The 57,671-nt window shown below is 58.1% G+C and carries 49 protein-coding genes; 15 read left to right on the forward strand and 34 right to left on the reverse strand.

The window, feature by feature from the left end; genetic code table 11:
• Positions 1-175 precede the first annotated feature (175 nt).
• From yihA to pflB, 11 genes are all read right to left on the reverse strand, one after another.
• Entirely contained in the window at positions 176-766 is a 591-nt protein-coding gene (yihA, locus tag DW899_RS01335; protein WP_055252447.1) for a ribosome biogenesis GTP-binding protein YihA/YsxC, read from the reverse strand.
• 38 nt (positions 767-804) lie between these two features.
• A complete protein-coding gene (mtnN, locus tag DW899_RS01340; protein ID WP_117799749.1) occupies positions 805-1,545 on the reverse strand; it encodes a 5'-methylthioadenosine/S-adenosylhomocysteine nucleosidase in 741 nt (246 codons plus the stop codon).
• 78 nt (positions 1,546-1,623) lie between these two features.
• Positions 1,624-1,845 (reverse strand): hypothetical protein, encoded by a 222-nt coding sequence (locus tag DW899_RS01345; protein ID WP_117799750.1) that lies wholly within the window; start codon positions 1,843-1,845, stop codon positions 1,624-1,626.
• A gap of 49 nt (positions 1,846-1,894) precedes the next feature.
• Entirely contained in the window at positions 1,895-2,713 is an 819-nt protein-coding gene (pflA, locus tag DW899_RS01350) for a pyruvate formate-lyase-activating protein (protein WP_117799751.1), read from the reverse strand.
• A gap of 186 nt (positions 2,714-2,899) precedes the next feature.
• Positions 2,900-3,754: a DegV family protein gene (locus DW899_RS01355; protein ID WP_233503811.1), complete on the reverse strand. Its 855-nt coding sequence runs from the start codon at positions 3,752-3,754 to the stop codon at positions 2,900-2,902.
• A gap of 276 nt (positions 3,755-4,030) precedes the next feature.
• Entirely contained in the window at positions 4,031-5,473 is a 1,443-nt protein-coding gene (locus tag DW899_RS01360; protein ID WP_158566543.1) for a glycoside hydrolase family 32 protein, read from the reverse strand.
• A 101-nt stretch (positions 5,474-5,574) separates the two neighbouring features.
• Complete coding sequence (locus tag DW899_RS01365; protein WP_117583518.1) at positions 5,575-7,026, reverse strand: PTS transporter subunit EIIC; 1,452 nt, start codon at positions 7,024-7,026, stop codon at positions 5,575-5,577.
• Between the two features lie 45 nt (positions 7,027-7,071).
• Positions 7,072-8,454, reverse strand: coding sequence for a family 43 glycosylhydrolase (locus DW899_RS01370; protein ID WP_117583519.1), 1,383 nt, complete (start codon positions 8,452-8,454; stop codon positions 7,072-7,074).
• Between the two features lie 183 nt (positions 8,455-8,637).
• Positions 8,638-9,648 carry a LacI family DNA-binding transcriptional regulator gene (locus tag DW899_RS01375; protein WP_022094949.1) on the reverse strand — a complete coding sequence of 337 codons (1,011 nt, stop codon included), beginning with the start codon at positions 9,646-9,648 and terminating at the stop codon, positions 8,638-8,640.
• A gap of 301 nt (positions 9,649-9,949) precedes the next feature.
• On the reverse strand, positions 9,950-10,201 hold the full coding sequence (gene grcA3 / locus DW899_RS01380) for an autonomous glycyl radical cofactor GrcA3 (protein ID WP_055252439.1): 252 nt from the start codon (positions 10,199-10,201) through the stop codon (positions 9,950-9,952).
• An 85-nt stretch (positions 10,202-10,286) separates the two neighbouring features.
• Complete coding sequence (pflB, locus tag DW899_RS01385; RefSeq protein ID WP_117799752.1) at positions 10,287-12,338, reverse strand: formate C-acetyltransferase; 2,052 nt, start codon at positions 12,336-12,338, stop codon at positions 10,287-10,289.
• Positions 12,339-12,875: 537 nt separating this feature from the next.
• On the opposite strand from pflB, the gene DW899_RS01390 reads away from it, so the two are divergent.
• The 3 genes from DW899_RS01390 to DW899_RS01400 are packed head-to-tail and all read left to right on the forward strand — an operon-like array spanning position 12,876 to position 17,544.
• On the forward strand, positions 12,876-13,325 hold the full coding sequence (locus DW899_RS01390) for a MarR family winged helix-turn-helix transcriptional regulator (protein ID WP_117775934.1): 450 nt from the start codon (positions 12,876-12,878) through the stop codon (positions 13,323-13,325).
• Complete coding sequence (locus DW899_RS01395; RefSeq protein ID WP_117799753.1) at positions 13,322-15,688, forward strand: ABC transporter ATP-binding protein; 2,367 nt, start codon at positions 13,322-13,324, stop codon at positions 15,686-15,688. Before DW899_RS01390 ends, DW899_RS01395 begins: the two co-directional genes overlap by 4 nt.
• The gene (locus tag DW899_RS01400; RefSeq protein WP_233539865.1) at positions 15,688-17,544 is read left to right on the forward strand and encodes an ABC transporter ATP-binding protein; all 1,857 of its coding nucleotides are present in this window, start codon (positions 15,688-15,690) and stop codon (positions 17,542-17,544) included. Before DW899_RS01395 ends, DW899_RS01400 begins: the two co-directional genes overlap by 1 nt.
• 742 nt (positions 17,545-18,286) lie before the next feature.
• Here the strand turns inward: DW899_RS01400 and DW899_RS01410 are convergent.
• The 3 genes from DW899_RS01410 to DW899_RS01420 form a co-directional block, all read right to left on the reverse strand.
• Positions 18,287-19,318 carry a 3-deoxy-7-phosphoheptulonate synthase gene (locus DW899_RS01410; RefSeq protein WP_117799755.1) on the reverse strand — a complete coding sequence of 344 codons (1,032 nt, stop codon included), beginning with the start codon at positions 19,316-19,318 and terminating at the stop codon, positions 18,287-18,289.
• A gap of 548 nt (positions 19,319-19,866) precedes the next feature.
• Positions 19,867-22,104, reverse strand: a complete 2,238-nt coding sequence (locus DW899_RS01415) for an ABC transporter permease (RefSeq protein WP_117799756.1) — start codon at positions 22,102-22,104, stop codon at positions 19,867-19,869.
• Complete coding sequence (locus tag DW899_RS01420; protein ID WP_117583535.1) at positions 22,094-22,879, reverse strand: ABC transporter ATP-binding protein; 786 nt, start codon at positions 22,877-22,879, stop codon at positions 22,094-22,096. The genes DW899_RS01415 and DW899_RS01420 overlap by 11 nt, the downstream gene beginning before the upstream one ends.
• A 144-nt stretch (positions 22,880-23,023) precedes the next feature.
• Between DW899_RS01420 and vsr the strand changes: the two genes are divergently transcribed.
• The 3 genes from vsr to DW899_RS01440 all read left to right on the forward strand — a co-directional run bounded on the left by vsr (position 23,024) and on the right by DW899_RS01440 (position 26,117).
• Positions 23,024-24,010 (forward strand): DNA mismatch endonuclease Vsr, encoded by a 987-nt coding sequence (vsr, locus tag DW899_RS10740; protein ID WP_233539866.1) that lies wholly within the window; start codon positions 23,024-23,026, stop codon positions 24,008-24,010.
• Positions 24,011-24,507: 497 nt separating this feature from the next.
• On the forward strand, positions 24,508-25,437 hold the full coding sequence (locus DW899_RS01435) for an AraC family transcriptional regulator (protein ID WP_158566544.1): 930 nt from the start codon (positions 24,508-24,510) through the stop codon (positions 25,435-25,437).
• Positions 25,438-25,493: 56 nt separating this feature from the next.
• Positions 25,494-26,117, forward strand: coding sequence for an HAD family hydrolase (locus DW899_RS01440; protein ID WP_117799758.1), 624 nt, complete (start codon positions 25,494-25,496; stop codon positions 26,115-26,117).
• Between the two features lie 221 nt (positions 26,118-26,338).
• Here the strand turns inward: DW899_RS01440 and DW899_RS01445 are convergent, their stop codons facing one another.
• Positions 26,339-27,196 (reverse strand): class II fructose-bisphosphate aldolase, encoded by an 858-nt coding sequence (locus tag DW899_RS01445; RefSeq protein ID WP_022095149.1) that lies wholly within the window; start codon positions 27,194-27,196, stop codon positions 26,339-26,341.
• Between the two features lie 335 nt (positions 27,197-27,531).
• On the opposite strand from DW899_RS01445, the gene DW899_RS01450 reads away from it, so the two are divergent.
• Entirely contained in the window at positions 27,532-28,335 is an 804-nt protein-coding gene (locus DW899_RS01450; RefSeq protein WP_117799759.1) for a DeoR/GlpR family DNA-binding transcription regulator, read from the forward strand.
• 66 nt (positions 28,336-28,401) lie between these two features.
• On the opposite strand, the gene DW899_RS01455 is transcribed toward DW899_RS01450, so the two are convergent.
• Together DW899_RS01455 and DW899_RS01460 are read right to left on the reverse strand one after the other, a co-directional pair.
• Positions 28,402-29,562, reverse strand: coding sequence for an FprA family A-type flavoprotein (locus DW899_RS01455; protein ID WP_117799760.1), 1,161 nt, complete (start codon positions 29,560-29,562; stop codon positions 28,402-28,404).
• A gap of 129 nt (positions 29,563-29,691) precedes the next feature.
• Positions 29,692-30,678, reverse strand: a complete 987-nt coding sequence (locus DW899_RS01460; RefSeq protein WP_117799761.1) for a LacI family DNA-binding transcriptional regulator — start codon at positions 30,676-30,678, stop codon at positions 29,692-29,694.
• Positions 30,679-31,061: 383 nt separating this feature from the next.
• Between DW899_RS01460 and DW899_RS01470 the strand changes: the two genes are divergently transcribed.
• On the forward strand, positions 31,062-32,267 hold the full coding sequence (locus tag DW899_RS01470) for a galactokinase family protein (protein WP_117799763.1): 1,206 nt from the start codon (positions 31,062-31,064) through the stop codon (positions 32,265-32,267).
• The gene (locus DW899_RS01475; protein WP_199570241.1) at positions 32,258-33,886 is read left to right on the forward strand and encodes a UDP-glucose--hexose-1-phosphate uridylyltransferase; all 1,629 of its coding nucleotides are present in this window, start codon (positions 32,258-32,260) and stop codon (positions 33,884-33,886) included. Before DW899_RS01470 ends, DW899_RS01475 begins: the two co-directional genes overlap by 10 nt.
• Before the next feature lie 241 nt (positions 33,887-34,127).
• On the opposite strand, the gene DW899_RS01480 is transcribed toward DW899_RS01475, so the two are convergent.
• The 7 genes from DW899_RS01480 to DW899_RS01510 all read right to left on the reverse strand — a co-directional run bounded on the left by DW899_RS01480 (position 34,128) and on the right by DW899_RS01510 (position 40,527).
• Positions 34,128-35,063, reverse strand: coding sequence for a hexose kinase (locus DW899_RS01480; protein ID WP_117799858.1), 936 nt, complete (start codon positions 35,061-35,063; stop codon positions 34,128-34,130).
• A gap of 53 nt (positions 35,064-35,116) precedes the next feature.
• Positions 35,117-35,998 carry an aldose 1-epimerase family protein gene (locus DW899_RS01485; protein ID WP_117799765.1) on the reverse strand — a complete coding sequence of 294 codons (882 nt, stop codon included), beginning with the start codon at positions 35,996-35,998 and terminating at the stop codon, positions 35,117-35,119.
• A gap of 377 nt (positions 35,999-36,375) precedes the next feature.
• Positions 36,376-36,900, reverse strand: coding sequence for a galactose-6-phosphate isomerase subunit LacB (gene lacB, locus DW899_RS01490; RefSeq protein WP_117799766.1), 525 nt, complete (start codon positions 36,898-36,900; stop codon positions 36,376-36,378).
• 63 nt (positions 36,901-36,963) lie between these two features.
• Complete coding sequence (gene lacA / locus DW899_RS01495; RefSeq protein ID WP_006234830.1) at positions 36,964-37,392, reverse strand: galactose-6-phosphate isomerase subunit LacA; 429 nt, start codon at positions 37,390-37,392, stop codon at positions 36,964-36,966.
• A 307-nt stretch (positions 37,393-37,699) separates the two neighbouring features.
• A complete protein-coding gene (locus tag DW899_RS01500; protein ID WP_117799767.1) occupies positions 37,700-38,671 on the reverse strand; it encodes a hypothetical protein in 972 nt (323 codons plus the stop codon).
• A 298-nt stretch (positions 38,672-38,969) separates the two neighbouring features.
• Positions 38,970-39,308 (reverse strand): PTS lactose/cellobiose transporter subunit IIA, encoded by a 339-nt coding sequence (locus DW899_RS01505; RefSeq protein ID WP_089572387.1) that lies wholly within the window; start codon positions 39,306-39,308, stop codon positions 38,970-38,972.
• Positions 39,309-39,522: 214 nt separating this feature from the next.
• Complete coding sequence (locus tag DW899_RS01510) at positions 39,523-40,527, reverse strand: LacI family DNA-binding transcriptional regulator (protein ID WP_117799768.1); 1,005 nt, start codon at positions 40,525-40,527, stop codon at positions 39,523-39,525.
• Between the two features lie 357 nt (positions 40,528-40,884).
• Here DW899_RS01510 and DW899_RS01515 point away from each other — a divergent pair, with 357 nt between their 5' ends.
• From DW899_RS01515 to DW899_RS01530, 4 genes are all read left to right on the forward strand, one after another.
• The gene (locus DW899_RS01515; RefSeq protein ID WP_117799769.1) at positions 40,885-42,654 is read left to right on the forward strand and encodes a PTS transporter subunit EIIC; all 1,770 of its coding nucleotides are present in this window, start codon (positions 40,885-40,887) and stop codon (positions 42,652-42,654) included.
• 66 nt (positions 42,655-42,720) lie between these two features.
• Entirely contained in the window at positions 42,721-44,160 is a 1,440-nt protein-coding gene (gene lacG, locus DW899_RS01520; protein WP_117799770.1) for a 6-phospho-beta-galactosidase, read from the forward strand.
• Between the two features lie 410 nt (positions 44,161-44,570).
• A complete protein-coding gene (locus DW899_RS01525; protein WP_117799771.1) occupies positions 44,571-44,837 on the forward strand; it encodes a type II toxin-antitoxin system Phd/YefM family antitoxin in 267 nt (88 codons plus the stop codon).
• Positions 44,827-45,132 carry a type II toxin-antitoxin system RelE/ParE family toxin gene (locus tag DW899_RS01530; RefSeq protein ID WP_117799772.1) on the forward strand — a complete coding sequence of 102 codons (306 nt, stop codon included), beginning with the start codon at positions 44,827-44,829 and terminating at the stop codon, positions 45,130-45,132. The genes DW899_RS01525 and DW899_RS01530 overlap by 11 nt, the downstream gene beginning before the upstream one ends.
• Before the next feature lie 68 nt (positions 45,133-45,200).
• Here the strand turns inward: DW899_RS01530 and DW899_RS01535 are convergent, their stop codons facing one another.
• From DW899_RS01535 to DW899_RS01575, 9 genes are all read right to left on the reverse strand, one after another.
• Positions 45,201-46,571: an ATP-binding protein gene (locus DW899_RS01535; RefSeq protein WP_117799773.1), complete on the reverse strand. Its 1,371-nt coding sequence runs from the start codon at positions 46,569-46,571 to the stop codon at positions 45,201-45,203.
• 273 nt (positions 46,572-46,844) lie between these two features.
• Positions 46,845-47,036: a hypothetical protein gene (locus tag DW899_RS01540; protein ID WP_199411133.1), complete on the reverse strand. Its 192-nt coding sequence runs from the start codon at positions 47,034-47,036 to the stop codon at positions 46,845-46,847.
• 105 nt (positions 47,037-47,141) lie between these two features.
• Positions 47,142-47,414 (reverse strand): HPr family phosphocarrier protein, encoded by a 273-nt coding sequence (locus tag DW899_RS01545; RefSeq protein WP_117785941.1) that lies wholly within the window; start codon positions 47,412-47,414, stop codon positions 47,142-47,144.
• Positions 47,415-47,552: 138 nt separating this feature from the next.
• Complete coding sequence (locus DW899_RS01550; RefSeq protein ID WP_117716312.1) at positions 47,553-48,239, reverse strand: RDD family protein; 687 nt, start codon at positions 48,237-48,239, stop codon at positions 47,553-47,555.
• Between the two features lie 3 nt (positions 48,240-48,242).
• A complete protein-coding gene (locus DW899_RS01555; protein ID WP_117799774.1) occupies positions 48,243-49,316 on the reverse strand; it encodes a M24 family metallopeptidase in 1,074 nt (357 codons plus the stop codon).
• Between the two features lie 104 nt (positions 49,317-49,420).
• Entirely contained in the window at positions 49,421-50,779 is a 1,359-nt protein-coding gene (locus DW899_RS01560) for a PTS sugar transporter subunit IIC (RefSeq protein WP_117716310.1), read from the reverse strand.
• A 39-nt stretch (positions 50,780-50,818) separates the two neighbouring features.
• Positions 50,819-51,181 carry a PTS sugar transporter subunit IIB gene (locus tag DW899_RS01565; RefSeq protein WP_199412180.1) on the reverse strand — a complete coding sequence of 121 codons (363 nt, stop codon included), beginning with the start codon at positions 51,179-51,181 and terminating at the stop codon, positions 50,819-50,821.
• 93 nt (positions 51,182-51,274) lie between these two features.
• A complete protein-coding gene (locus tag DW899_RS01570; protein WP_233508986.1) occupies positions 51,275-51,607 on the reverse strand; it encodes a PTS lactose/cellobiose transporter subunit IIA in 333 nt (110 codons plus the stop codon).
• Positions 51,608-51,686: 79 nt separating this feature from the next.
• Complete coding sequence (locus DW899_RS01575) at positions 51,687-52,733, reverse strand: aminopeptidase (RefSeq protein WP_117716308.1); 1,047 nt, start codon at positions 52,731-52,733, stop codon at positions 51,687-51,689.
• A 281-nt stretch (positions 52,734-53,014) separates the two neighbouring features.
• On the opposite strand from DW899_RS01575, the gene DW899_RS01580 reads away from it, so the two are divergent.
• The gene (locus DW899_RS01580; protein WP_117799775.1) at positions 53,015-54,202 is read left to right on the forward strand and encodes a MalY/PatB family protein; all 1,188 of its coding nucleotides are present in this window, start codon (positions 53,015-53,017) and stop codon (positions 54,200-54,202) included.
• Positions 54,203-54,369: 167 nt separating this feature from the next.
• On the opposite strand, the gene DW899_RS01585 is transcribed toward DW899_RS01580, so the two are convergent.
• Entirely contained in the window at positions 54,370-56,280 is a 1,911-nt protein-coding gene (locus DW899_RS01585) for a transcription antiterminator (protein ID WP_117799776.1), read from the reverse strand.
• A 259-nt stretch (positions 56,281-56,539) separates the two neighbouring features.
• Here DW899_RS01585 and DW899_RS01590 point away from each other — a divergent pair, with 259 nt between their 5' ends.
• The gene (locus DW899_RS01590; protein WP_117716305.1) at positions 56,540-57,529 is read left to right on the forward strand and encodes a D-isomer specific 2-hydroxyacid dehydrogenase family protein; all 990 of its coding nucleotides are present in this window, start codon (positions 56,540-56,542) and stop codon (positions 57,527-57,529) included.
• Positions 57,530-57,671: the final 142 nt, after the last annotated feature.

Consider the following 57,671-nt stretch of genomic DNA (forward strand, 5'->3'; position numbering starts at 1 on the left):
CATCGACGTCTTCAATACAGAAAATATCAGTGCGGAATGTTTTTAAGGGGATACCCTTGGGCGGCCCTACAGCAACGTGGTCGACGATGTCTATAGGAACCCACGCTTTGAAGGGGCGCCGGGCTGATGGTTTGGCTTTTTATTGGTGGGGGCCCTTACTGGGATGGGACGCTTACTAGAGGCAGGCCTCGGCGATGCGGCGCTTGAGTTCATCGATACCGGTGCCAGTCTGGGAGCTTGTGATGATTACGTTTTCGGCCGGGACGTTGAGCTGCTTTTTGATGGCTGCTGCCTGGCGGGCCTGCTGGGTGCGGCTGAGCTTGTCGGCTTTGGTGAGGCAGACGATAAAGTTGAACTCGTTGCCCTGCAGGTAGTCGATCATGTCGTGGTCGAGCTTGCTGGGGTCGTGACGAATGTCCACCAGCGAGACGACTAAGTTAAAGCTGCGCTCGGAGTCGAAAAAGTCGCCGATAAGCTCGGCCCAGCGGTCGCGCTCGGCCTTGGAGCGACGGGCGAAACCGTAACCCGGCAGGTCCACGAAATGCACGTCGTCGGCCTCAAAGAAGTTGATGTTGCTCGTCTTGCCCGGCGTGCTGGAAACCTTGACCAGGTTCTTGCGGCCAAAAAGCTTGTTCATGATCGACGACTTGCCCACGTTGGAGCGGCCGACGAAGCTCACCTCGGGGCAGGTGGACTCGGGAATCTGCGAAACCTTGCCATAGCTGGCAACGAACTTGGCAAGCTGGTAGTTAATGGAATCGGCCATGGACACTCCTTGGTCGTAGGTTCTTACAAATAGACGCGCTATTGCGCAGCGGCAATGCGGCGGACGATATCGAGCGTGATGTCACTTGCGACACGTGCGTACTCGAACAGATCGAACTCGCGCTCGCAAATTGCATCGTACGCCTCGTCACAATTATCACTGATAGCGCGCAACACCAGGCAATCGACACCATTTTTGGTTGCGACATGGGCAATTGCCGCGCCCTCCATGCCGACGCAATCGGCATGCGTCGCCTCGATAGCGTCGTTGCGCATGGCGACGCCCGTCACAAAGCGGTTACCCGTGGCAATCGTGCCGACCAGGAACTGCTTGGTGCCCTCGTTCGAAGCGACTGCATTTGTCGAAGCGTCAACAAACCCACGCTCAGCAAGCACGTCGACGGCAATATCGACCAGCGCGGGCGTCGAGCCAAACTCCTCGAGCCCCGGTGCGGACTCGGCGATAAGCGCGGTATCGGTATCCAGATAGCGCAGGCGTTTGCCAATGACCACGTCGTCGATATGGAGCTTGGGGTTCAAACCACCCGCAATGCCCGAAAACACAACAGCCTGCGGAGCATACTTGCTAATGAGGTGCTGTGTTGCAGCGGCGGCGTTCACCGTGCCCATGCCCGCCGTTGTGGCGACAACTGTCAGGCCGTCGAGCTCGCCGCTTACAACGGTCAAGCCTGCCTCCCGTGCCTCGCAAACGTCGCTCAGCTCTTCCTTAATCTGCATGATCTCTTTTTCGAGCGCACCGATAATCGCGATGGTAGCCATACCATTCCCCAAACCTATACGAAATTCTCAACCACGGTATGGTACCAGCATTTTGTTTGACCTCGCCAAACGAACACGCTAAGCCAGCGCAACTCGCGTATCAAACAGAACCTTTGCAATCGCAGCCGTAACCTCGCTCGAGCGGTCGCTCCACGGCATCGATGTCATGACGCTCATGACATAGGTACGGCCATCGATGTCGATAAGGCCCGCATCGCATGTCGAATAGCAACCATCCTCGCTAATCCAGCCTGCCTTGTTGCGCACCAAAACATGCTCGCCCGCAATGCCATCGCGCACTCATTTAAGTCTGTCCCCAATGAGTGCCCTTGGGGGCGAAAATGGATCGCTAGCCGATGGCGTTTTTGAGTTCGGCGCGGCGCTTTTTCATGCCCGTCATGACGGCGTTGCGCAGCTCGGGCATGCGCGCGGTATCCATCTGGGGCACGCCCTCGAGCTTATAGGGAATACCCAGTTGCTCGTACTTGACGACACCCATCGTGTGATACGGCAGCATTTCCAGGCCCACCACGTTGTGCCATGGAGCGATCAGGCGACCGAGCTTCTCGCATTCCTCCGCCGTGTCGGTGATACCCGGCACCACCACATGGCGAATAACAACCTTAATCTTGCGACGGGCAAGCTCATCGCCAAACGCCAGGATGCGCGCAGGATCGCAACCGGTCAGCTTTTTATGCTCAACCGGATCGGCATGCTTGATGTCGAGCAGCACCATATCGGTCTCGTTGAGAACAGCATCGAACTTCTCCGGATGCTTGGGATCAAATGCATAGCCACAGCTGTCTAGGCAGGTGTGTACGCGGCCATCGGGGTTGTTGTGCATCACACGGAACAGGTCGGCCAAAAACTCGGGCTGCAGGAGCGGTTCGCCGCCCGAAACGGTAATGCCGCCGCTACGGTAGAACTCATGGTTGCTCTGGAACTCGTCCATGAGATGCTCGACGGTCACCATCGTGCCACCGTTAACAGACCAGGTATCGGGATTGTGGCAATACGCGCAGCGCATGGGACAGCCCTGAACAAACACCACAAAGCGGATGCCGGGACCGTCGACCGTACCCATCGTCTCAATCGAATGCACGCGGCCCAGGGCAAACGCAGAGTCCTCGGGACGAGCGTCCACACCCTCGAGCGTCATCTCAGCCATTCCCGCTACCTTGCCTCTCATTGGTTTTAGTTACATAAATGTCAGAGCCATTCTAGCCCATACGCATGATGGCAAAACGGTTTAGGGGTCAATTAGGTCGTCCTATTTTACTTCACGCAAAAGCGGCGGGAAGGTTGTCACAACCCGCCCGTCGCCGAGGCAATAGAAATCGATAGACGCCAGGCCTTACGCCTTAAGCGTGAGCACCGCACCGAAGGCGGTCGGGCCGCAATGGCTCGAGATGACACCGCCAACCTGAGTCCAGGTAATATCCTTAAAGCCCAGGTCATGCGCATAGACCTCCATGTCGTCGCGCAGCTCCTGGGAAAGGCCCACCGAATACGCCAGGCCAATGTGCGAGTAGTCGATCTCGCCCTTGGCAACCATGTGGTCAATAAAGGCGCGGGCGCACTTGAGCATAGAGCCGCGGAACTTCTTAGTCGCCACGAACTTGCCGCCCGTCACCTCAATGCAGGGCTTAATCTTGAGCAGATGGGCGCCTAGGAACGCGACGTTGGACAAGCGACCGCCCGCCTTAAGGAAGGCAAGGTCCGTAGGAACAAAGCCCAACAGCACGCGGTCCATGACGGAGTTCGTAAATGCAAAGATCTCGTCGACGGTGGCATCGGGGTGAGCCTCGATGTATTTGGCGGTCTCGACGACAACGAGCGACTGGCCCACCGAGACAAAGCGCGTGTCCATGGAGAACACGTAGTCGCGCCCCTGGGCCGCAATCTTTGAGGACTGATGCGAGCAGGTCGTGGCCTCGGAATACGCGAGATGCAGAATAGTCGCGTCGGGCTGCTCGGCGTGAATGCGGTCGTACACACGGGAGAAATCTGCCGGTGCGCAGCCACTGGTCTTGGGCATCACGCCAAACTCGTTGCAGCGCGAATAAATCTCGAGCGGATCGATCGAGCCGTCCTCGACGGTCTCGTCACCAATCGTGACATGCATGGGCACGCGCACGATGCCGTAGCGTTCGCAGAGCTCTGGCGTCACATCCGAACCAGATTCAACCACGATTACGTACTTGCCCATTCTTATCACGACCCATCTCGACATTGGTTTTTCAATACATGGCACGCGCCGCCGCACTGTTGCACAACGGCGTCCAAGCGCCAAAGAGACGCCGTCCCTTGCACATAACAAAGGACAGCGTCTCCCTGGAAAACTCCGTGCTTGGCTGAGATTTTACACGGTTTATAAATGAGTGTTACTTATCCCGCAAACGGTAGCTATACGCGATAAACGGTAGTTCGCTGCGGCAACTGCAACACATTCCGCCCAGCAAGTCCAATCGTGCCTCACGCATGGTTAATGCGCGAGGCGGTAGAAATCCATCGACGCCGCACTCTCGGCATGCAACCCCATCGCCGGAACCGCCGGCGAATAGGTACGGCTCGTAAGTGCCGCCTCGCCGCCATTTGCAAAAATCTCGACCATCGTAGTGTCCGAAAGCACGCGCAGGTCGCGAAGCTCGCTGAGCTCGATCGACCTCTGGTCGCGCCCATAGCCTTCGTCACCCATGTCGAGGGTAAGCATCCCGTCTGCATAGCGCACAAAGACACCCTTGCGGATTTCGAGCTCGACCATCTTGGCGCCCTCACAGGAAACCACAACATCAAACAGGCGGCCCGGCTCCTCAACGGTTTCACCGCCTGTCGCGCGAACGCAGTCGCCGCGCATCCTCTCAATCTCGTGCGCCGGCTGCTGGCAGAGCTTACCATCGCGCATGCTCAGCTCTCGCGGCACCGTCAACGCGCACTGCCACCCGCGCGCCACCGTCGGGTTTTCTGCCGTCGCGTCGGGGCAACCCGACCATCCGATCATCAAACGCCGGCCTGCAGCATCCTCAAAGGACTGCGGAGCATAGAAATCAAAACCGGCATCGACCATCGGGGGCATGCCCTGCCCGACGATTTTAAAGCTCGGCGCCTCCCAATCGGCCTCGATGGAGAACCACACGCACTGATGCGGATTGCGGTAACGCCATCCATCGGCAGGCACACCCTGCGGACAGCAAACGAGAATAAGCTCACCATCGAGCTCGAACAGATCGGGGCACTCCCACATAAAGCCAAACTTCTCGCCCAGCTCAATACGCGTCGCATAGTTCCAGTCCTCTAGATCGCGCGAGGTATAGACAAGCACGCAGCCGCGATCGTCTTTCGTACGAGCGCCCAGAACCATGTAGTAGATACCGTCGTGCTCAAGGATCTTGGGGTCGCGCACGTGCGTACCGATATCGTCGGGGTAATCGACCGGTCCAACAGCTATGCACTTCTCGCCCAATTCGTCGGGATTCTCGGCAACCATATGAATCTGGTTTTGCTCACGACCCGTCAACACGTAGTCGTAATCATCGCGGTCAAAATGCTTGACGTTGCCGGTATAGAAGTAGTGAATCTTGCCATCGCGTACAAAGGCAGAACCAGAATACGCTCCGTTCGAATCCAAATCGGAATCGGGGAACAGCACGGAGCCATGATTCTCGTACGTCACAAAATCCTTTGTCGTCAGATGGTTCCAAAGCACTGGACCGCCATGCGCAGCATCGAACGGATCGTATTGATGATAGATGTGATACGTATCACCAATCTGAACCAAACCGTTGGGGTCGTTGAGCCAGCCAAGCTCAGGCTCCACATGGAACAGGAGCCTATCGGGGTCGGACGCGATGCGACCAGCCGTCTCATCCTGTCCGGCACGCCACTGCTCATAGTCCGCGCGTGTCACCTTATTTTTTTGATTAAACATCGCCATTGACTTTCTCGTCTATAGGGAAGGACGCTCGACTCGCACGAGCCGAGCGCCCTTCCTCAAATGGACTTATCCGCACATTACGCTGAACGGCTCAACTAGAAGCTGACATCGAAGCCAGCACCAGCGCCCTCTTCATCGGTGGTCGGAACGCCCTTTGCCTTGTTGTAGGCAAAGATCAAGACGATCGGCACGATAAAGGCGATGAGATTACCAGCCACATACCACACGAGAGTCTCGGGCGTAACGATGAGCAGGCCAAGCACACCGGTCAGACCCTGACCGATGGCGCGCACCTCAAAGAACTTCACGAAGGCACCGCCGCAGCCTGCACCGATGCATGCGCAGATGAACGGAATGATCGAATAGCGCATGTTTGCAGCGAAGATAGCGGGCTCGGAGATACCGACCAGCGTCGGAATAAAGGACGACATGCAGATGTTGCGCTCTTTGGAGTGCTTCTTGTGAATGAGGTACATGCCGATGGCGCCGCCGCCCTGGGCGATGATGGAGACCGACCAGATGGCCTGGATGTAGTTGAAGCCAGTCGTGGCAACGAGGTTTGCCTCGATACCCTGGATGAACTGATGCGTACCGGTAACGACGAGCGGCTGCAGGAACGCGGCGAAGACAAAGGCACCAAAGACGCCCATCCTGTTGTACAGGACATCGATTACGCCAGCGAGGACGTCGCCGATCAGGTTGCCGAGCGGGCCGAACACGGTGAACAGGGCAACGTTAGCAAGAATCAGGGTAACGGTCGGGACAAAGACAAACGAGACGACCTCGGGGATGTACTTCTGGGCAATCTTTTCGACCTTGGCCATAAACCAGGCAGTCAGGATTGCAGGGAACACGCCGCCCTGGAAAGCAACCATGGGGATGGAGAGCGGACCGAAGTTCCAGTACTCAGCACCCGTCGGGTCCATAACGAACGTGTTACGGTTCATAAGACTCGGGTGAACCATGACGATACCGACGAGGATGCCCAGGATCGGGTTGCCGCCAAAACGCTTGACCGCGCTATACATAACCAGGACAGGCAGGTAGTCAAAGGTGGTGGCGATAATGGCAAAGAAGCTTGCGAGGTTCTTGAGGAACTCGCTGTGATCGGCGAGGCTGCCCTCCATGCCGAAGAGGCCGTTGGCAACGATCAGCGACTTAAGGCCGATGATGATTGCAGCGCCGACGAAGGCGGGAATGATGGGGATAAAGATGTCCGAGAATACCTTGAGGACCGAGAAGAACTTGCCCTTCTTGTCCGCCTCGGCGCCCTTGACCTCGGAAGCGCTGATCTCCTTAACGCCCGTCAGAGCCATAAACTTATCGTAAACCTTGTTGACGGTACCGGTACCGAAGATGATCATGAGCTGGCCGCTGTTGTACAGCACGCCCTTGACGCCATCGATGTTCTCGAGCTCGGCCTTGTTGTATTTGCTCGTATCCTTGAGCACCAGACGCAGACGGGTCACGCAATGCGTGGCGCCCTCGATGTTCTCCAGTCCGCCGACGTTGTCGACGACTTGCTGGGACACTGCCTTGTAGTCCATGTTCCTCTCCATTCCTTTTCTAAATCATAAAACGGTTCGTTGCCGCTACAGAGACGCGATCGTTGCGTTTGCGCACTTGAGCGCACCGTCGGTGACGGTAAGCGCCACACCCTGGCCCTGCTTGTTGCAGAAGCGAGCGTTGAGCGCAACATCATCGACAAAGATGGTCGCGATATCGTCGTCAACGACCAGGCGCACATGATGAGTGCCCTCGCCCTTAAAGAACAACGGACGCTCGAGGCCCATGTTGTTGACCTGGAACCACGGGTACTGGGGAGCCGGCGTGAACTCGAGCTTGCCCTCGCGCAGGTTGGCGCGGAACTCATAGGCAAGACCGGTCTCGGCGTCCTCGGCGAACTTGACCGAGAAGCCGGCAGCGTTACCGCCGAGCTCAATGTCGGTATCGAGCAAGTAGGTGGAGCCGGCGTCTGCAGACAAAACCTGCTCGACCTTGCCCGACTCGCAGGAGAGCTCGAAGGCTTCGACAGCCTTGCCCTCGCCAAAGGCGCCGAGCATGCTGTCGGGAAGCTTGGTGCCGAGCGTTCCGTCGGCACGCTGAACGATCTCGAGGGGCATGAAGGTACCACCCCACAGGTAAGAGCTGGGGTCGTCGCCCTCGTCACGCGTAGGAACCCAACCAAAGAGAACGCGACGCTCGCCATCGAATGCGGTGCGAGCGGCGTAGTACGCGCGGCCGTCGAAGGAGTCGTCAGCGGGGGTAATCCAAGGACCGTTGATGGACTTGGACATGCGGTAACGGGTCTTGTTGCCGTCGCTGTACTCGGAAAAGACGAGGTACCACCAGTCGCCCATCTTAAAGAGATCAGGCATCTCAAACATGGTGTACAGGCCTGGGTTCCACCAGTCGCCCTGGAACTCCCAGTTGGTCAGATCCTTGGAGGTGAACTTGACCAGGCGGCCGGTCATCAGACGCTTGTCCTCGCCCACACGCGTGCCGAGGATGAGCATGTACTCTTCGTTCTCCTCATCCCAAAGCACAAAGGGATCGCGCCAGTTGCGGTCATCGTAACCCTCCTGGGGCGGAAGCAGCGTCTCGGCGATGTTCTTCTCCCACTTGACGGCGTCGTCGCTCGTTGCGTGAAGAAGAACCTGCTTCATCAAACGTGCGCGGACCTTATCGCGATTGCAACCAGTGTAGAGCGCATGGTACTTGTCGCCCACCTTAAACACCGTGCCGGCATAAATGTACTGGTCGACTTCCTCGTCGCCGCCGCGCTCAAGGCTCTCGCCAAAGTCCTTGTAGTTGACGAAATCCTTGGTCGTAGCGAGTGCCCAGCCAAACGGCTCTCCGAAAGGTTCGGGGTTACGCGTGTCACGCTGATGATAGAGATAGAACGTGCCGTCCTCGCCGTACGGCATGATGTCGCCTACCCAAATTCCCTCAGGCTGGTAATACACCTTGTGCATCCGAGACTTCCTTTCCACGACATACTAACTCGGTACAATGGCAAGATATGTCAATCGTTTTCATATGTCAAACGTTTTCATATCAATACGTCTTTTCGCAGTTCCAGTCGTCGGTAAACGGTTGACATATGCCGGCGAACGGTCATCGGAGGCGTTTGAGGAATTCTTTTGGCACAGGATGAACTACGCGGTTTTGCCCTCAATGAGTTCAACGGGGAGCTTGATATTCGATTCGGGATTATCGCCGTTAATAAGAGCGATGATGGATTGCGCCGCGAGCTCTCCGATGCGATCGATATCTTGACGTACGGTTGTTAAGTCAGGCATAAACGTCATAGTTCGGCGGGCACCATCCGCGCCCACGACCTTAATATCGTCTGGAGCGCTCAAGCCGCGCTGCTTCATCACGTTGAGACAGATGGCCGCCATCGTATCGTCTCCCGCAAAGATGCCGTCAATATCGGGGTTCTCATCGAGGATCTTCGCAACGACCGCGCCCTTTTCGTCGTCGGGCTTAACGAACTCAACCTCACGGACAAGCGCGGACAAACCGGCCTGCTCAACAACATCGAGGTAGGCATCGGTACGCTTATTGGCGGGCATGCGCATGCGGCTATTGCTGCGCAGGCACAGGATACGCCTGCAGCCGTCATCAATCAGACGGCGCGTGGCGAGCTCGCCAATGCCATAGCTGTCACTTGCAATCTGGACAGAGCCCTCGCCAAGATCGCAGTCGATGCCAACCAGGCTCAAGCCCATCTCGGCATATGCCTCGGCACCGATATTGAGGGAGTTGACGATGACGCCGTCGACCATATTGCGGCGGAGCATGTCAATATAGGAACGCTCAAGATCGGGTCGATTGGCACTGTTGCACAGCAACATCTTAAAGCCGTTTTCCGCTAACGTGCGCTCGACCGCCTGCACAACCTGAGCATGGAACGGGCTGCTCACAAAGGGAACGATCATGCCGATAAGGTTCAGACGGCCGTTGAGCATGGCACGGGCGATATCGTTGGGCGTATAGTTGATGCGCTCCATCGCGGCATGGACCTTATCGCGGGTCTCTTGGCTAATATAGCCGCGATTATTAAGCACGCGAGATACCGTAGTAGGCGAAACCCCCGCCACCGCTGCAACTTCCTTGATGCCAGGCTTAGCAGAATCCTTAGAACGAGCGCCCTCGCGAGCCATAGCACCCTCCCCCATCAACATGTCATACGTTTACATACGAACAAAGCATACCCCAACAACAGCGGGAAGACGGTAACGGCACAAGTAAGTAGACGACTCATCCAAATAATTAGGAGAGTTCCGCCTAAAGGGTGACTACACAGGACCCCCGCCGGGCCGCTTTGGGTTACTTTCCAAAACATTTCCGCAGGACGCAAAGGGCTCCGCCGCGCGAAGCGCGCAGCGGAGCCCTTTGCATGTCCGAGGACGTTTTGGAAAGTAACCCAAAGCGGCCCGGCGATCCTGCGGGAGTTAAACCCCTTTAGAACTTGTTGTGGAAGGTACGCGAAATGACCTCGTCCTGCTGCTCCTTGGTGAGCGTGTGGAAGTTCACGGCATAGCCGGAAACGCGGATGGTCAGCTGCGGATACTTCTCGGGGTGAGCCTGAGCGTCGAGCAACGTCTCACGGTTGAAGACGTTGATGTTCAGGTGGTGGCCACCCTTCTCGGCGTAAGCGTCGAGCATGTGGACCAGGTTATCGGCCTGAGTCTCGGAAACTTCAGAAACCTTCATAATGTGTCTCCTTCGATCGATAGGCGCCGGCCGAAACCGGCGCGCTAATCAGTAATCGTTATTGTTAGTATAGCACTAACAATAGTTACTCGCCCAGCTGATCAAGGTCGATATCGCCAAAGAACACCTGGTCCTCCTTGCCGAGCGCACCCGGGATGATGGAGAAGGTGTTGGAGATGCCGTCCTGAGCATCGCGGAACGGGAGCTTGGAAACCGAAGACAGCGAAGCGATGGCGCCGTGGCTATCGCGCTTGTGCATGGGGTTAGCACCCGGGGCGAAGGGCTGGCCAGCCTTGCGGCCATCAGGCGTAGAACCGGTCTTCTTGCCGTACACGACGTTGGAGGTGATGGTCAGAACCGAGGTCGTGGGCACGGAGTTGCGGTAGGTGTCGTTCATGCGGATGTACTCCATGAACTGGTGCACAACGTCGTGAGCGATCTGGTCGACGTGGTCGTCGTCGTTACCGTACTTGGGGAACTCGCCCTCGGTCTCGAAGTCGACGATAATGCCGTTCTCGTCACGGACGGGGTGGACCTTGGCGTACTTGATGGCGGACAGGGAGTCAGCCACGACGGAAAGGCCAGCGATGCCCGTAGCGAACCAGCGGTGCACGTGCTTGTCGTGCAGAGCCATCTGGATGCGCTCGTAGCAGTACTTGTCGTGCATGTAGTGAATGATGTTCAGCGAGTTGACGTACACGCCAGCGAGCCACTTCATCATGTCGTTGTACTTGGCCACAACGTCGTCGTAATCGAGCGTATCGCCCTCGACGGCGCGGTACTTGGGGCCGACCTGCTTCTTGGAGACCTCGTCAACACCGCCGTTGAGTGCATACAGCAGGCACTTGGCCAGGTTGGCACGGGCGCCGAAGAACTGCATCTCCTTGCCGATGCGCATGGAGGACACGCAGCAGGCGATGCCGTAGTCGTCGCCGTGGTAAACGCGCATGAGGTCGTCGTTCTCGTACTGGATCGAGGAGCTGGCGACAGAAGTCTTGGCGCAGAACTTCTTGAAGTTCTCGGGCAGACGGGTCGACCACAGAACGGTCATGTTGGGCTCGGGGCTGGTGCCCATGTTCTCGAGCGTGTGCAGGTAGCGGTAGCTCATCTTGGTAACGAGCGTACGGCCGTCAACACCCATGCCGCCGATGGACTCGGTGACCCACTGCGGGTCGCCGGTAAACAGGGCCTGGTACTCGGGGGTACGGGCAAACTTGACCATGCGGAGCTTCATGATGAAGTGATCCACGAACTCCTGGATCTGCTCCTCGGTGAAGGTACCGTTGGCAAGGTCGCGCTCAGCGTAGATGTCGATGAACGTAGAGGTACGGCCGATGGACATAGCGGCGCCGTTCTGCTCCTTGACGGCAGCGAGGTAGGCGAAGTACATCCACTGGATGGCCTCCTGCGTGTTGGTAGCAGGGTTGGAAATGTCGAAGCCATAGGTCTCGGCCATCATCTTGAGCTCGCCGAGGGCACGGATCTGCTCCTGCAGCTCCTCGCGATCGCGGATGTTGTCGGCGGTCATGACCGTCGGGGTGGAAGCCTTCTGGGCCTCCTTGTCCTTGATCAGGTAGTCGACGCCGTACAGGGCAACACGACGGTAGTCGCCGATGATGCGGCCGCGGCCATAGCCATCGGGCAGACCGGTGATGATGTGAGCCGAGCGGCAAGCACGCATCTCGGGGGTGTAGACATCGAAGACGCCAGCGTTGTGGGTCTTGCGCTCGAAGGTGTAGCGCTCGACAACGTTCTCGTCGACCTTATAGCCGTGCTGGCTGGCAGCCTGGCAAGCGATGCGGATACCGCCGTTGACGTGCAGCGCGCGCTTGAGCGGCTTGTCGGTCTGGAGGCCGACGATGGTCTCCTTGTCGCGATGGGCGTTATCGATGTAGCCAGCGGGGTGGCTCACGATACCCGTGACGGTCTTGGTGTCCATATCGAGGACGCCGCCCTGCTCGCGCTCCTTGAGCAGCAGGTCGAGAACCTCGCCCCACAGCTCCTTGGTACGCTCGGTCGGGCCGGCGAGGAACGACTCGTCGCCCTCGTAGGGGGTGTAGTTCTTCTGGATGAAGTCTCGGACGTCAACCTCTCCCGTCCAGATGCCTTCCTTGAAGCCTTCCCATGCCTCCTGCATTGTGTAACCACGCTCCTAGTTACGTGTAATGCGGCGCTCTCTCACACCGCTGCTTATTGAATTCTTGAATTATCGGCTTGCACTACCGGCTTCTTCCGTTCTTCACCACACATTGGTACAGGGAAAAACGTTTGTCCACCTTGGAACTGCAACCCAAAACCCAAGATTTCACCCGTTTGAGAAGGATAACATAGCCACCCCCTTCATCAGGGCTGTTATATGTTTCTTTTTTTATACCATTAGGGCGTTTTTAACAAATCCGCAGGAAACGCTCCCACCATCAGCTACCGTTCACCGAATCGCTTGATATTTCCCCTTGCCTTTATACGTCCTGCGCTCTAGCTGTTATGCCAGCTTTAGCAGGGTAAAGTGCCTCTGAGTAGGCTTTAGGACATGTCTAACAATCTGCCCCCAACTTTGCTGGTACCGACGGTGTACGGAGAGTTTTCTAGGCATGTCCCAAAATCTACCGCATAAGGTGTGCATACAGGGGTATCATCTTTCACCAAAAATAGTTTCTAGTGTTAGGGGTTTTCGGTGGAAGATACCGATTTCCATGAGCTTGGGCGTCAGCTCTTTACCGAGTTTGGCAGCATGCACCAGCACGTTTCGCGTTTTGTCGACCAGGCGATGAGCGGCGAGATGGCCGTCATGCGCGCTCTCATGCTCGCCGGCGGTTCGCTTACGCCGAGCGAACTCGCCGATCGCGCTTGGGTCTCGAGCGCCCGCATCGCCAACATCCTGCGCGCCCTCGAGGGCAAGGGCTGGGTCGAGCGCGAGCACTCAAAAACCGACCGTCGTCGCGTACACGTCACGGTGACCGACAAAGGCCGACAAGACCTCGAAATCAAACGTCGGGAATTCGAGGACCGCACCGCGGCCTTTCTCGAGCAGCTCGGCGAAACGGATACCCAAGAGATGGTGCGCCTTCTAAGGCGTGCCAACGAAATTATCGACCGCAACCAAGAAAGGAGAGATGCCGAGTGAGGATTCTCAAGCTCTTTAAAAAACATGTCCTGGCGCTGCTCACGGCTATCGTACTTATCGTAATCAGTTGCAATGCCGACCTAGCGCTGCCTACGTATATGAGTGACATCGTCGATGTGGGCGTGCAGCAAGGCGGCATCGCCTCACCCGTGCCCGACACCATTCGCGCCGAATCGCTCGATGACCTCAAGCTCTTTATGGGCGCCAAGGACGCCAAAGCTGTGGATGCCGTGTTTAGCAAGGCGGACAACAACGGCATTCGAACGTACAAGGGCACCGAGGAGGAGCGCGCCGACGGCGGCAAGATTGCCGACATCATGAGCCTGCCCGAGACCGTCGTCCTTTCGCTCAACCAGGGCATCGACGCCAGCTCCATGGGCGACATGATGGGCACGTCCAGCGAAAAAGACAACAGCGCCGCCCAGGACATGCCCACCCCCGAGCAGATGGCGGCGATGACGCCCGAGCAGCTCGCCGAGATGCAGCAGAAGGCCGCAGCGGCACAGAACATGCAAAAGCAGATTGATGCCGACGGCGGCAAGATCACCATGAAGAGCCTGCGTCTGGGCGTTGAAGGTGGCTTGATCGACCAGGGCAAGCTCGTCGAAGGCGCCAACGAAATGGCGGACAAAATGGGCTCCATGTCGGGCTCTATCGTCACGCAGCGCGCCGTGACCTACGTGCAGGACGAGTACAAGGCGCAGGGCATCGACCCCGCCGACGTGCAGAACGCCTACCTGAGCCGCATGGCGACCACGATGTTTGGCCTGTGCCTGATCTCGCTGGTCGCCACCATCCTGACCGGCGCTGTGGCGTCGCGCACCGCCTGCTCCATCGCCCGCGACCTGCGCCGCGAGACCTTCAACAAGGTCATGCACTTCTCGCCGGCCGAGGTGGGCAAGTTTAGCCAGGCCTCGCTCATCACCCGCTGCACCAACGACATTCAGCAGATCCAGATGGCAGCGACTCTGTTCATTCGCATGTGCCTCATGGCGCCTGTCATGGGTATCGTCGCGGTCATGCGCGTCCTGGCCAACCACACCGGCCTGGAGTGGACCATCGCCGTGGCCATCATCGCGGTCTCGGCCGTCGTCGGCGTGCTCATGGGCCTTACCATGCCCAAGTTCAAAAAGATGCAGAGCTTTGTGGACCGCGTGAACCTCACCGCCCGCGAGCTGCTCGACGGCCTTATGCCCATCCGCTCGTTCAACCGCGAGGAGCATGAGCTCGAGCGTTTTGACAAGGCATCGCTCGACCTGATGACCACACAGCTCTACACCAACCGAGCTATGAGCTTTATGATGCCGCTCATGATGCTCGTCATGAACTGCATCACCGTGCTTATCGTCTGGTTTGGCGCGCAGGGTGTGTCCGACGGCGTGATGCAGGTCGGCAACATGATGGCGTTTATCTCCTATACCATGCAGATCGTCATGGCGTTTATGATCCTCACCATGGTTTCGGTTATCCTGCCCCGTGCCGAGGTCGCAGCCGAGCGCGTGGAAGAGGTCATCACTTGCCCCACGAGCATCAACGACCCCGCCTCGCCCAAACTGCCCGCGGCCAGCGCGCCGCACGGCGAGCTGTGCTTCCGCGACGTGAGCTTCCAATACCCCGACGCCCGCGCCGATGTCATCAGCGGCGTGAACTTCACCACGCACGCCGGTCAGATGCTCGGCATCATTGGCTCCACGGGCTCGGGCAAGTCCACGCTCGTGCAGCTGATTCCGCGCCTGTACGACGTCACGGGCGGCAGCATTTCGCTCGACGGCATCGACGTGCGCGACATGACCCTTTCCGAGCTGCGCCGCCGCATTGGTTACATCCCGCAGCAGGGTCGTCTGTTCTCGGGCACCGTTGAGAGCAACCTCAAGTTTGCCGGCAACATGGTGAGCGACGAGGACATGCACCGGGCCGCGCGCATCGCCCAAGCCGAGGACTTTATCGCCGAGCGCGAGGGCGGCTACGACTCCCCCATCAGCCAGGGCGGATCCAATGTCTCGGGCGGCCAGCGCCAGCGTCTGGCCATCGCCCGCGCCCTGGCCAAAAAGCCCGAGGTTGTGGTGTTCGATGACTCGTTTAGCGCCCTCGACTACAAAACAGACGCGCGCCTGCGCGAGGAGCTTGCCAAAAACGTTACCGACGCCGCGCTCGTGGTCGTGGCCCAGCGCATCGCGACCATCATGCACGCCGACCAGATCATCGTGCTCGACGACGGCCACGTGGTGGGCACCGGTACGCACGAGGAGCTGCTGCACAGCTGCCCAGCGTACCTGGAGATCGCACAGTCGCAGCTTTCCGCCGAGGAGCTGGGGCTCACCCAAGAAGAAATTGAAGCCGTCATGGAAGGAGGCGAGCGCTAATGGCAGACAAGACCAAGACTCAGATTCCCAAGCCCACCCGCCGGCGCGGTCCCATGGGCCGCATGGGTGGCATGGGCCGCGGCGAAAAGGCCAAGGACTTTAAGGGTACCATGAGGCAGTTGCTCGGCTATATCGGTCAACACAAGGTTGCCGTGTTTGCCGCCGTCGCCTTTGCCGTGTGCTCGGTCATCTTTAACATTGTGGGACCCAAGGTGCTCGGCCAGGTTACGACCAAACTGTTCGAAGGCCTGGTCTCCAAGGTCAACGGTACCGGCGATGTCGACTTTGCCTGGATCGCCAAGACGCTCGGCTTTTTGCTCTGCCTGTATCTGGCAAGCTCTGTCTGCAGCCTCATCCAAGGCTGGCTTATGACCGGCGTCACGCAAAAGATTTGTTACCGTATGCGCAAGGAAATCGCCGCCAAGATCGCCGTCGTGCCGATGAGCTACTTCAACGGCCACAGCAAGGGCGACGTGCTCAGCCGCATCACCAACGACGTCGATACGCTGGGTCAGAGCCTCAACCAGTCCGTGACGCAGCTCATCACGTCAGTGACGCAGATTATCGGCGTGCTCGTCATGATGCTATCGATCAGCCTGCCACTTACCGGCGTCACCGTGCTCACGCTGCCGGCAGCCGCGATTATCCTAACCGTAATGATTCACTTCTCGCAGCCGTACTTCCGCGAGCAGCAGCAGGTCCTGGGCACCGTCAACGGCATTATCGAGGAGGACTTTGCCGGCCAGAACGTCATTCAGGTGTTCGACCGCGCCGAGGCCTCGATCGAGGAGTTCGACCGTCAAAACGACCGCCTCTTTATTAGTGGCTGGCGCTCGCAGTTCCTGTCGGGCCTGATGATGCCGCTTATGAGCTTGGTGGGCAACATGGGCTACGTGGGCGTCGTCGTGGTGGGCGCGCAGCTCGCGCTGACCGGCAATGCCACGCCTGGCGATATTCAGAGCTTTATCCAGTACGTTCGCAACTTTACGCAGCCCGTGCAGCAGCTGGGCAACGTGAGCAACACGATGCAGTCGATGGCCGCCGCCACCGAGCGTGTCTTTGAGTTCTTGGCCGCGCCCGAGGAGGAGCAGAAGGCCGACGCGCAGATCCCCGAGAAGCGTCCCGGCCACGTGGAGTTTGACCATGTCAAGTTTGGCTACACGCCGGACAAGACCATCATCCACGACTTTAGCTGCGAGGCGCAGCCCGGCCAGACCATCGCCATCGTCGGTCCCACCGGCGCCGGCAAGACCACGCTCATTAAGCTGCTGCAGCGCTTCTACGATGTGGACGGCGGTTCGCTGCGCGTTGAGGGTGTCGACGTGCGCGACTGGGACCGCGCGGCGCTGCGCGGCGAGTTTGCCATGGTGCTGCAGGATACCTGGCTGTTTAACGGCACCATCCGCGAGAACATCCGCTACGGACGCCCCGATGCGAGCGATGCCGAGGTCGAGGCCGCTGCACGCGCCGCGCGCTGCGACCACTTTATCCATACGCTCGCCGGCGGCTACGACTTTATGATCAACGAGGAAGGTACCAACCTGTCGCAGGGCCAGCGCCAGCTCGTGACCATCGCCCGCGCCATTTTGGCCGACCGCCCGGCGCTGATTCTAGACGAGGCGACCTCTAACGTGGACACCCGAACCGAGGAGCTCATCCAACGCGCCATGGATGCGCTGATGCAGGGCCGCACGAGCTTTGTCATCGCGCATCGCCTGTCCACGATCCGCAACGCCGACGTAATCTTGGTGATTCGCGACGGCGACATCGTCGAGAAGGGCACACACGACGAGTTGCTCGCCCAGGGCGGCTTCTACGCCGACCTGTACAACTCGCAGTTCGACGAAGCGGCGTAGATTCGACCGCAGGGAACGGATGACGCCCGAGAACGGGGGCACAGGACAACCTGCGCCCCCGTTTTGTGTCCTTTGGGCCTCGAGCCGCCTCCCCTGGGACCTGATTGACGGCCCGCTCCAAGCCCTGTGGGCAAAAAATGGCAAATATGAGTACTGTCACCTTTTTAGTAACAGCCAAAACAGCCCCAAATGCTGCTCACACGGCTTGCACGCGCTCCTAAATTGATCAAACAGCCCTATAGCGGACTTATATGCGTTGAGGTTAATGAACATATTTGCTGTTATGTCTATTATCTTATACCGTCAATATGGCACTACGATAGCAACAGTACTCATATTTGGCATTTTTTTCCCACAGGACTTAGAGAACGCCAAAAAATCTAGCAATGCCAGCGAGCAAACCGCGTCAGCCGATGCAAGGAGTGTCCCCAAGTGCCGGCAGATAAGGAACGTCCCTAACTGCCAGGTTTGAAAGGTAGTCATTGGGGACGTTCTTAAACGACTAGTCAAACAAGAACGTCCCCAACGACCACTCATTTAAGTACGTCCCCAATGAGTGCCCCTGGAGCAAGACAACGCCGCAGGTAGAGGGCGGACAGCGAGCGCCGTCCAGAGCGAACAAATTGGCATGAAAAAGGCAAGGCATAGACCTTCCGGTCATGCCTTGCCTTTTGAATGACAAATTGTCGCTCTGGGCGGCGCGCAACGTCGAGCCGTTACGCGGGTTGGTAAACCCGCGTAACTAAATACGTTCCGCGATCTCGTGGATGAGGTAGTCGGTCTTTTCCCAGCCCAGGCACGGGTCGGTGATCGACTTGCCAAAGACGCCGCCGTCGACCGGCTGGTTGCCGTCCTCCAGGTAGGACTCGATCATAAAGCCCTTGACCAGCTTGGAGATGGACTCGTTGCGGCGGCAGCTGTCGAGCACCTCCTTGCAAATGCGATACTGCTCCAGCGGACGCTTGCCCGAGTTGTCGTGGTTGCAGTCGATGACCGCTGCCGGGTTGGCGTAGCCGGCGTGCTCGGTGTAGCGCTCGGCCAGGCGCTCGAGGTGCTCGTAGTGGTAGTTGGGGTAGGTGCGCCCATCGAGACCGATGTAGCCGCGCATGACGGCGTGCGCAAGCGGGTTGCCATCGCACTCGACTTCCCAGTTACGGAAGATGAAGCTCTGGTGCGCCTGTGCGGCGTAAATGGAGTTGAGCATAACGGTGGTAGAGCCGGCAGTGGGATTCTTCATGCCGACGGGTACCGAAATGCCGCTCGACACCAGACGGTGCTCCTGGTTCTCGACCGAGCGTGCGCCCACGGCAACATAGCTCAGCAGGTCAACGAGGTACTGGTAGTTGGACGGGTAGAGCATCTCGTCGGCGGTGAAGAAGCCCGTTTCCTCAATAACGCGCAGGTGCATATGGCGGATGGCCTTGACGCCCTCGAGCAGGTCGTCGGGAGCCTCGGGGTTGGGGTTGTGCAGAAGACCCTTGTAACCGGTGCCCTTGGTACGCGGCTTATTGGTGTAGACGCGCGGAATGATGATGAGCTTGTCCTTGACCTCCTCGGCGGTCTTGGCCAGTCGGTTCATGTACTCAAGCACCGAGTCCTCGCGGTCGGCAGAGCACGGGCCGATGATAAGCACCTTGCGTGCGTCCTCGCCGGTAAAGACTTTGGCGACCTCGGCGTCAAATGCCTGCTTTTTGGCGGTAAGCTCGGCAGAAAGCGGCATTTCCTCGCGGATCTCCATGGGGATCGGCAGCCTGCGTTTGAAATCCATGGCCATAGGGGCCTCCTCAATCTATAGAGAGAGCAATAAGCGTATTGTCGAGTGCTCGGCATTATCCGCTGTCGCACGCTAAAGTGCAAGCACAGCCTACTAAATAGGGAATGAATCGACACAAGGGCCCGCTCACCACGAGAGTGGATAATCTCCCGTTTTTGGCCCATGTTCGCGCTCAAAGTGGGAGATTATCCACTCTCGTCGGGCAAGCGTCCAAAAACCCACACCGACCAAAAAGGGACGGGTTTATTTTGGCAGGTTTTATCTGGGCAAACGTCAACAGCCGTAGGAGAGCTGCTTTCCCTCGTGGCGGTCTTCTAGCAGAAAAACCAAGTGAGTAGGCTTTTTGCAGGAGGCCAAGCACGCCCCAAAACGCCACAGCTCTGACCTGCGGTTTTATCGATCATTTGTCGCGATGTACTCGGCAAGTTCAAAAAAGTCTACTCACTTGCATCCGAGACACACCAGATAGGCAAAAACCGCCGCGAAAGGCGCCCGGCTCCCTTCGCGGCGGTTATTTGCTCTGGTTTTGTGACCGTTTTGCCCGCTTGTTACTCGCTGTAGCGGGTGGCGATGGCGGCTTGCACCATGCCAGTGCTCATGAGGTAGGTCACCAGGAAGTAGCCACCGTATGCTGCCAGGAAGATTGCACAGGTGAGGCCCACGGTGCCGCCAATGCTCATATTTCCGAATATGCTCACCATCTCGATGATCACCTTAAGTGCCACAAAGGAGTGCGCCAGGCCCACTGCCAGCGGGAACAGGAAGAATACCGCCTGCTGCGCCATCACCGAATGGCGAATCTGGCGGTCGTCGCAGCCGATCTGTGCCAGCACACGATAGCTGCGGCTGCCGTCGGCCACGTTGGAGAGTTGCTGGATCGACAGAATCGCCGCGCATGCAACGACCAATACAAAGCCGATGTAGATGGCTAGGTAGCTAATAAGACCGTTCATTTGCGCTGCCTGCGTGTACATCTCGGAGCGTGTGATGAAGGTTCCCCACGACCCCGACTCCTTGCCGTCAACGAGCAGATTGTCGAGCACAGTGTATTTAATGCTCTCGTCTGCCTCGGTTGTATCCATCCCCTGTTTGTAGTTAACGAGCAGGCTACTGGAAGACGGCTGCAGATCAAGTTGGGACAACAGCTCGTCGGCAACGACGACGGTACCGGGATTGCTGCCCATCGCCGAGTTGGCGATGGCCGCCGTATCTTCGTCCGACTTATCGGTTGCGGGCTTGAGCTCATGCCCGCCCAAGGTAAGGGCATGGCCGCCAGCCATATACTTGGTGTACAGGTCGACCAGCTCGCCGCCCATATCACACGTGAGCAGATACTGGTCGTGACCGATGTGCACCGGCTCCTCGCCCATCATCTGGCGCAGTTTGTTGTACTGGCTCGCCGGCGTCACAAACAGACCCATCGCATCGGCATTGCTACCCCCGAACGCCTTGGGAAGCTTTTCGCCCATGGTCTTGCACATCTCACTTGGGGTCACCGAAGGATCCGAACCGCCAAACGGGTAACTCAGATACGAATCGATCTGCACATGCTCACCGGCAACATCGGCGATATTGACCTTCTTGCCGGTCTCGTCGTTGTTGTCCGCCGACTTGCCCTTAATACCGTCTGCAACGTTATCGTGATCGATACGATCGCCGTGCCATGCGGAGTACAAATCGACCGTACTATCGGCCAGCACCATGCGATCGGCCTCAGACGGATTGAAAGACTCTTTGTAGAAGTCGAGCGTATCGGGCGTGTAATAGACATACGTCTGCGACATGTCGGCCGGATTATAGCGCTCCAGATTCTCGTTCATCACATTGGCAATCGACATACCGCACGTCACCGAGGTGATGGCCAAAAACAGGAGCATCGCGATAACGCCCATCGAAAAGCACACCGTGTTGACCTTGGCCGCAAGCTGGCGCACGGTAAACATGTTGAGGCCGCGCCAATACACGCCGCGCAAGCTCTGCAGCAGCTTGATGAGCATGCCCGAGAGTCCCCAGAACAGGGCAAAGGTGCCCACGGTAACCATAGCGGTCGTAATACCAAACTGGTTCATGGCCTCTTGCAGCTTGCTGTCCGTCGCGGTTAGCGGGAACCCATCACGTAGCAGACGGTAATAGGCCACGCCCACAAGCACCGCACCCACGGCAAAGATGGCAATCGCGATCCAGGGGTTGCGTGTCTTGATGCTCTCGTTGCGACGCTCGGCACCCATAAGCTCGATGAGTTTGGTACGACGCACGGCGCGGAGGTTCAGCAGTAGCGTGAGCACAAACATTACGAGCATGCAGGCAAGGGTCAGATTGAACGCATGCATCGAAAAAAAGAAGTGGAAATTGGCGATCTGCGTCTTAAAGAGCGAGGCCGTAAAGAACGTCATGAGCTGGGAGAGTCCCACACCCAGCACAATGCCGGCGACAAAGGCCACCACCGAGACAATCACCGTCTCGAGCGCCATGATCGTGGCGACGCGCCCGCGCCCCATGCCGAGCACCTGGTACAGGCCAAACTCCTTTTTGCGGCGTTTCATGATGAAGTTATTGGCGTACACCATCAAAAAGGCCATGACACCGGCCAAAAAGTACGTCAGGTCGCCGAGCATACTGCCCATAACCTGCGCCAAGCCCTCTTCATCAATTCCGGCGATGTCGACCTGCATCGAGATGGTATTGAAGGCATAGAAGACCGTGACACCCAGGGTGAGCGTCAGCAAGTAGACAAGGTAATCGCGGCCGGCGCGGCGGACGTTGCCCCAAGCGAGTTTACAGAGCATCGGAGCCCTCACCGCCCATCATGGCAACGACCTCCATAATGCGGTCGAAGAACTCTCGGCGGTCGGTGTCGCCGCGGCGCAGCTCAGTGAAAATCTTGCCGTCGCGGATAAACAGCACACGGCTCGTGTAGCTGGCGGCAAAGCTGTCGTGCGTGACCATGAGCACGGTGGCGCGCAGACGGCGATTGAGCGCCTCCAGGCTCTCGAGCAGCAAGCGGGCGCTCTTGGAATCGAGGGCGCCGGTGGGCTCGTCGGCCATAATCATAGTGGGGTCGGTGACGAGCGCGCGAGCCGCGGCAACGCGCTGTTGCTGACCGCCGGACATCTGGTAGGGATACTTGTCGAGCACCTGACTGATAGACAGACGCGCGGCTACATCCTGCACGCGGGTCGAAATTTCGGCCGAGTTTGTGCGGGCGATGGTGAGCGGCAGGGCAATGTTCTCGCGTGCCGTGAGCGTATCGAGCAGGTTGGAGTCCTGGAAGATAAAGCCGAGCTCCTCGCGGCGGAACTGCGAAAGCTTGGCCTGTTTCATGCGCGTCACGTCCTGGCCGTTGATGCGGATGGTGCCGCTCGTGGCGGCATCGATGGTCGACACGCAGTTGAGCAGCGTCGACTTGCCCGAGCCCGAGGCACCCATGATACCGACGAATTCGCCGCGGTTGACGGTAAAGCTGACGTCGTTGAGCGCGCGGGTCACGTTGCCCAGCGCTCCATATACCTTTTCGAGATGCGCGACCTCCAGTACCGGGGTCGCTGCTTGCATGGTTTGCATACCGAGTCCTTTCTTGCAATTAGTCTACGGCATCTATAGTCGCAAGAAGCCGAGTCGGCTACCATCGATATGGCTTACGCTTGCCTTACCGTTGCGTAAGGTAAGCGTAGTCTGCCACGTGTTGATGTTGAGAGAGGACTCCTGTTGAAGACTGTTCATGTTGCCGCCGGGATCATTCGCAAGGAAGGATCCGACGAGCTACTGGCTGTGCAGCGCGGCTATGGCGACATGCAGGGACTTTGGGAGTTCCCCGGTGGCAAGCTCATGCGCGGTGAGACGCCAGAAGACGCCGTGCGCCGCGAGCTTATGGAAGAGCTACAGGTAAAAGTCACCAACCTGCGTGATTTCTACACCGTTGAGTATGACTACCCCGATTTTCATCTCTCAATGGAGTGTTACTACTGCTCGCTCGCCGATGAATCCGATGAGCCTCAGAAGCACGACCGCCAGCTTGATATCCGCTGGATTCCGCGCACCTCGCTTGCCACGGTGGAATGGATGCCCGCAGACAAGGGGCTCATCGATGCCCTGATTGAGCTGAAGGAAGACCGGCTTGAGGCAAGCTCCGCTGATGACGCCGCGCCCAACACAGCCGACAAACCCACCGCCAAACCCAAGCGCGCACCTAAGCGCCGTAGCAAAAAACGCCCCAAACCAGGTCTGCTCGACGGCATCGATACCTCGGACCTCTCCGCTGACGAGCGCGAACTGGTCCGCCGTCGCGCCGCCATCAAAAAGTCCATGAAGGGCAACAAGCGCGCCAACACCAAGCCTGAGCTGCTCGTACGCCAGCGTCTGCGGGCTGCAGGCCTTACGGGATACCGTCTGGAATGGAAGGTGCCCGGCAAGCCGGATATCGCCTTTCCCGGGCGCAAGATCGCCATCTTCGTCAACGGCTGTTTTTGGCATCGCTGCCCCAAGTGCAATCCCAGCCAGCCCAAGCGTAACGTTGAGTTTTGGGAGGCAAAGTTCCGTCGCAACGTCGAGCGCGACCGCGCTGCCGTGGCAGCACTCACTCAAATGGGCTGGACACCCATAACCATCTGGGAATGCGAGCTCAAAAAAGATCACATCGACGCCACGATGGAAAAGGTCATCGAGCAGGTACGGGCTGCAGAGCCGCAGCGCTAACAGCGAGCATTCACACGCCCCACACAGGCGAGCCACATCCACGTCACAAACCTTAGAAAGCCCTTAAGCCCAAAACCTTTCAAGAGTGTTACTCGATACCTCTGACCTGCAGTTTCATCGCAACGTCAAACCTCATTAAGCCTTTCTTTAGCGCTTCTTTGCAGCAGCCACGGCATAATGCTGCCAACGCACGGGACCTAGCAGCACACCCCGTGCGCAACCTTTTGGTGGACATCGAGGAGGCCGCATAAGCATGCATTCTTCCAATGACGCAGCACAGCAGCCATCCCTAAATCATGCAAACCTTTTCTCCTTCCCCCCGACACAGAGAAACGGTCTCCTCGACTCCCCCACCACAAAAACCAAGCGCTCAGCCGATCAGAGCCTCAACTTACGAGCATCCTTCGAAAAGCTCCAAGCATCCCTAGACAAGGCGTTCCCCGAACAGGCAAGAGCAATCTAAGCCCATCGCGCTTTATACTGATGCCATGCGAAACATGGATCACATAGAATTGCACCGCGGAGGACGCGAGGAAGCGTTTCCCGAGACCGCCGAAGACTGGCCCTATATTGCCGAACGCGCAGAATTCGCTCGCTATCCGGGCAATTCCGTCCCCTGGCACTGGCATTCCGAAGTTGAGCTTTTCTACATGGAGCAGGGAGCGATTGACTATCGAACGCGCGCGGCTCATGAGCACGTACGCTTTGAGGAAGGGTCCGCCGGCTTTATCAACGGCGGCGTTTTGCACAGCACGCTGCAATCGCCCAATTCGGCGCCAGCCATTCAAATGCTGCATATCTTTCAGCCGTCGATGCTCGGCGATCCCGCGGGACGCCTTCAAAAACGCTATATCAATCCTTTGCTGCAATGTCGAGGCGTCGATGTGCTCAAATGGTCGCCCACCAACCCCGACGATATGCCCTTTATCGATTTGCTAAAGAGTTCCTTTAACCACGACCTTCAACGGCCGCAGAACGAGATGGCGCTTCGGAATAGCTTGTCAGAGCTCTGGATTCAGATTTACGCCAAGGCCGAACCGCTCTTTTCCTCCGACAACGCCTCTTGGATGACTAACCGCGACGTACAGTTCAAGGCAATCCTGGACTATATCCGCGCAAACTATGCAGCCGCTATAGATGTGCCCCAGATGGCATCTGCAGCCGGCGTAAGCGAAAGAGAGTGTTACCGCATTATCGAAGCTTGCGCAGGAACGACCCCGGCGGCATATCTGCGCGCATACCGCGTAAACCGTGCTTGCGAACTTTTTGCACACACCACGCGAACGGTCCAGACAGTCGCGCGCCAATGCGGCTTTGCGACAGCAAGCCATCTTGGCCAGGTATTTAAAGAACAAATGGGATGCACTCCTTCGAGCTATCGAGCAGCGAGGCAGAATCTCGATAGTACCAGGCAGAAATCCCGCTAGCCCTTCTTCTGTAACTGCATCAAACTTGCAGGCAAACAACGGATAGGAGCTACTATATGAAGTACTTTGACTATATCGTGCTTGACGTTGATGGGACATTGGCAGATACAGAAGAAAGCGTGCTGTCATCGCTTGGCCAGATTGTCCAAGAAGAAACCGGCAAAACGCTCCCCCGACACGAGCTTGAATTTGCCCTCGGCATACCCGGCAAGAACGCCCTTGAGAAACTTGGGATCTACTCACAGGCAACGCTGGATCGCTGGTGCCAAGTTGCCGCCAGCTTTAAAAGCACCATCAGCGTGTTTCCAGGTTTGCTTGAAGTCATCGCAACACTCGCCGATAGCGGCTGCAAACTTGGCATCGTCTCCTCACGTGCACGCGACGAATACACAGACGAAATTGCACCCCTTGGCTTCGATAAGTTTTTTGAACACATCATCCTTGTCGAAGACACAACCGAGCACAAGCCTTCGCCCGCACCCATGCTCGAATATCTCCGACGTACGGGCGCGAATCCTGGCAACGTCGTCTACGTTGGCGACACCGTCTACGACGAACAATGCGCAACTTCGGCAGGGGTCAGTTTTGCCAGAGCGGCATGGGGATCACACCAAGACATCCCAAACGCCACCTACAACCTCAAAACCCCCAACGACCTACTAACCCTAACAACCAAGTAACCCTCCCATCCCAAATTCGCAGTCCTAACGCCACAAGGGCGACGACCTCGAGTAGGTCAACCGGGGAGGGACGAGGGCTTAGTTCTCTAATCTTTCCGCAGGAGGCAAAAAGCCTCGCCGCACGAAGTGCGCAGCGAGGCTTTTTGCATGCCCGAGGACGATTGGGGAACTAAGCCCTCGTCCCTCCCCGGGATATGTAGCGAGTCGGAGTACCCTTGCTGTTACTCTGCTTTGCCCACAGAGTTGAGGTTGGTCATGCGAATCTTAACCAGCTCGGTAATCTCACGCATGCCCTCCTTGGCCGGCTTCTTGGGATCGAAGCAGGCAGGGTTCTCGGCCATGTAGGCCATGAAGCCCTTGGTGTAGGCCTGACGCAGCTCGGTGGCGTAGTTAACCTTGCAGATGCCGTTCTTCACAGCCTCGGCAACCTGCTCATCGGGCACACCGGAGGTGCCGTGCAGAACCAGCGGCACGTCGACGGCGTCGCGGATGGCCTTGACCACGGACTGCTCGATGTGAGGATCGCTCGTATACACGCCGTGGCTGGTGCCAACGCCAATTGCGAGGGAGGTGCAGCCGGTACGCTCGACGAACTCCTTGGCCTCGGCAGGATCGGTGTAGGGGCTCTCGCCCTCAACCGCGGGACCGTCGTCCTCCTTGCCGCCAACCTTACCGAGCTCGGCCTCGACGGGCACGCCCATGGCGCGACCAGCGTCGGCGACAGACTTGGTCAGGGCGATGTTGTCCTCGAAAGACTCGTGCGAACCGTCGATCATAACGGAGGTGTAGCCCGTGCGGAAAGCCTGCATGCAGCGGTCATAGCCATCGCCGTGATCGAGGTGCAGAGCGACGGGCACGGAAGCGCGCTCGGCGGCAGCCTTGACCATGCCGTAGAAGTAGTCCAGACCAGCGGTCTTGATGGTGCCCGGGGTGGTCTGCATGATGACGGGGGACTTGGTCTCCTCGGCAGCAGCCAGAACGGCCATAACAAACTCGAGGTTCTCGACGTTGAACGCGCCGACGGCGTAGTGGCCGGCCTGAGCGTCCTTGAGCATCTTTTCGGTGGTAACAAGTGCCATGAGCGTTTGCTCCTCTCCCTCGCCCGCATCTGGACATCGGGCGTAGTTGTTCACAAGGCGTTTTACCTTGTGTTTTGCTGCACTTATTGTATGAAATTCAGCGGCTTTGCACGTGCGAGATATTGAGCCCATGCAGGTCAATACAGCCGTTTTTGAAAAGTAAACGGAAGGAATTGGAGCCGAGTGGGCGTGTTCGATATTGAATTTTGGGCGTTCGAGGTCTTTCTTTTATAGAAAAAGTAAGTAATCGAAAGGCGTTTTCTTACTTAAAAAGAAAATGAACGAAAATAGACTCAACACAATTCCTGCAAATTTCAGACGATGATGGAGCGGATATGGCCCATGCAACAACCCGAGCTTTCGCCGATGAGCGTCGTGCCGCCATTATGGAAATGCTCGAACATAACGCCTCGGTGCAGGTAGCAGAAATCGCCCAGACCTTTGGCGTGTCCTCCGTTACCGCCCGCGCCGACCTAGACGCGCTCGCCGAGTCCGGCAAGCTGCGCCGCACGCATGGCGGCGCCGTGTCGCTCCAGAAGCGACTGACCGTATCCACCCAGGATCGCCGCATCAACGTCAATGTCGCCGCCAAGCAGGCCATCGCACAAAGCGCCATCGAACTCGTCAATGACGGCGACACGCTGCTCGTCGACTCGGGCACCACAGCGCTCGAGTTTGTCCGGCTCCTCGACCAGCGCGATGGCATCACCGTCATCACGGCCGACATTACCATTGCCGATTACATCGACGAGAGCATGCCCTCGGTTGATGTCGTCATGCTGGGCGGGGCACTGCGCAAAGGCCATCGCTATCTGTACGGCCCACTTACCATGCAGGCGCTCCAAATGGTCCATGCCGATCTGGCCGTCATGTGCCCTGGCGCTTTCGTTCCCGGCTGCGGCTTTACGACCGACTTTCCGCAGATGGCCGAGACCAAAGCGGCTATGGTCGGTGCTGCTCGTCAAAGTGTCGCCCTCATGGACGCCAGTAAGGTCAACGGACGTGGCATGTACCGCTTTGCCGAGCTGACCGACGTCAACGCCATCGTGATGGACCGTGACCCCGATCACGCCGTCGCCACCTCAATCGCCGAGGTCGCCGACGACGCCCGCCCAAATCTCCTCATCGCCGGCGCTTAAACAAAAACCACCACAAAGGTGCCTGTCCCCTTTGTGGTGGTTTGTGCGTTAAAAGTGAACGTATCGCTACTTGGAAAGCTCGTCGGCGAGGGCCTCGATCTGGGCGCGCGAGGCGTCGTTGAGCGAACCCAGGACGGTCACCTTGTTCTGCGCCAGGGTGATGTCCTTCATACCCTCGAGCTCCTTGGTCATAACCTTGGCAGCTGCAGGCGCCCAGGAACCGGCCTCGACAAGCGCCACGGTACGGTTCTGATAGGCATGCTCGGCAAGCGTATGGATAAAGGTGCTCATGAACGGGAAGATCTCGCCCTGATAGGTGATGGAAGCGAGCACCAGACGGTCATAGCGGAACGCATCCTCAACGGCCTCGGCCATGTCGTCGCGAGCCAGGTCAAAGACGGAAACCTTCTGGCCGCGGGCCTCGAGCGCAGATGCAAGCTCCTCAACGGCAGCCTTCAGATGGCCATACACACTCGCGTAAGCAATGGTGATTCCCTCGTCCTCGGGCTGATAGCTCGACCAGGTGTTGTAGGTGTCGAGGTAGTAGCCCAGGTTCTCGGTTAGCACGGGGCCATGGAGCGGACAGATAACCTGGATGTCCAGATCGGCGGCCTTCTTGAGCACGGCCTGCACGAACTTGCCGAACTTTCCCACGATGCCAAAGTAGTAACGGCGTGCCTCGCAGGCCCACCCTTCCGGATCTTCGATGTCATTGGCACCAAACTTGCCAAAGCCATCGGCACTAAAGAGCACCTTGTCGGTGGCCTCGTAAGAGAACAGCACCTCGGGCCAGTGCACGTTGGGGGCACCGACAAACGTTAGGCTGTGACCGCCCAGGTCGAGCACGTCGCCCTCTTTGACGACCATCTTGCGCTCGGGATAATCGGTGCCAAAGTAGTTGATCATCATGCGGAAGGCGCCCATGCTGGCCACAATCTGCGCCTGGGGATAGCGCTCCATAAAGGCGGCGATGCCAGCGGAGTGATCGGGCTCCATGTGATGGACGACCAGGTAATCGGGCGTGCGACCGTCGAGCACGGCTTCGATGTTACCGAGCCACTCGTCGACAAAACCGCCGTCGACTGAATCGGCGACAGCGATCTTTTCGCCCAAGATAACGTAGCTGTTGTATGCCATACCGTTCTCGGACACATCGTACTGGCCCTCGAACAGGTCAATGTCGTGATCGTCGACGCCAACGTAGCGGATATCCTTGGTGATCTCCATCAGGCAAAGCCTCCTAGATAGACAAAAGAACCCGTCTATCATAGCACTCGGCTGCATCCCAACAGCTATCTGCCGGCATCCTTACCGATTGTTATTGAAATGCGATAAATCGCCGTTTACCAGCACAAACTATGAGCGCGGTATCGCCGTGCTATGTCGAATGATGAGCTGGCCGGGAATACGAATGGCAACGGTTTTGCCCACCGTACCCGCCTCGGGAACCGCATGCTCAAACACCTCGCGCCCACGCTGATGCAAGTCGAATCGAACGGTCGTGAGCTCGTTGTGTGCTACAAAATCATCGAGCGAATCATCGACGCCCACCACGCTCACGTCCTCGGGCACGCGCAAGCCGCTATCGCGCAGCGCGGCGATGGCACCGTTTGCCATTTGGTCGTTTGCCGCGTAAATCGCCGTCATGGTGCGGTCGTGCTCGGCCAGATATCTGCCGGCCTCGTAACCGCTGTTGGCAGACCAATCGCCCTCGAGCGGCGCCTGCGGCTTAATGTGCTTACGCTCGAGTGCATCCTGCCAACCGGCGCGACGAAACTGCTCGTCGACCGAGAACGACGGGCCGCCAATATAGCGAATCTGATCGTGTCCCAGCTCAAACAGGTGATCCATAAGCAATAGCGAGCAGCCGTAATGATCAGAGTCAACTGTGGTCACGCGCGGATGCGCGTACATGGTAACGACGACCGTGCCAATGCCCGGCAGTGGATCAAACGTCTCAAAATCGGGCGCCATGCGACTCATGCCGATGATGATACCGTCCACGGGCAGCGCGGCCATACGACGCGTGGCCTCGGCAAGCGAGAATTCCTCGGTCTTGGACATCTCGACCAGCGTGATGGCGCAATTATGCTCGCGAGCAGCGCTGGCGATGCCGTCGATCATTGAGAGGTTGCCAAACTTGGTGACATCGTTGACACACAGACCGACCGAATGGTAACGGCCGTCGCGCAGCGAGCGACCGGCATAACTCGGACGGAAGCCGAGTTCTTGCATAGTGGCCTGCACGCGCTGACGTGTCTGCTCGTTAACGTTGGGCAAGCCGTTGGCGACGCGCGAAACCGTCTGCTGCGAAACGCCAGCAGCGCGGGCGACGTCGGCCATGGAGACCGGACGCAAACTGGTATCGTTGGACGGGCGCCTTGCCACAGGATCACCTTCACCCTTGCGAGATCTGAATAGCGTGCATGCCGGCCCGGGCAGAAATACACCCCGCGCCGAGGCCCGCTATCGTCGGACGCATGTTAACGTACTCTACTTTTTCTATCTGCATCTCTTCTGCTTTATAAGTCCATACGGCAGTACCGTTCACGGCCGAAAATCTACCGATTACCAGATTCTCAAAAAGTAACAAGCGATGTGTTATGAGTACGTTAACATAGCCCGTAACATGCGGTATCGTGAACACTTGGTTCATGCCGCTTCAAGCTGTTAACGTACTCATAACGACGCAAAACTCACCCGTGCGCGCCAAGGAAAGGACCCTCATGACCGCCCCCGACGAAAAGACACTCGCCACGCTCACCAAGCTGTTTGAGGAGGAGTTTGGCCCCATCGGCGATCGCCAGGTGCTCTATGTGCACGCGCCCGGCCGTTCCGAGATCAGCGGCAACCACACCGATCACGAGGGCGGTCACGTTATCGCCGGCTCGCTCGATGTCGCCGTCGACGGCATCGCCGTGGCAACCGATTCCAACAAGGTCCGCGTCGCCGACGAGGGCTACCCCACGTTTGAGATTACCCTCGACACGCTGAATGTTCAGGAGTCCGAGAAGGGCACGTCCGCAAGCCTCGTGCGCGGTATGGCCCACGAGATCGCAGCGCTTGGTGTTGAGCCTCAGGGCTTCGACTTTGCCTTCACCTGCTCCGTCCCCTCGGGTGGCGGCCTTTCTAGCTCTGCCGCCGTCGAGGCCGCGTACGGTCGTGCCATGGAGGCACTCTGGGGCGCGCCCGCCATTGAGCCCGTCACGCTCGCCCAGATGAGTCAGCGCACCGAGAACAACTACTACGGCAAGCCCTGCGGTCTGATGGACCAGGCCGCTGTGTGCCTGGGCGGCCTTGCCTACATGGACTTTGAGGACCAGGCCCAGCCTAAGACCCAAAAGCTCGAGCTCAACTTTGAGGATCACGGTTATGCGCTTGTGCTCGTTAAGGTTGGTGCCGACCATGTGGCAGCTACCGACGACTACGCCGCCGTTCCGCGCGAGATGCAGGACGTCGCCGCCGAGTTTGGCAAGGCACGCCTGTGCGAGGTCGACGTTGCCGACTTTGACGCTAAACTCCCCGAGCTGCGCGCCAAGCTGGGCGACCGCGCCTGCCTGCGCGCCGTTCACTACTGGTACGAGAACGGCCTGGTCGACAAGCGCTGGGCAGCGCTCAACGCCGGCGACATTGACCAGTTCCTGGTCCTGACGCGCGAGTCCGGCGCCAGCTCTGCCATGTACCTGCAGAATGTTGTTGCCAAGCTGGGTTCCGAGCAGCCTTCCATGTATGCCCTGGCGCTGGCCGAGCACGTGCTCGACGGCCGCGGCGCCGTCCGTATCCACGGTGGCGGCTTTGGTGGCACCATCCAGGCCTTCGTGCCGCTCGATCTGGTCGACACCTTCATTGCCAAGATGAACGGCTGGCTGGGCGAGGGCTCTGCCCGTCACTACGCCATCTCTGACAAGGGGGCTTACGCGGCATGGCTGTAATGACTGACGTGCGAGAGGCCGCGCAGAACCTGATCGAGTACGCCATCCACCGATCGATGATCGGCCAGGACGACCGGATCTGGGCATACAACACCATTTTGGAGTGCATCGGCGCCACGGGCCCCGCACTCGACATGGCTTGGGCACTCAAGACCGAGAAGATTTCGCTCTTGCACCCCGATACACTCCCCAACTTTGACCTGGAGGGCACGCTTGCCGCGCTTTCCGAGGCCGCCGTTGCCAATGGTGCTGTCGAGGACACGGCGTCGGGCCGCGACCGCATCGCCATGCGCATCATGGGCGCGCTCATGCCGAGGCCTTCGGTTGTAAACGAGGAATTCAACGGCCGCATGGGTGTCAATGAGCCTCGCGCCGCGACCGACTGGTTCTACGGCCTGTGCTGTGACGCCGGCTACGTGCGCCGCGCCGCCATCGCGCGCAACATCAAATGGAGCACTTCCACCAACTGGGGCGATCTTGAGATCACCATCAACCTCTCCAAGCCTGAGAAGGACCCACGCGATATCGCCGCGGCTGGTGCCGCAAAGAACACGGGCGAGAAGTATCCCGCCTGCCAGCTCTGCATCGAAAACGAAGGCTATCCCGGTCGCTCCGCCGCAGCCGACGGCGGCGCTCACCCCGCACGCCAGAATCTGCGCGTTATCCCCATCCAGCTCGACGGCGAGCGCTGGGGCTTCCAGTACAGCCCGTATGCGTATTTTGACGAGCACTGCATTGCCATGAGCTCCGAGCATCGTCCGATGCACGTCGACCGCAAGGGCCTGACCTGCCTGCTCGACTTTGTGGACCTATTCCCGCATTACTTCATCGGCTCCAACGCCGACCTGCCCATCGTGGGCGGCTCGATTCTGTCGCACGACCACTTCCAGGGCGGCGCGCACGAGTTCCCCATGATGCACGCCGCCGAGGTCTCGCAGTTTAGCGTGCCCGGTTTTGACCAGGTCAGCGGTACCGTGCTGCAGTGGCCGCTCTCGGTGCTGCGCCTGCGCTCGCACGACCGCGCCCAGCTGCTCGACGCCGCCGAGAAGATTATCCTCGCCTGGCGCGAGTGGACCGACGAGTCTGTGGGCGTTATCGCGCACACGGCCGACGGCGTAGCGCACAACACCGTGACGCCCGTCATCCGCCGCGTCGACTCCCGCGGCAACGCCGGCGGCGAGATTTACGAGGCCTACCTGGCGCTTCGCTGCAATATCACGACCGACGAGCATCCGCTGGGCGTTTTCCACCCGCATGCCGAGTATCACCACATTAAGAAGGAGAACATCGGCCTGATCGAGGTTATGGGCCTGGCTATTCTTCCGCCGCGCCTGGTTCCCGAGCTCGGCGCTGTCCGCGAGCACCTGCTGGCAGCCAAAGCCGATACCAGCTACGACCTTGCCAGTGCGCTCGAGGGCGACGACCTTTGCCGCAGCCATGCCGCGTGGGCCGAGGACGTCTATGCCCGCCGCGCCGACGAGCTTACGGCGGATAGCGCCATCGGCATCCTGCACGAGGAGGTTGGCGTGGTGTTTGGCCACGTGCTCGACAACGCCGGCGTCTTTAAGTGGGACGAGGCCGGACGCGCCGCCCAGCAGCGCTTTATCGACTCACTGTAATGATCCCCTGGGGACGAAGGAAAACGGATCATTTCGTCTTCAAGACAACGGCGCCCGCCGGCAACATCGCCAGCGGGCGCCGTTTTTGCGTGTAGTCATTGGGGACGCTCTTAAACGACTAGTCAAACAAGAACGTCCCCAACGACTAATGACTCGAGCGTGGAAAATCTCCCACTTTGAGCTCGTATGGGCACCAAAAGCAGGAGATTATCCACGCTCATTCTATTAGGAGTCGCAACCGCTACAACTCTACGACTTCAACGTTGCTGTAGATCTCGTCCCAGCGGTCCATGACCAGGTGGCCGGTCTTGGGATCCATGGCGTTGAGCTTGCCGCAGGTATTGGCGGTCTTGAGCACCGTGACATCGTCGGCACCAGCAGCAATGGCATGCGCAAAGCCGGCGATGGTCGAGTCGCCGGAACCCGTCGCGTTCACAGCCGCAATCGCGGGCGTCTTGGCGCGGAACGCGCGGCCCTCATGGAAGCCCACCGAACCGGCAGCGCCCATCGAAACGACAACCCACGGGATACCGGCAAAGCGGTCATCGGCGGCAAGCGCCTCGCGCAGGGCATCGACATCATCGGTCGTAAAGGACGTACCCAGCAGGCCGTTAATCTCGGTCAGGTTGGGCTTTACGAGCTCAGGCTTAGCGTCGGACTTCAGCGCGGCCCCCAGCGATGCGCCCGAGGTATCGAGCAGCACCTTGGCGCCCGCCTCCTCGGCGATCTTGACGAGCTCGGCATAGTAGCCGGCATCGACGCCACGCGGCAGCGAGCCCGAAAGCGTCACAACGTCCGCCTTCGCTGCAAGCTCGGCGAACTTGGCCGTAAAGGCCTCGAGCTCGGCCGGGGCGATTTGCGGGCCGCTCTCCAGCAGCTCGGTCTGATTACCCTCGTGCAGAATATTCAGGCAAATGCGCGTCTCACCGGCGATGGGCACAAAGTCGTTCTTGACGCCGTCGGCATCCATAAGCTCGGCCATATAGGCACCCATGTGGCCGCCAAGCAGACCAGTCGCGAGCACGTCGTCTCCCAGTTGCAGCAGCACGCGGCTCACGTTGAGGCCCTTGCCGCCAGCGGTCTTTTCGGGCGTCACACGGTTAACATCGTCGATGATCAGCTTGTCGAGCTGATAGCGCGTATCGATCGACGGGTTCATGGTAACGGTCAGAATCATATTGAACTCCTGTTCCGGGGCGGCATGACCCACCCCAAACATACGATAGCTCGTTAAAGGATCTCGATCTCAAAGCCGCGGGTGACGGTCTCCCCCGGCTTGGCAACCAGGCAGCCACGCTTGTGCTCCAGAATATCGTCCTCGTCGGAGCAGGTAGACAGGCCACCCCACGGTTCCACGGCCACAAAGTCGCCCTCGGGCTTGCTCCACACAATCAGGTATGGCATATCGGGGAACGTCAGGCGCACGCCCTTGTCCTCGGTTTTCTTGGTCAGCGTAACCACGCGGCTCTCGAGCACGTCAAAGATGGTCTCCGCGAAGTCGAAGAGTTCGTGGGTCAGCGGCAGGTTCTGGTCGATCATAGGGTTCTTGCTGCGATGCTCAACATCAATCAAGCCCGTCGAGGGAACGGCAGTACAGAGCTCGGCGGCCTCACGCTGCTCAAAACGGAGCTCGTAATCGTCATAGGACTCGCCCTCGTCGAGCGGGCACTTAAAGCCGGGGTGACCACCCACAAAGAATGGCATATCCTCGGTGCCCTCATTGGTCACCTCGTACGACACGGCCACCTTTTCCGAATCGATCGTGTAGCGAGCAACGATCTTAAACGGATACGGGTACTGCTCAAGCAACTCGGCATGGTCGGCAGAGCTTAGGCTCAGCGCAACCATGTTGTCGCTCTGCTCCTCGAGCTTCCACTCCTGCTTGCGGGCAAAGCCGTGGCGGGCAAGCTTGACCTCGCGGCCACCCATGGTCATCGCGCGGCCATCACGAAGGCCGCCGCAAATCGGAAAGCAAATGGGTGCCTGGCCCGACCACACCGCCGGATCGCCCTGCCACAGATACTCACGACCGTTGGCCGCAATAGAAGTGAACGATCCGCCAGCCGTGCTCAGTGCCACACGAATAGAACCGTTATCAAGAACAAACTCCATAGGAGCCTTCCCTTTCGTACGCCAGCCCGCCGAGTCAGTGGGGCTGATAGAAAACCGGCCCGCGCCCCCTCACAGAAACGCGAGCCGTCAATTGAAAAGCTACAGAATGCCGGATACCGCCAAAACGAAGCACTCAAGCCAAGCAAGCAAACGTGTTATCGGAGCAGCCAGCCGTACCAGAACGCTTCGCAACAACAGCGGTAACCCCACAGGTACCCCCAACGTCAGCGAGCGGCGCTCAGGTGCCCCAGGTCGCCGCGAAAGAGGAGCGACGCGTACTTCATGTACGCGAGCGACGGTTTGAGCGGCGAGATGGGGTGCCTGGGCGTCGCGCAGCGTCGACCCGTTACGCGGTTTGGTAAAACCGCGTAACCTCCTTAGTCGTGGTATTCGCCGCGGTCCCACTTCTCGAGGAACTCGTCAAAGAAGTGCGGGTCAGCCTGAGCCTCGGCATCGGCCTTATTGCAAGCGTCGATCTTGGCGATCAGGGCATCGTGCTCGGGGGTCTTCTCGTAGGGCTCCTCCAGGAAGGCAAGCATGATGTCGGCCATCAGGAACTCGCCGGTAATCTTGCCGCCAAAGCCCACGATGTTGGCGTTGAGCTCGCGACGGGCATACAGGGCAGAGGTCATGTCGCGGACCAGGGCGCAGCGAGCGCCGGGGACCTTGTTGACGGCGTTGGTAATGCCGATGCCGGTGCCGCACAGGGCCACGCCAAAGTCGGCCTTGCCGCTGGCAACAGCCTCGCCCACGGCCTTACCGTAGATGGGATAGTGCGTACGGGTGTGGCTGTAGGTGCCGCAGTCGAGCACCTTGTAGCCAGACTGCTCCAGGCGGTCGGCCAGATAGATCTTCTCGTCCGTAACGATATGGTCGCAACCGATTGCGATGGTCTTCTTCATCAGAACGTCCTTTCGTCTGAATTCACAAGTTGAGGTAGAAGTTCGAGTTCTCGGTGGCTCTCGTTAGGCCATCTTGTTGAGCATGTCGACACGGATCTGGTGACGGCCGCCGGCGTACTGGGCGCGCAGGAACTCGCGGGCGATCTTCTTGGCGACCTCGGTGCCCACAACGCCCGGGCCCATGGTGACCATGCGCGAGCCGTTGTGCTCGCGGGTCATGTAGGCGGAACGCTCGTCGGAAATGTTGGCGACGACCATGCCCTTGATCTTGACGGCGGCCATATAGGAGCCGACGCCGTACTTATCAAATGCGAAGCCCTGGGAATCCTTGTGCTCCAGCAGGTCCTTGGCAACGGCGGTCGCGGAATCGACAAAGTCCGCGGCAGGGGTCTCGGAATAGTCGACGACCTCGTGACCGTCGGCGATGAGCATCTCCTTGATGGACTCCTTCATCGACATACCGTCGGCATCGGAAGCGATTACAACCCTCATGACATCCTCCTTGAGAGATACGCAGGTGCGTAGTTTCTGTTTGGAAGTGTTGAATCGTATTCAGGTCCGGGCATCTGAATGTGCGGTTCTTCACTGTTCATGTTTATTTGAACACATTCGAACAGCGACTGCAACCAATATTTGTTTATCTTTGTTCTTTTTTGAACAAATACCATTCACGGATGATTGCTGACCGTTTGGGTCTGGCGCGGACGTAGTGACCATGTGTTCAACAAACAAAAGGGCGGCCGAGAACATGTCTCGGCCGCCCTTCTTACGGTTGATCTTCCAAAGATCGCGTTGCCGCCTACTCAGACTGCCCGCTCTTCTTGGCATGTTTGAACGGAGCGCTCAAGAAACGACCCGTCAGATAGTTCGCGGGACCGGAGACATCGATCCCCAGCAGCACGTGTCCTAGCCATAGGAACGCCACGAGCACCAGTAGAGGAATCACACACGAGGTCACGATCATCACGATGACGCCTTCGATGAGGTCGGTCACCTGCTGCACGATCTTGTCGGTCATCTGCTTGGCACCGCTGGTCACCGACGTGACCAGGCTCGAAGCCCCGTCGGCAAGCTGCTCAAGCACGTTCTTGGACTCTGTGGACTCGGTCTTTTTCTTGCTTGCTTTGGAGCTGTCGCTATCTGCCGTACCCGCAGCGTCGGCCGCCTTTTGCTCCGCCGCTTCGATGCTCACTCGATACGTTTCGTCGACCTTTTGCGACACCCATACGCTTGCAGGCACCAACGCCGTGCCGATCACGGCAACCACCAGCACGCGCGTCGCCACACGGCGCAGGACGGCGCTCGTGCTCCAGCGCCCGTGAATGCCGAGCGACACCGCAAAGAGCACCAACGCAAACGGGATTAAGATGCCCAAGCCAACCGACCACAAAATCGTGAGCAAATATTTTTCCAGGTATAGCACGGCAAGCACGATACCAAGGTTGCCTGAAAGCTGCGCGAGCTGCTCGGCAACCGGCGTCCCCGTATCACCCGGCAGCGCGGTAATGCCCGCAGACAGCGCCACGCACGAGGCCGTGAGCGCCAGTACGTTACCTTTCTTTTGGTCGATAACCTCGATGGTGGAGTCCCAAGTCTTGGTATCGGCAAAATGCGGACGAGCCACAAAGCCCGACAGCAAGGCCAGTACCACGAGCGCAACGATGATACCGATCTGCAGCTTTTTATTTGCGCACACGACATCGGACAGGCTGGGCTGCAGCTCGGTTACCGTCGTGTGCTCGGTTATCTGGACAGGACGCCCATGAGCCATCTCGCGCGCGTCTCTTTTTTGTATTGACCCGTTATCCGGCATTTGGATACCTCCTCAGTCCGGCGTTTAATGTGAAAGGAAGTATACCCACCCAGCGAAAAACCGAACGGCAAGACGAACGGGCACCAAGACTGTCCCCAATGACTATTTCGGGATGAGTTGCGGTGGAATAGGGATTGTTTTGCGCCCGCCGGTCCCTATTCAGTCCCTATTTCACCGCAACTTGGAGGAGTGCAGAAAAAGCCCTGCCGCGGGTAGCGGCAGAGCTTTTGGAAGGGGACTTGGTTGTGAGAGCTCGTTAGGCGAGCTTAGCCTCGAGTGCGGCGATGCGCTTATAGGCATCGATGGTAAAGCGGGTCTGCTTCTCCAGGATCATGGTGGTCATGAGAGTATCCTGAGCGTGAGCCATGATGAAGGTCATCTCCATCTCACCGCCGCCGGCCTCCTGCGAAAGCAGCTTGGTCTGCGTGTCGTGGGCGCCGATAAGTGCATCGCTGGCATCCTTGTGCAGCTGCTCGGCCTTCTCAAAATCACCCTCGCGAGCAGCATCGAGCGCTGCAAGCAGATCGGTCTGGGCGTCACCCGCGTATGCGACGATCTCGAATCCAACCATCGAGATTTCTTCTTTGGTTGCCATATTGCGTTCCTTTCACATATGAACCAACGGAGAGCATCGCGTCCGGGCATACGCGCTGCGCTGTGTATGACAGAAACAATAACATTCAAACAAAAAAGAACAGCGCAAAACGTAATTTCGAGCTATGAACGGTTGCTTTTCACCCGTGAACGGTTTTTAAACCAATCTGAACATTCTCGAACACAATTAGCGGCAACCCAAACAGGTCCGCACCCTAGCGTACATCGCGCACCGTATCGCCCTCGACGAGCACACCCGGAAACAGCATGTGCTCCACACCGGGTGCAGCGCCCTCGGCGCCGGCAATCTTGTCGACCGCCCACATGCCGACGCGCTTGTTGTCAAAGCGCACCGTAGCCAGGCGACGATCGGGCACGATATCGCCCAAACTATCGTCAACACCCACCACGCTTACGTCCTGGGGCACGTGCTTCCCGCGCGACTCGAGCCCGCGAATGCAGCCGTAGGCCATGGCATCGTTGGAAGCATAAATGGCTGTGCAGTTCGGATCGTCCGCAAGCACCTGGCCGGCGGCATATCCGCTCTGTGCCGTCCAATCGCCACGGACGAGTCGCGGCGGCTCAATACCATGCGCGCGCAATGTCTCGCGCCAGCCCTCCTCGCGACGCATGCCCGAAAGCGAGCGCTCGGGACACGAGATAAAGTGCACGGTCTTGTGCCCCTGCTCCAGCAAGTACTCGACCACCTGGCGCGAGCAATCGAACTGGTCGTTATCGACTGTTGAACAGAGCGAGTGCTCCAGCATGGTAACGAGCACCGTCTGCATACCGGGCAGCGGCTCGAAGGTGCCAAAGTCCGCCGGCATGCGATTCATGATCACAACCATGCCATCCACCGGCAGCGCGCTCATGCGCGACGATGCGCTCTCGAGGGTATACGGATGCCCGTCTACTTTAGTGAGGGTGATGGCATAGCCATGTTTGTCGGCCGCGGCGGCAAAGCCCTCCATACGGTCGAGGTTGCCGGTGCCGGTAATGTTGAACATGGCGACGCCGACAGTCTTAAACTTGCCGCGGCGCAGCGATCGACCGGCAAAATTGGGGCGATACCCCAGCTCGCGCATGGCGGCACGCACGCGCTCCTTGGTCTCGGGGCGCACGCTGGGCGAATCGTGCACCGTACGCGAGACTGTCTGCTCCGAGACGCCCGCGAGACGCGCCACGTCCTTAACGGAAACCGATTTTTTAACAGCGGCCATAGGTCGATCTTTCTATGTCAACGATGCCATTGGTGGCACCCTACGCAGTCAAATGAAACGTCTTTAAGTATATCTAACGCCTCCTCCGCCATACGCTCACCACCCAAAACCTACCGTTCACCGACATTTTTGCTTCCCCGGACGGCTTTTGTCGACCAAATGTTAACGTTGCCATTGTGCAAACACAGAGCCACCGGGCGGCTCAAACGTTTACGCGTAAGGAATCGACGGTTCGCAGGCACAGGAACCACCGATTCGCGTCTTTATTTGTGCCGCAAAATGGCAACGTCAACATTTTGGCAACCGAACGCCAAAAGTTACTATCGTTGCTAACCCACCGACTCTTAGGAGCATTGCATGGAGCAACTCATCGCCATCATCGAAAAGGGCCAACCCTTTTTCAACGCGATCGCCCGCAACAAGTACCTCAAGGCGATCCGCGACGGCTTTATCTCCGTCATCCCCATCATCATCTTCTCGTCCATCTTCTGCCTGGTAGCCTCGGTCCCCAACATCTGGGGTTTCTACTGGCCCGATGACATCAACAACGCCCTGTGGAAGTGCTACAACTACTCCATGGGCATCCTGGCCATCGCCTGCGCCGCCACCACGGCCAAGCACTTCGCCGACGCTCAGAACCGCGACCTGCCCAAGAACAACCAGATCAACTTCATCTCGTGCATGTGCGCGGCCATCATCGGCTTCTTGCTCCTTTCGAGCGACACGATCGCCACGGACGCCGCCAGCGGCTTCAACACCACCTATCTTGGTTCCAAAGGCCTGCTGACTGCCTTCATCGCTGCATTTGCGACCGGCATCATCTACAAGTTCTTTATTAAGCGCAACATCACCGTCAAGATGCCCGAGCAGGTTCCGCCCAACATCTCGCAGACCTTTAAGGACATCATCCCCTTCTCCGTCTGCATCACCGTCTTTTGGGTCTTTGACATCGTCTTCCGCGCTGCCTTTGGCTTCTGCTTTGCCCAGGGCGTCATCCAGGTGTTCCAGCCCCTGTTCACCGCTGCCGACGGCTACATCGGCCTTGCTGCGATCTACGGTGCCATGAGCCTGTTCTGGTTCGTCGGTGTCCACGGCCCCTCGATCGTCGAGCCCGCCATCGCCGCCGCCCTCGTTGCCAACATGACCGACAACCTGGCTGCATTCCAGGCCGGCGAGCACGCCACCGCCGTCCTGACGCAGGGAGCCCAGTACTTCGTCGTCTGCATGGGCGGCACCGGCGCCACGCTCGTCCTGGTCTTTATGTTCTGCTTCCTGGCCAAGTCCCAGGAGATGCGCGCCGTCGGCAAAGCAGCCATCGTCCCCGTGTGCTTTGCCGTCAACGAGCCGCTGCTGTTCGCCGCGCCTATCGTGCTCAACCCCGTCTTCTTTGTCCCGTTTGTCTTTGCCCCGATCGCCAACATCTGGATCCTCAAGGTCTTTATCGACTTCTTGGGCATGAACGGCTTTATGTACACCCTGCCCTGGACCGTCCCCGGCCCCATCGGCACCATCATGGGCCTGGGCTTCCAGCCGCTCGCCTTTGTGATGCTCGCCATCATCCTAGTCATCGACTTTGCCCTGTACTACCCGTTCTTCCGTGCCTATGACGCCCAGAAGTGCGCCGAGGAGGCCGAGATCTCCCAGGAGGAGCTCGCCGCCAAGAACGCCGAGAAGGCCGCCAAGCTCAACGACGCCTTCCAGGGTAAGGCCGACGCCAAGAGTGTTGCCGCCGGCGCCGCTGCCGAGGTCGTAAAGACCGACGCTGCCCCCGCTGCTGCCGCCACCGAAGCTACGGCCGCCAGCGACCTCAACGGCAAGCGCGTACTCGTGCTCTGCCAGGGCGGCGGCACTTCGGGCCTGCTCGCCAACGCACTGGCCAAGGCCGCCAAGGAGCGCGGCATCGATCTTGAGACCGCCGCCGATGCCTATGGCAACCACGTGGACATGCTTCCCGACTTTGACCTGGTCGTCCTGGCCCCGCAGGCCGCCAGCTACCTGGCCGACCTGCAGAAGGACTGCGAGCGCGTGGGCAACAAGTGCGTCGCCTGCCGCGGTAAGCAATACATCGAGCTCTCCCAGAACGGCGACAAGTCTCTCGCCTTTGTGAGCGAGCAGCTGTCGAAGTAAGTAACGCTTAGGGCCAGCCGACTATCCAAGACCGGCTGGCCCTTCGATTTAAACGATTGGATCATCATGTCCGTTAACCCTGCCAGCGTCACCAACCCGCCCGCGCAGTTTCCCGAGGACTTTGTCTTTGGCGGCGCCACCGCTGCCTACCAGGTAGAAGGCGAGACCCGCACCCACGGAAAGGGCAAGGTCGCCTGGGACGACTTCCTGGAGGCCCAGGGCCGTTTCTCCCCCGACCCCGCCTCCGACTTCTACAACCAGTACCCCGTCGATCTGGAGCTGTGCGAGGAGTTCGGCATCAACGGCATCCGCCTCTCCATTGCCTGGAGCCGCATCTTCCCCAACGGCACCGGCGAGATCAACGCCGAGGGCGTGCAGTTCTACCACGATCTCTTTGCCGAGTGCCACAAGCACCACGTTGAGCCGTTTGTCACGCTGCATCACTTTGACACGCCGCTGCCCCTCTTTGAGAAGGGCGACTTCCTCAATCGCGAGACCATCGACGCCTTTGTGGACTTTGCCACCTTCTGCTTTAAGGAATACGCTGACCAGGTGACCTATTGGTTCACCTTTAACGAGATCTGGGCTGACGCCTCCAACACCTACATCGAGGGCACCTTCCCCGGCGGCGTCAAAGCTCATCTGGCCGAGGCCTTCCAGTGCGAGCACAACATGATGCTTGCCCACGCCAAGGCTGTGCTGGCCTTCCACAACGGCGGCTTTAAGGGCAAGATCGGCGTCATTCAGTCGTTGGAGTTCAAGTACCCGCTCAACGAGAACGACCCCGCCGACATCAAGGCCGCCAACAACGAGCACGTGCTGCAAAACCAGTTCCTGCTTGACGCCACCTTCCGCGGCGACTATGCCCCCGACACCCTCGAGTGCGCCAACCGCCTGGCTGCCGTCTCGGGCGGCACCATCGAGATCCTGGACAAGGACCTCGAGATTATGCGCGAGGCCGCGCTCTACAACGACTACCTGGGTGTCAACAACTACCAGTGCCGTTTCCTCAAGGCCTACGACGGCGAGAACGACCTGCACCACAACGGCACGGGCGAGAAGGGTACCGGCCGCTGGCGCGTCAAGGGCATTGGCGAGCATGTGAACAAGCCCGGCATCCCCACCACCGACTGGGACTGGATCATCTATCCCGAGGGTCTGTTCGATCTGCTCGTCTACATTAAACAGCGCTACCCCAACTACAAGCAGATTTTCATTACCGAAAACGGTATGGGCTACAAGGACCCCTACAAGGACGGCTTTGTGGACGACCAGCCGCGCATCGACTACATCGAGCAGCACCTGCGCTGGCTGCTTAAGGCCATGGAGGTGGGCGTCAACGTGGGCGGCTACTTCCTGTGGAGCCTGCAGGACCAGTTCTCCTGGACCAACGGCTACAACAAGCGCTACGGCTTCTTCTACGTAGACTTTGAAACCCAGAAGCGCACGCCCAAGGCAAGCGCCTACTGGTACAAGCACGTGGCGCAGACCCGTCGTCTGGACTAGTGGCTTGCAGTTGGCGTAATTGCCCTGCTCACATAACTTGTCCCCATTTCTCAGCCGGGGGCGGCACGTCACACGGCGCGCCGCCCCCGGTCTTTATGTTTTTGGACGGGTCGTCGAGGGCCGTTTGTCTCGATCTGTAACATCTAGCCGAGTTTTTCGGTCCTACCTGTTACAGATCGAGATGAACCGGGGAGTCCGAGCCGGATTGTCTCGATCTGTAACACTAAACCCGGTTTTTGATGTCCAGTTGTTACAGATTTAGATAAACTCACCGGCCAATCCTCTCAATCTAAATCTGTAACATCTGGCCGAGATTTTTGATCCCAGCTGTTACAGATCGAGACAACTTAACGGTACCGATTTTTTGATGCGCCGTGGTACAATTATGTCCCAACGCAAAGGAGGTACCTATGCCCACCTGTGTGCCCGTCCGAGACATGAAGGACACCGCTGCATTTACCGCGCTTGTTGAGTCCGAGCGCGACGTCACCGTAACCAAGAACGGCTACGAGGCCATGCACTGCATCAGCAGCGACCAGTATCGCCTCATGCAAGACGAAATCGCCAAAGCCAAGCTGCTGTCTCGCATGATGCTGGCAGAAGACGAGATATCGCAAGGCGACTACAGCGACTACGACTCCTTCGCGACCTCGATACGAGACAAATATGACCTATAACGTCGCAATACTCAAAAGCGCGCGATATGAGTACGAGAGTATCGTTGGATACCTTGCCCAAATCCTCAAGAATCCGCGCGCAGCGGGCAATTTTGTCGCTGAGTTTGAATATCAGCTTGATCTGCTTCGCGAGCAGCCGCTCCTACGACCTCTCTCACACATACGAGAGCTGGCGGCACGTAATTACCGATCGTTTCCCGTCAACAACTACACCTGTCTTTACAAGTTTGAGCACGATACGATCTATATCGCCCATGTCTTTCACCAGTCACAGGACTACGCCCGCCTGATCTAGCCCCGCGGCATCGGCTAGCAAATGACCTGCGTGTGTTCCTCGATGGCGGCGCGACCGCATGCCATCGATCAGATAAAGATCGTCATATACAGAGGAAGATATATCCTATGCCCTTCAGCCCTGAGCTGTTTTGGGTGAAGAACTATCTCCTCTCCGACTCGTCGTTCAAATCTTCTGCCGAAATCGTCAAGTGAGATTGTTGAATACGATTTGGAAGATTTAACTTCAACAGGAGTGACCCGCGGTTTTCTAGCCGCATCTTCAAAGCCGCGCGAAACAAGAAAATCAATCTCACGCGTTCTGGGACGACTCCCCTCCGTTTTGGAAGGCTCCTGCCAGCTGTAATAAAAAAGCGAATGCCCCAGACTCTTGAGCTGCTGTGCCACGATATTCTCGATCAACATTCCTTTATTAATCGAAATTCTTCCAAACTGAATATCTCTATGGACATCCATAAGGTCCGGACCATCATCAAACGCCAAGCTCACGAGCAATCCCGTGTCCGCCATATAGCATTTAAGCGAAGACGCGTCCTCGTGCAAGCGGTAACCCACGCTCGGATCGCTGCATAAATAGCAACGGTTAATCAGTCGCGCATCCTCAAGCCAAATTAACGCCGACTCATATGTCTCAAAACGGGACCCTTTCTCCAAGCTGTCAAATTTAAACCGTTTATTTGCCGCAGATAATTGACCCGGAATGTCGTCATAAACCGCCCGCGCACGTCTAGCGTCCGAACCTCCAAACTTGGCAATGTCCTCCCTGTACAGCGCGATAATCTGCCGTTTAACCCTGTCGCTTCCTCTAAAATCATTCTCTGCCACAAAGGAATCTACCGACTGAGGCATACCGCCGACAAGCATATACTCATCAAACAATCTCATGCACGTCGCATGAGCACCGTCCGGAAGCGCGGTCCGAGATTCGCACGCTTTACGGATCTCTTCCGCGTAAAGATCCTTTCCGGTCGCCCAAAGATACTCCTCAAAATCGAGGGGCTCGAGAGGGATTCTTTCTTCCTCTGACGGAATAACAATGCTTTCGACATTCTTTTTGATGGAGACGAGAGAGCCCGTCTCGATGTAATCAAATCTGCCGTCTTCTACAAGATGCTTTATGTATTCGCGCGCGATGGGAAACCGCTGCACTTCATCAAAAATGACCAGTGATTCTCTCGGCACGAGGGCCTTGCCATACTGCAGCTGAAGCATGCGTAAAAAAAGATCGACATCTTCACGATGATTCAGAAATATATCGAGCGTGGCTTTGCTTGCAGCCGAAAAGTCAATGTAAAGGTAGTCCTTGTATTCATTTTGCGCGAAGCACTTTACGAGTGTCGTTTTGCCAACGCGTCTTGCACCCTCAATAAGCACCGCAGTGCGCCCTTGCGAGCGTTCTTTCCACTCCTGCAGACGCTCATATGCCTTCCGTTTAAACATAAGCTCACCTCAGCATAAATTACCTGCTAGTTTACAAAAATACCGACCCTTATATATATCGAATAATACAAAAATACCGACCATTGCAATGGTCAGAATACACAATAATACCGAGCTTTATGTATAACAGATGCTATGCCGCACCGTGAAACAGCCGCAACTCGTCGCAAAGGGAAACCTATATCTGCGTGCGTACCTATTTGAAAGACAGAAAATGTTGACGCAACAATCCCCTGTGACGGCAGGGGGCAGAAGCATCTCTCGCGACGCCAGCTAGCAAATAACCTGCGTATGCTCCTCGATGGCGGCGCGATCCTCATCGTCAATATCCGGCTCGCACACCACGGCGTCCAAATTGTCCAGGCGGCAGAACGTGCAGAAGTCACGCTTGCCGATTTTGCTGGAGTCGGCGATAAGATAGCGCGAACTATCAGGAACCTCGGCGGACGTGCCACTCAAACTCACAATAAAACGCCCCTCCCCGATTGCTCGGAGAAGGGCATCTGCATTGGCGTTCTTGCCAAAATCGACGGCGCGCAAGAACGCGCACCCGTCCGCATCAAGAGTGCGCTACTCGCCGAAACCGCCCTCAATAAGAGCGACCAACGCGTCAACGGCGGCAACCTCGTCGTCGCCCTCGGCACGCAACTCGACCTCATCGTTCTGGGTGATACCCAAGGTCATGATGGCAATCATGGACTTAGCGTCCTTGAAGTCACCATCCTTGGAGGCGTTGCGAACCTCAATCTTCGAGGCAAACTTAGCAGCCTCGGTCGCCAGCGTCGCTGCAGGGCGAGCATGCAGACCAGTGGGGTTAACGACCATAACGTTCTTGCTATACATTTCTAACTCCTTCGTCGTAGACCGACCAATTCATTTAGCCCAACGCGCGCGTTAGGCAAGGTAGAAGCATGCCGGACATTACGCATGCATACAACAAGTAGGCCGCGGACAACGTCGCCGCGGCAAATTCACAGGTGACTAGTCCTGATACAGCGGATGCCCCTCAGTGGGAACCACGCGCGTGCCAGCCAGGCAATCGTGAACGCACCGGCGCGCGGGGACGATCAGGAACATGAGCAGAGACACCGCTGTAATAATCATGCCCGCGATTTCCCAGTAATAATTCACGTCAACGCGGGTGACAAGCACCATTGTCTCGCGAATATATCGGGACACCACATACCCGCTGCCTTCGAGCAAAAAGCCAACGATAACCTGACGCCAAATCAAGCGTCCGACGGAAGGCAAGCCGCCATCAAGCGTAGCGACACGAACATGCGCGATGCGCTTGCCCGGCGTTTGCCCCGGCCACGCCAGCAACGGAATCAGCACAAAGTATGCGATAGCGGCGAGCACGCACGATAGTCCGACCACGATACCGACGCTCCAGGGATACCCCATTGCCTCAAACACGTACAGGTCGGGGAGCATCGCGTTCTTGTGGGTCAGCGCAAGATAAACCAACACGGCCGGCAAGCCAGAGACAATACCACCCAAAATCCAGTCGATAACGTACGCGTACAAACGCGACAGCGGGGGCGCCGGCAGAATCGAGGATGCATTAGCCTTCGATTCCTTGTGAATCTTGCTCACAGTGCTCGCCGCAGGAGAAGGCATCTGCTCCGCGGTCGCCGCACGCGGCCGTTCCTTGCGCTTTTTAGCCATGCGCTACCTCACATTCAGAATGCGCAGCTGCTTATCAGTATGGTTAAGCGGGCATGCAACGCCGTCTTTCAACAAGACGTCGTCTTCAATGCGCACGCCTCCGACTCCAGGAATATATACGCCCGGCTCGCAAGACATGATCATTCCGTTGTCGAGCACAATCTCACCAGAGGGGTTTAGCAGCGGCAAGTCGCCACCCATGCCGATACCATGACCAAGACCATGGGTGAAATACTCACCGTAACCCGCTTCGTTGATTACACGACGTGCGGCCGCATCCACATCGCGCGCCACCACACCGCAACGAATGGTATCGATGCCCGCAAGATGAGCATTCAAAACGGTCTCGTACACATGAGCCATCCGGTCGGTCGGGGCGCCCAGGAAGCACACGCGCGTCATATCTGACTGATAACCGTTGATCTGCACACCGAAGTCAATCAGGATCGGCTCATGTGCTTGGACCCGACGGTCGGTAGGACGGCCATGAGGCATGGCGCTGCGCTCGCCGGTGGCAACGATGGTATCGAACGACATTGCCTCGGCACCGGCGGCAATCGAGTAATAGTGCACGAGTGCGGAGATTTCAAATTCAGTCATATCCACGTGCAACTGCTCGATCACCTTGGCGTACACGTCATCGGCAACATCGACCGCATGCTGGACCGCAGCAATCTCAGCCTCGTCCTTGCGCAGGCGCATCAGCGCCATCTCGCTGCCCAGCAGCGTAGTGCCAAAGCCCAAGCCCTCCAAGTTGCGATACTCCGAGATTGAGATTTCGGACTCCTCGATGCCCACCGTGGCACAGCCGCACTCCTTGAGTGCACGCTCGAGCTCGACCAAATAGCTCTTCCCCTGTTCGTGAACACGGAACTCCAGATCGAACTCGCGACCCTGGGCCTCGTTCACATAGCGGCCGTCCATGATGAGAAAACCGCGGTCACGCGTGATGAGCACCTTGCAACCGCTACCGGTCAACGTGCCCAGGTAGCGCTTCATGGTTTTACTCTTGATCAGCAATGCGTCGAACTCGTGCTCGTCCAAGAAGGTACGGATATTATCCACATGTGCATTCATCGAACGTAGCGCCTTTCAAAGGAGCCCGACAATGAAGTCTCCCCCATCGCCGGGCTTTCATACTTTCAAAATCAGCAGGTGCAGGCGCCTGCTATTCCACTTGATTAGAAGTCGAGGTCAAGATCCTCGAGCAGAGCCTCGTCCTCAGCAGAGATCTCGGAATGTTTCTCGGCAGCCATACGAGCCTCTTCAGCCAATGCACGCTTCTCGGCAACCTTGCAGAAGGGGTAGTACACGATCAGTGCAAGGACCAGCTGAACCACGTTGGCCGCAATCGAGGTCCAAGACATGTTGGTCAGGAAGCCTTCCAGGAACACACCGACGTAAGGAGGCGTGAAGGTAGAGCAGGGTACCCAGCCCCAGCTCATGAACCAGAACGGGATGGAGGACAGGATGCCGCCGAAGATAACGAACGGGATAAAGAAAATCGGATTCAGAACAATCGGAGCACCGAACAGAATCGGCTCGTTTACGCCGAACAGCGACGGGATGAAAGCGATGCGGCCGATCTCGCGCTGGACCTTGGACTTGGAGAACATGAACCAGATAACAACGCCCATGGTCACACCCAGGCCGGTGAAACCGCCAAATGCGGACATGGGGCCAGGGGTGAAGATGTGGGTAGCGACACCACCGGCCTGAACCGCAGCGATGTTCTCAGCCAGGAACTGCGTGGAAATCGGCTGAACAATCGGCGACAGAACGGAGGGGTGAATGCCGAAGAAGAAGATGAAGCAGCGCAGGATGTGGTAGAAGGTAACCGCGAGCGGGCTGTCCATCGAACCGACGAGCGGGGCCAGGATGATCGAGAAGATCTCGTTGGGCATGATGCCGAAAACGCCCTGACACAGAACACGGATACCCAAGAACAGGCCGATGACGATAGCGGTGACCGGGATGATCTCGAAGGAGCTCGAGATGAAGTCGGGCACGGTATCAGGCATCTTGATGGTGAAGTGACGCTTCTTGCACCAACGGTACACCTCGACCGCGAGTAGCGAAGCGACCATGGCAACAAACAGACCCTTGGAACCCATGCCACGCAGCGCGATGCCGCCGGCCTCGTCCATTTCCATGCCGAGCAACAGGAAGGCAACGAGGGCCATGGACATGGAGCCGGGAGCGTCCAGCTCATAGGACTTGGCCAGGTGGTAGGCGGTAACGACGGAAACGAAGACCGACATCAGGCCCATGGAAACGTTATAGGCCAAATCGAAGTACTGGGTGTTGTTCAGAATCCAAACGGAGATGGGGTTGGTCTCGCCAATCATGTTGGGAATGGCGGCCGGGATCAGGCAGAACGAACCAATCAGTAGCAGCGGGGTCATGGCGATCATGGCCTTCTTAACTGCGGACAGGTGACGTTGCTTGTCCATCTTCTCGGCAACAGGGCCAAGATAGGTGTTCAGCAGGTTTTCGAATTTATCAAAGGCACTCTGCTTTTTCTCTACAGCTTCCGACATACGTCGCATCCTCCACTTCAGGAAATATCAAACAGGGGCTTACTGGTTTGCCTCGGCGGCCTCGCGGGCCATGTCAGCCTTCTTCTTGGCGATGAGCAGCTGCTTAAACACGGTAGCACCGTCCATCTTGCCGTAGGTCTCCTGATCGACGATCACGTATGGGATGTGACGAGGCTCAATCAGGGGCTTGATGGACTCGAGCTTATGGGCGATCTGAGGACCCATAATCAACGCGTCCATGTGGTCGACCTCCTGGTCCAGCAGGTCGGCAGCGATGGCCTTGAGCTCAAAGTCATCGTCGTTGAGCTTCTGGCTGTTGTGGATCGTCTGCTTGATGCGATCCATCAGCATGGTGGTGGAGAAACCACCGGCACAGCACAAAACGATGTTCATCTTTGCCATTGTTTATCCCTTTCTAACGGCAATTGAATACTGTTGGAGAAGGAACGGACCGCAGCGCTCGTAGCGCGCTTCGCTCCTTCGCAGACGTGTTTCTTACGCCTGCTTGGCCTCGGCGTCGCGCTCCTCGAAGATCTTGACGATCTCCTCGATGAGGTCACGGGCGAGCTGAGAGGTCATGTAGTGATCCTGGGCATGGACCATAAGCAGGCTCGCAGCGGCGGCGTTCTCCGCGCCGGACAGGGCCTGGGTAATCACCTCGGTCTGGGCGGCATGGGCGGCCAGATCGGCCTCCTTGGCTTCGGCAAGCAGCGCACGGGCGCCCTCGTAGTCGCGCTCACGCACGCAAGCGAGCGCGGCGAACGCCTTGCCCTTGCTGGCGCCGGCAGAGCCGATGATGGTCATGATTTGCTGTTCGTTGTTTTCCACCGGGATAATCCCTTTCTGCTCGGCGGGCACGTCACCGCTTTGACGGCGCGCCCGATTGAAACCGTTGACTGCCGAAGCGCTACTCGAAGCTCTTAAGCTCCTCATAGGTGACGCGATCGATCGAGGTTGCCAGCGCGCATACCAGATCGACTGCCGCGTCCAAATCGGCACCACGCATGACAGACCACGAACCGTGGCAGTAGCGCAACGGCACGCCGATCACCGTTGCCAGCTTGCCGTCTCCCACTAGATGAGCGGTGCCGGCATCGGTGCCGCCGCCCTTGAACAGGTCACGCTGGAAGGGGATGTTGTTCTTCTCGGCGGTGTCCACGATGAAGTGCAGCAGCTTCTCGTTGGGGACATGCATGCGGTCGTAGTGCACGATCATGGGACCGTGGCCGTTCTTGCGGCTGTTATTCCAACCGCGATCGAACTCGGGCGGATTAGCGATGTCCACTGGGATGACGATATCGGCATCCAGGTGCGCCGCAGCCGTCTGAGCACCACGGCAGCCAACCTCCTCGGAAGAGGAACCGGCGAACCACAGCTCGGCTGCGTGCGGGGTGTTGGCCAGGCGCTTCATGGCCTCGGTCACCACATACACACCGGCGCGGTCGTCGAACGCCTTGCCCAGCAGAATGTCACTCACGGGCTTGAGCTCGCACTCGGCCGCAAAGGTTCCCCAGTCGCCAATCTCAATGCCCAGCTCACGGACTTCTTCAGCCGTCTCGCAGCCAAAGTCGATGTACATATCGGTCGGAGTGCCGTCGGTATCGCGCTTGGCAAACAACACGCCGCGAACTTTCTCGCCGCTACGCGTCTTGATGCGCACAATCTGGCTCTCGACGCTGTTCTTACGCGGGCCGCCCACGCCGATCACATGAACCATGCCGATATCGGAAATATAGCGAACCATAAAGCCGGCCTCGTCCATGTGGCCGGTGAACAGAATGCGGACCGGATTCTCCTCGGTACCCGCGCTCTTAAACATGATCGAACCGAGTTTGTCGTACTCGACGGCGTCGGCGATATCGTCAAGCTCGGCATGCATGATGGAGCGGACCTCGCCCTCGCGGCAAGCGACAGCGTCGGCGTTGCTCAAGGCGAACATAAGCTCCTTGTTCATAGGTAACCCCCCCTTGTGGTCGTATGGCGGCGCCCGTAGTGGCGGCGTCTGTATGCGAGTGTATCGACAGCGCGCCGCAAATGATGTATCCGGGCTTTCACCGTAGCGGTGAAACGGTGAAAGCCCCTCCCCTTTCACCACGGCCGTGCAATTACTGGGGATGGGGCTCCATATGCATCTTTGTCATACTTATCTGCAACATACGCCGCTGATGCGAACCACGCCGGCGGTGTGCGACCCACATCCGCGGGTCGCGCCTATATCGCCGAGGAGGATACCTTATGCCGGTTTACGACTTCGATTTCATGGCTGACCGCTCGCTCGATCACGCTCGCAAGTGGGACCCCGCCATCATCAAGCAGAAATTCCCTAAGGCTGGGGATGACTACATTCCCATGTGGATCGCCGACATGGACTTTGCCGCCGCCCCCGCAATCTGCACGCGTCTGGCCGAGGTAGCCCAAAACGGAGCATACGGCTATGGCTATGCGCACAACGGCTTTTACAACGCCGTCATCAACTGGCAGCGCCGCCGCCATAACAACGAGGTCAAGCGCGAGTGGATCACGCTCGCCTATGGAACCGTCCCGACCATCCACTACCTGTATCAGGCATTCTGCCAGCCCAACGACTGCGTCATCCTCAACACGCCGGTCTACGACCCCTTTGGCTACGCGGCGCACAACAACGGGTTCCGCGTAATCGAAAACCCGCTCATCTATCGCGATCGCACCTATCGCATCGACTTCGACCTGCTCGAGGAACAGATGGATCGTTTCCGTCCACGCGTGCACCTGTTCTGCTCGCCGCACAACCCCGGTGGTCGCATCTGGACGCTCGATGAAATCACCCGCGTCGCCGAGATCTGCCACAAGTACAACTGCTTACTGGTGGTCGATGAGGTTCACTGCGAGCACATCATGGCCGGCTCGTTCATCTCGGCCCTGCAGCTGCCCGAGCGTTATCTGGACAACCTTATCGTACTCACCTCGCCCAACAAGGGCTTTAATCTGGGCGGCCTCAAGACTTCCTACTCTATGATCCCCAGCGAGCGCATCCGCACTATCTTCCGCCATCGCCTGGAGATGAACTCTATTACCTCTCCCAACACGTTTGGCTGCGCCGCCATCATCGCCGCTTACGATGAGTCCGAGGAGTGGCTGGACCAGATCACCGACTATCTGCGCGAGTCTTATGCACAGACCGCCGCCTTCATCGAGGAGAAGATGAAGGGTTGGGAGCTCATGCGTATGGATGCATCCTACCTACCGTGGGTGAACATCGCTGGCACGGGCGCCACGGCAACCGAAATCTGCAACCACATGGCAGCGAAGGCGGGCGTCATCGTGGGCGATGGCACCTTCTATGTCGCGAACGGCGCCGACTTCGTGCGCTTGAACCTGGGCATGCCTCGCAAGCTGGTCATCGAGGCCATGGATCGCATGGCTACCCACCAGCTCATCAAGTAGACCTCGCCCGCGTATCAAAGGCCCTCCTTTCATGCAACGCCCGCCCGAGTATGTGCTCGAGCGGGCGTTGTTATTTATGAGTTGAAATGTCGCGAAGCGACAAGCGAGAAGGCGACCACCCGACGGAGGGCCTTTTTGACGTAGCCACCCCCGCTTGTACGCAAACCCTACGCACAACGCAACAGGGCGTCCAAGAACTCCTGGTAGCTTTTTGCATGGGAGATGGCGCGCACAGCACCGGGCTTGAGTAGCACGCCCGAGATGTAATTGAACAGCTCGCCAAAAAACGCCCGGTCATCACGGGTAATCGACAGCATGATCACCGCATGCACCGTCGCGTTGTTCCACGCAAGGCCGCGCGGGAACAGAGCGACCGAGACGGCAGTGCGCTTGGCGTCCATATCGAGCGGGTGTGGCATCGCGATGTCACAGTATGCACTGGAGCTGATGTCCTCACGCTCCAGTAGGCGCTCAGTAAAATTCTCAAACGCGTAGCCACCCTCGATCAGCGGCGCACTCATCTTGCAAATCGCATCGCGCCAATCGTCAACCTCGGGCTCGATCGCAAAGAAATCCTCGGTGAAGAAGGTGCGCATGCTGCACTCAAGGTTTGTCCGCAGGCGCGCCTTAAGCAGCGCTTCGACACGCTCACGCATCAGCGAAATATCTTGCTTGCTAAAGAACGGAGAGACATTAACCACCGGTACCGGGCAATACCCCGACAGCGGCACGGTTGAAATCACGAGGTCAACGCGCGAGATGTCACCCGCCGCGTCGATGGCAGGCACGATACCCTCAACCACCACACAAGCATCAAGGGCATCGAGGAAACTGTCGATATGAGTCTCGTAGGCGTTGTGACGTGTGCACACCACCAGCGCATGCAGTTTATCGGCATTGGCGCGCTGCCCCTCCACCAAGCACCCCACGTGGAGCGCGATGTAGGCGATTTCGTCTTCGCTGACAGAAACGCCGGTCTCCGCAGCGATGACATCGGCGACAAACACCGCAACATCGTAAATAAACGGTTGACTGCTCTTGATGGCCTCGAGCTGCGGGTTACGCAACAGCATCCCGCAGCGCACGCGGGATAGCATATTGGCCAGATGCAGAGAGAAACGAAGCTCAAACTCGCCATCGCTCAAATTAAGCCCGAATTGATCGTGCACGCGCTCCACAATCGCACCCAACAGCTCGCGCGCATGCCGGTGCTCCGGGTCACTTGGTTCAAAACGATTCGCATGAATCAAGTTTGCACCCAGCATCAAGCGGACGGCATCGCGATCGGCATCGGACACGAGCACAGAGAAAAGGCCCTCGATAGCCGCGCAAACCTCACCCGCCACCTCGTCAAGACCCTCGCGCGCCTCGTTACCGGCGGGCTGAGCCGCCTTGACCGTCGTCGGTACCGACTCGGACCCATTGCTTGTGCGCTCCACGAAGATGGCAATATGTATGATGAGGCTCGAGAGCGCATAGCCGTTGATGTAGAACCCGCGGCGCTTCAGGCATGCGTCGATGCGCTCCTGCAACTGCGCGAGGTCGAGCTTGGGGAAATAGCGATTGATAAGGTCGATTTGGCTGAAATAGTCCTTCGTCTCGTCAAAGATCAGCTGGTTGACCATCTTCTTCTCACCCGATGCACTGCCCTCGATATACAGCGAGCCCGCGCGCGAACGCAGCACCAGGCCGTACCCGGACAACTCTCGTTTGATGGCAACCAGCTCATTATCGAGCGTCGCAAGCGAGATATAGAGGCTTTCCGCCAAATCGGCCGCGCGCACCTTGCGGTGGCGCATCAGCAGTTCAAACAGAATATAACGCTTGCGCGCCTCGGCCGTCTGCGGCACCTCGTTCGCCTGCTGCGACAGCAGCTGCGCCGCTGCTGTGGCATCCTCGATACGATAGCCCTTCGAGCTGGCAACAATCATGCCCTCATGGGTGCGATTAAGCGCGGTGATGTCGCTTTTGACAGTACGGGAAGAGCATCCAACCTGCGAAGCGATCTGAGACGCCGTGGTCCAGGACGCCCCGCTTTCGAGAATACGAACAATTTCCCTGCTTCGATCGGAACTCACGGCACCCTCCTATCATCGTCTCAGATAACTATACCTTCCGTCATAGGACCTGCCAATTTCACGCACATTCAAATCTTTCACCGCGTAGGTGAAATAGCAATCGTGGAAGTGCTGGTTATGCGATGTTGCAGCACGAAAAAACCGCCTATTATCGTAACGACGATGAATGCGCCACGGGAACGGTATCCCCGAGCGCGGCGGACGGGCCACATGGGCACCGGCCGCGACGTATCATACGCCGACATAGAAAAGGAACGCTATGAACATCAGACTGTTCGAATTGCGCGACGACGAGGTTGCCGCCTACATGCGCGCTGCCGCCAATCTTCCAGCAGGCTACTCCATCTCCTTTGACACTCAAATCCTCTCCGAAGCTAACATTGACTCCGTTGCAGGCTGCGAGGGAATCATCATCAACAACAAATCCGTGATGTCCGCCGCTTTGGTGGAGCGCGCGCACGAGCTGGGCGTTCGTTACATCGCTATCCGCTGCGTCGGCTTCAACCACGTGGACGTCAAGCGCGCCCAGGAGCTGGGCATCAAGGTGTGCAACACCGCCTATCCGCCCTACGGCGTTGCCGAGTTCACCGTTATGCTCATCCTGATGGCCTTGCGCCGCTGCAAGGCCGCCATTTGGCGCCAGCAGGTGAATGACTACTCCCTGGACGGGCTGCTGGGCCGCGAACTGCGCACGCTGACCGTGGGCGTGGTTGGCACCGGCCGCATTGGTCGCACCGTCATCGACAACCTCTCCGGCTTTGGCTGCAAGATCTTGGCCTACGATCCCTACCCCAATGCCGAGCTGGCAAACCGCGACAGCCTCGAGTACGTTGACATGGATACGCTCGTTGCCAACTCCGACGTCATCACCCTGCACGTGCCCCTCATGGACTCCACCCGCGGCATCATCAATGCCGATGCCATCGCCAAGATGCGCGAAGATGTGACCATCGTCAACGTCTCGCGCGGCGAGCTCATCGACACCGATGCCGTCATCGAGGCGATTGAGTCCGAAAAGATCGGTGCGCTTGCTATGGACGTCTTCGAGGACGAAGTGGGCATCTACCATGAGAACCGTATGCACGACATTCTTGCCAACCGCAAGATGGCTTACCTACGCCAGTTCCCCAACGTGCTGCTCACCAACCACATCGCGTTCTACACCGATATCGATGTAAACTGCATGGTCGAGCAGGGCGTTGCCGCTGTTCCCGCTATGGTTGAGGGTACCTGTGCCACTCAATTGTAATCACACCCATTCAGCGCGATAGCGCACCGTAGCCCCCGTCGGAACTTAGGTCCGACGGGGATACTTTTGTTCTTGGGCTTTGCCTTCTCAGCATGATATGGGCTCATAACTCGTCGCAACGCGCCAGCGTGCAGAGCAATCT

Origin of the sequence: Collinsella sp. AM41-2BH, assembly GCF_003468085.1 — a bacterium.
In the GTDB taxonomy this organism is placed as follows: Bacteria; Actinomycetota; Coriobacteriia; order Coriobacteriales; family Coriobacteriaceae; genus Collinsella.

Bases quoted from the DNA above. Each gene is read 5' to 3' on its own strand.
- yihA (WP_055252447.1), bottom strand. From the start codon at position 766: ATGGCCGATTCCATTAACTACCAGCTTGCCAAGTTCGTTGCCAGCTAT.
- mtnN (WP_117799749.1), bottom strand. From the start codon at position 1,545: ATGGCTACCATCGCGATTATCGGTGCGCTCGAAAAAGAGATCATGCAG.
- pflA (WP_117799751.1), bottom strand. From the start codon at position 2,713: ATGGCTGAGATGACGCTCGAGGGTGTGGACGCTCGTCCCGAGGACTCT.
- DW899_RS01355 (WP_233503811.1), bottom strand. From the start codon at position 3,754: ATGGGCAAGTACGTAATCGTGGTTGAATCTGGTTCGGATGTGACGCCA.
- DW899_RS01360 (WP_158566543.1), bottom strand. From the start codon at position 5,473: ATGTTTAATCAAAAAAATAAGGTGACACGCGCGGACTATGAGCAGTGG.
- DW899_RS01365 (WP_117583518.1), bottom strand. From the start codon at position 7,026: ATGGACTACAAGGCAGTGTCCCAGCAAGTCGTCGACAACGTCGGCGGA.
- DW899_RS01370 (WP_117583519.1), bottom strand. From the start codon at position 8,454: ATGCACAAGGTGTATTACCAGCCTGAGGGAATTTGGGTAGGCGACATC.
- DW899_RS01375 (WP_022094949.1), bottom strand. From the start codon at position 9,648: ATGGCTCGCGAGGGCGCTCGTTCTAAGGATTCTGCTAAGCCTGGCATC.
- grcA3 (WP_055252439.1), bottom strand. From the start codon at position 10,201: ATGAAGGTTTCTGAAGTTTCCGAGACTCAGGCCGATAACCTGGTCCAC.
- pflB (WP_117799752.1), bottom strand. From the start codon at position 12,338: ATGCAGGAGGCATGGGAAGGCTTCAAGGAAGGCATCTGGACGGGAGAG.
- DW899_RS01400 (WP_233539865.1), top strand. From the start codon at position 15,688: ATGGCAGACAAGACCAAGACTCAGATTCCCAAGCCCACCCGCCGGCGC.
- DW899_RS01410 (WP_117799755.1), bottom strand. From the start codon at position 19,318: ATGGCCATGGATTTCAAACGCAGGCTGCCGATCCCCATGGAGATCCGC.
- DW899_RS01415 (WP_117799756.1), bottom strand. From the start codon at position 22,104: ATGCTCTGTAAACTCGCTTGGGGCAACGTCCGCCGCGCCGGCCGCGAT.
- DW899_RS01420 (WP_117583535.1), bottom strand. From the start codon at position 22,879: ATGCAAACCATGCAAGCAGCGACCCCGGTACTGGAGGTCGCGCATCTC.
- DW899_RS01435 (WP_158566544.1), top strand. From the start codon at position 24,508: ATGGATCACATAGAATTGCACCGCGGAGGACGCGAGGAAGCGTTTCCC.
- DW899_RS01440 (WP_117799758.1), top strand. From the start codon at position 25,494: ATGAAGTACTTTGACTATATCGTGCTTGACGTTGATGGGACATTGGCA.
- DW899_RS01445 (WP_022095149.1), bottom strand. From the start codon at position 27,196: ATGGCACTTGTTACCACCGAAAAGATGCTCAAGGACGCTCAGGCCGGC.
- DW899_RS01450 (WP_117799759.1), top strand. From the start codon at position 27,532: ATGGCCCATGCAACAACCCGAGCTTTCGCCGATGAGCGTCGTGCCGCC.
- DW899_RS01455 (WP_117799760.1), bottom strand. From the start codon at position 29,562: ATGGAGATCACCAAGGATATCCGCTACGTTGGCGTCGACGATCACGAC.
- DW899_RS01460 (WP_117799761.1), bottom strand. From the start codon at position 30,678: ATGGCCGACGTCGCCCGCGCTGCTGGCGTTTCGCAGCAGACGGTTTCG.
- DW899_RS01470 (WP_117799763.1), top strand. From the start codon at position 31,062: ATGACCGCCCCCGACGAAAAGACACTCGCCACGCTCACCAAGCTGTTT.
- DW899_RS01475 (WP_199570241.1), top strand. From the start codon at position 32,258: ATGGCTGTAATGACTGACGTGCGAGAGGCCGCGCAGAACCTGATCGAG.
- DW899_RS01480 (WP_117799858.1), bottom strand. From the start codon at position 35,063: ATGATTCTGACCGTTACCATGAACCCGTCGATCGATACGCGCTATCAG.
- DW899_RS01485 (WP_117799765.1), bottom strand. From the start codon at position 35,998: ATGGAGTTTGTTCTTGATAACGGTTCTATTCGTGTGGCACTGAGCACG.
- lacB (WP_117799766.1), bottom strand. From the start codon at position 36,900: ATGAAGAAGACCATCGCAATCGGTTGCGACCATATCGTTACGGACGAG.
- lacA (WP_006234830.1), bottom strand. From the start codon at position 37,392: ATGAGGGTTGTAATCGCTTCCGATGCCGACGGTATGTCGATGAAGGAG.
- DW899_RS01500 (WP_117799767.1), bottom strand. From the start codon at position 38,671: ATGGCTCATGGGCGTCCTGTCCAGATAACCGAGCACACGACGGTAACC.
- DW899_RS01505 (WP_089572387.1), bottom strand. From the start codon at position 39,308: ATGGCAACCAAAGAAGAAATCTCGATGGTTGGATTCGAGATCGTCGCA.
- DW899_RS01510 (WP_117799768.1), bottom strand. From the start codon at position 40,527: ATGGCCGCTGTTAAAAAATCGGTTTCCGTTAAGGACGTGGCGCGTCTC.
- DW899_RS01515 (WP_117799769.1), top strand. From the start codon at position 40,885: ATGGAGCAACTCATCGCCATCATCGAAAAGGGCCAACCCTTTTTCAAC.
- lacG (WP_117799770.1), top strand. From the start codon at position 42,721: ATGTCCGTTAACCCTGCCAGCGTCACCAACCCGCCCGCGCAGTTTCCC.
- DW899_RS01525 (WP_117799771.1), top strand. From the start codon at position 44,571: ATGCCCACCTGTGTGCCCGTCCGAGACATGAAGGACACCGCTGCATTT.
- DW899_RS01530 (WP_117799772.1), top strand. From the start codon at position 44,827: ATGACCTATAACGTCGCAATACTCAAAAGCGCGCGATATGAGTACGAG.
- DW899_RS01535 (WP_117799773.1), bottom strand. From the start codon at position 46,571: ATGTTTAAACGGAAGGCATATGAGCGTCTGCAGGAGTGGAAAGAACGC.
- DW899_RS01545 (WP_117785941.1), bottom strand. From the start codon at position 47,414: ATGTATAGCAAGAACGTTATGGTCGTTAACCCCACTGGTCTGCATGCT.
- DW899_RS01550 (WP_117716312.1), bottom strand. From the start codon at position 48,239: ATGGCTAAAAAGCGCAAGGAACGGCCGCGTGCGGCGACCGCGGAGCAG.
- DW899_RS01555 (WP_117799774.1), bottom strand. From the start codon at position 49,316: ATGAATGCACATGTGGATAATATCCGTACCTTCTTGGACGAGCACGAG.
- DW899_RS01560 (WP_117716310.1), bottom strand. From the start codon at position 50,779: ATGTCGGAAGCTGTAGAGAAAAAGCAGAGTGCCTTTGATAAATTCGAA.
- DW899_RS01565 (WP_199412180.1), bottom strand. From the start codon at position 51,181: ATGGCAAAGATGAACATCGTTTTGTGCTGTGCCGGTGGTTTCTCCACC.
- DW899_RS01575 (WP_117716308.1), bottom strand. From the start codon at position 52,733: ATGAACAAGGAGCTTATGTTCGCCTTGAGCAACGCCGACGCTGTCGCT.
- DW899_RS01580 (WP_117799775.1), top strand. From the start codon at position 53,015: ATGCCGGTTTACGACTTCGATTTCATGGCTGACCGCTCGCTCGATCAC.
- DW899_RS01590 (WP_117716305.1), top strand. From the start codon at position 56,540: ATGAACATCAGACTGTTCGAATTGCGCGACGACGAGGTTGCCGCCTAC.